Source organism: Butyrivibrio sp. AE3003 (assembly GCF_000686065.1).
Taxonomy (GTDB): domain Bacteria; phylum Bacillota; class Clostridia; order Lachnospirales; family Lachnospiraceae; genus Butyrivibrio; species Butyrivibrio hungatei_A.
This window is the reverse complement of sequence record NZ_JMLX01000001.1, coordinates 1211104-1268774: the sequence shown is the minus strand read 5'-3', so window position 1 is coordinate 1268774 and position 57671 is coordinate 1211104. Positions and strand designations below refer to the sequence as shown.

At 41.6% G+C, this 57671-nt stretch carries 49 protein-coding genes (2 of these 49 only partly in view); 42 read left to right on the top strand and 7 right to left on the bottom strand.

Going from position 1 to position 57671, the window contains the following annotated elements; translation table 11 throughout:
- From CD00_RS0106055 to CD00_RS0105985, 16 genes are all read left to right on the top strand, one after another.
- Positions 1 to 19 carry the 3' portion of a substrate-binding domain-containing protein gene (locus CD00_RS0106055; protein ID WP_026655143.1) on the top strand. Its footprint begins 1025 nt before the window's first position, so only the last 19 of its 1044 coding nucleotides appear in the window; its start codon lies beyond the left edge, outside the window; its stop codon occupies positions 17 to 19.
- Complete coding sequence (locus tag CD00_RS17450) at positions 12 to 1493, top strand: sensor histidine kinase (RefSeq protein ID WP_034462002.1); 1482 nt, start codon at positions 12 to 14, stop codon at positions 1491 to 1493. The genes CD00_RS0106055 and CD00_RS17450 overlap by 8 nt, the downstream gene beginning before the upstream one ends.
- 21 nt (positions 1494 to 1514) lie before the next feature.
- Complete coding sequence (locus CD00_RS20605) at positions 1515 to 2348, top strand: response regulator (protein ID WP_242838924.1); 834 nt, start codon at positions 1515 to 1517, stop codon at positions 2346 to 2348.
- Positions 2349 to 2415: 67 nt separating this feature from the next.
- The gene (locus tag CD00_RS20600) at positions 2416 to 3111 is read left to right on the top strand and encodes a helix-turn-helix domain-containing protein (RefSeq protein ID WP_242838923.1); all 696 of its coding nucleotides are present in this window, start codon (positions 2416 to 2418) and stop codon (positions 3109 to 3111) included.
- 5 nt (positions 3112 to 3116) lie between these two features.
- Positions 3117 to 4184: a sugar ABC transporter substrate-binding protein gene (locus tag CD00_RS0106040; protein WP_026655142.1), complete on the top strand. Its 1068-nt coding sequence runs from the start codon at positions 3117 to 3119 to the stop codon at positions 4182 to 4184.
- 216 nt (positions 4185 to 4400) lie between these two features.
- Complete coding sequence (chvE, locus tag CD00_RS0106035; protein WP_026655140.1) at positions 4401 to 5549, top strand: multiple monosaccharide ABC transporter substrate-binding protein; 1149 nt, start codon at positions 4401 to 4403, stop codon at positions 5547 to 5549.
- A 97-nt stretch (positions 5550 to 5646) separates the two neighbouring features.
- On the top strand, positions 5647 to 7194 hold the full coding sequence (mmsA, locus tag CD00_RS0106030; RefSeq protein ID WP_026655139.1) for a multiple monosaccharide ABC transporter ATP-binding protein: 1548 nt from the start codon (positions 5647 to 5649) through the stop codon (positions 7192 to 7194).
- Positions 7194 to 8384: a multiple monosaccharide ABC transporter permease gene (gene mmsB / locus CD00_RS0106025; RefSeq protein WP_026655138.1), complete on the top strand. Its 1191-nt coding sequence runs from the start codon at positions 7194 to 7196 to the stop codon at positions 8382 to 8384. The genes mmsA and mmsB overlap by 1 nt, the downstream gene beginning before the upstream one ends.
- A gap of 131 nt (positions 8385 to 8515) precedes the next feature.
- Positions 8516 to 10750 carry a DUF3160 domain-containing protein gene (locus tag CD00_RS17440; protein WP_051594100.1) on the top strand — a complete coding sequence of 745 codons (2235 nt, stop codon included), beginning with the start codon at positions 8516 to 8518 and terminating at the stop codon, positions 10748 to 10750.
- On the top strand, positions 10747 to 12198 hold the full coding sequence (locus CD00_RS19185; RefSeq protein WP_051594099.1) for a CapA family protein: 1452 nt from the start codon (positions 10747 to 10749) through the stop codon (positions 12196 to 12198). The genes CD00_RS17440 and CD00_RS19185 overlap by 4 nt, the downstream gene beginning before the upstream one ends.
- An 86-nt stretch (positions 12199 to 12284) precedes the next feature.
- Positions 12285 to 13961 carry a M3 family oligoendopeptidase gene (locus CD00_RS0106010; RefSeq protein WP_026655137.1) on the top strand — a complete coding sequence of 559 codons (1677 nt, stop codon included), beginning with the start codon at positions 12285 to 12287 and terminating at the stop codon, positions 13959 to 13961.
- Positions 13961 to 14533: a GNAT family N-acetyltransferase gene (locus CD00_RS0106005; protein WP_026655136.1), complete on the top strand. Its 573-nt coding sequence runs from the start codon at positions 13961 to 13963 to the stop codon at positions 14531 to 14533. Before CD00_RS0106010 ends, CD00_RS0106005 begins: the two co-directional genes overlap by 1 nt.
- On the top strand, positions 14526 to 15350 hold the full coding sequence (locus CD00_RS0106000; protein ID WP_026655135.1) for a TrmH family RNA methyltransferase: 825 nt from the start codon (positions 14526 to 14528) through the stop codon (positions 15348 to 15350). The genes CD00_RS0106005 and CD00_RS0106000 overlap by 8 nt, the downstream gene beginning before the upstream one ends.
- Before the next feature lie 13 nt (positions 15351 to 15363).
- Positions 15364 to 17058: a phospho-sugar mutase gene (locus tag CD00_RS0105995; RefSeq protein ID WP_026655134.1), complete on the top strand. Its 1695-nt coding sequence runs from the start codon at positions 15364 to 15366 to the stop codon at positions 17056 to 17058.
- A gap of 85 nt (positions 17059 to 17143) precedes the next feature.
- The gene (locus CD00_RS0105990) at positions 17144 to 18577 is read left to right on the top strand and encodes a GGDEF domain-containing protein (protein ID WP_026655132.1); all 1434 of its coding nucleotides are present in this window, start codon (positions 17144 to 17146) and stop codon (positions 18575 to 18577) included.
- A gap of 33 nt (positions 18578 to 18610) precedes the next feature.
- Positions 18611 to 19570: a D-2-hydroxyacid dehydrogenase gene (locus CD00_RS0105985; protein WP_026655131.1), complete on the top strand. Its 960-nt coding sequence runs from the start codon at positions 18611 to 18613 to the stop codon at positions 19568 to 19570.
- A gap of 203 nt (positions 19571 to 19773) precedes the next feature.
- Here CD00_RS0105985 and CD00_RS0105980 read toward each other — a convergent pair whose 3' ends face one another.
- Positions 19774 to 19965, bottom strand: coding sequence for a hypothetical protein (locus CD00_RS0105980; RefSeq protein WP_026655130.1), 192 nt, complete (start codon positions 19963 to 19965; stop codon positions 19774 to 19776).
- A 223-nt stretch (positions 19966 to 20188) separates the two neighbouring features.
- On the opposite strand from CD00_RS0105980, the gene CD00_RS0105975 reads away from it, so the two are divergent.
- Positions 20189 to 21046, top strand: coding sequence for a hypothetical protein (locus CD00_RS0105975; protein ID WP_026655129.1), 858 nt, complete (start codon positions 20189 to 20191; stop codon positions 21044 to 21046).
- A 96-nt stretch (positions 21047 to 21142) separates the two neighbouring features.
- Here the strand turns inward: CD00_RS0105975 and CD00_RS20105 are convergent, their stop codons facing one another.
- Together CD00_RS20105 and CD00_RS0105965 are read right to left on the bottom strand one after the other, a co-directional pair.
- The gene (locus tag CD00_RS20105; RefSeq protein WP_155833748.1) at positions 21143 to 21316 is read right to left on the bottom strand and encodes a hypothetical protein; all 174 of its coding nucleotides are present in this window, start codon (positions 21314 to 21316) and stop codon (positions 21143 to 21145) included.
- 178 nt (positions 21317 to 21494) lie between these two features.
- Positions 21495 to 22961, bottom strand: coding sequence for a methyl-accepting chemotaxis protein (locus tag CD00_RS0105965; RefSeq protein WP_026655128.1), 1467 nt, complete (start codon positions 22959 to 22961; stop codon positions 21495 to 21497).
- A gap of 173 nt (positions 22962 to 23134) precedes the next feature.
- Between CD00_RS0105965 and CD00_RS0105960 the strand changes: the two genes are divergently transcribed.
- From CD00_RS0105960 to CD00_RS0105895, 14 genes are all read left to right on the top strand, one after another.
- Positions 23135 to 24055, top strand: coding sequence for a glycosyltransferase family 2 protein (locus tag CD00_RS0105960; RefSeq protein ID WP_034462001.1), 921 nt, complete (start codon positions 23135 to 23137; stop codon positions 24053 to 24055).
- A gap of 96 nt (positions 24056 to 24151) precedes the next feature.
- Positions 24152 to 25381 (top strand): EAL and HDOD domain-containing protein, encoded by a 1230-nt coding sequence (locus CD00_RS0105955; protein ID WP_026655125.1) that lies wholly within the window; start codon positions 24152 to 24154, stop codon positions 25379 to 25381.
- An 84-nt stretch (positions 25382 to 25465) separates the two neighbouring features.
- Positions 25466 to 27196: an EAL domain-containing protein gene (locus tag CD00_RS20595; protein WP_242838922.1), complete on the top strand. Its 1731-nt coding sequence runs from the start codon at positions 25466 to 25468 to the stop codon at positions 27194 to 27196.
- A complete protein-coding gene (locus CD00_RS17430) occupies positions 27180 to 29198 on the top strand; it encodes an ATP-binding protein (protein WP_051594098.1) in 2019 nt (672 codons plus the stop codon). Before CD00_RS20595 ends, CD00_RS17430 begins: the two co-directional genes overlap by 17 nt.
- 14 nt (positions 29199 to 29212) lie before the next feature.
- Positions 29213 to 29971: a response regulator gene (locus CD00_RS19180; RefSeq protein ID WP_026655123.1), complete on the top strand. Its 759-nt coding sequence runs from the start codon at positions 29213 to 29215 to the stop codon at positions 29969 to 29971.
- A 4-nt stretch (positions 29972 to 29975) separates the two neighbouring features.
- Positions 29976 to 31904 carry an EAL domain-containing protein gene (locus CD00_RS0105935; RefSeq protein WP_026655122.1) on the top strand — a complete coding sequence of 643 codons (1929 nt, stop codon included), beginning with the start codon at positions 29976 to 29978 and terminating at the stop codon, positions 31902 to 31904.
- Positions 31905 to 32154: 250 nt separating this feature from the next.
- Positions 32155 to 33276, top strand: coding sequence for a PrsW family intramembrane metalloprotease (locus tag CD00_RS19175; RefSeq protein WP_051198928.1), 1122 nt, complete (start codon positions 32155 to 32157; stop codon positions 33274 to 33276).
- Between the two features lie 128 nt (positions 33277 to 33404).
- Positions 33405 to 34481 carry a TRAP transporter substrate-binding protein gene (locus CD00_RS0105925; RefSeq protein WP_026655121.1) on the top strand — a complete coding sequence of 359 codons (1077 nt, stop codon included), beginning with the start codon at positions 33405 to 33407 and terminating at the stop codon, positions 34479 to 34481.
- A gap of 61 nt (positions 34482 to 34542) precedes the next feature.
- Positions 34543 to 35106, top strand: a complete 564-nt coding sequence (locus CD00_RS17415; RefSeq protein ID WP_051594097.1) for a TRAP transporter small permease — start codon at positions 34543 to 34545, stop codon at positions 35104 to 35106.
- Complete coding sequence (locus CD00_RS0105915; RefSeq protein ID WP_026655120.1) at positions 35106 to 36404, top strand: TRAP transporter large permease; 1299 nt, start codon at positions 35106 to 35108, stop codon at positions 36402 to 36404. The genes CD00_RS17415 and CD00_RS0105915 overlap by 1 nt, the downstream gene beginning before the upstream one ends.
- 11 nt (positions 36405 to 36415) lie before the next feature.
- Positions 36416 to 36886, top strand: a complete 471-nt coding sequence (locus CD00_RS0105910) for a YcxB family protein (protein WP_026655118.1) — start codon at positions 36416 to 36418, stop codon at positions 36884 to 36886.
- Positions 36887 to 37037: 151 nt separating this feature from the next.
- Entirely contained in the window at positions 37038 to 38468 is a 1431-nt protein-coding gene (locus tag CD00_RS0105905; protein WP_242838921.1) for a sensor histidine kinase, read from the top strand.
- Between the two features lie 3 nt (positions 38469 to 38471).
- The gene (locus CD00_RS0105900) at positions 38472 to 39257 is read left to right on the top strand and encodes a response regulator transcription factor (protein WP_026655116.1); all 786 of its coding nucleotides are present in this window, start codon (positions 38472 to 38474) and stop codon (positions 39255 to 39257) included.
- Positions 39257 to 40267: a TRAP transporter substrate-binding protein gene (locus CD00_RS0105895; RefSeq protein ID WP_026655115.1), complete on the top strand. Its 1011-nt coding sequence runs from the start codon at positions 39257 to 39259 to the stop codon at positions 40265 to 40267. Before CD00_RS0105900 ends, CD00_RS0105895 begins: the two co-directional genes overlap by 1 nt.
- 16 nt (positions 40268 to 40283) lie before the next feature.
- On the opposite strand, the gene CD00_RS0105890 is transcribed toward CD00_RS0105895, so the two are convergent.
- Positions 40284 to 40847 carry an accessory gene regulator B family protein gene (locus CD00_RS0105890; RefSeq protein ID WP_026655114.1) on the bottom strand — a complete coding sequence of 188 codons (564 nt, stop codon included), beginning with the start codon at positions 40845 to 40847 and terminating at the stop codon, positions 40284 to 40286.
- 26 nt (positions 40848 to 40873) lie between these two features.
- The gene (locus CD00_RS0105885; protein ID WP_026655113.1) at positions 40874 to 41614 is read right to left on the bottom strand and encodes a LytR/AlgR family response regulator transcription factor; all 741 of its coding nucleotides are present in this window, start codon (positions 41612 to 41614) and stop codon (positions 40874 to 40876) included.
- Positions 41615 to 41841: 227 nt separating this feature from the next.
- Between CD00_RS0105885 and CD00_RS0105880 the strand changes: the two genes are divergently transcribed.
- Together CD00_RS0105880 and CD00_RS0105875 are read left to right on the top strand one after the other, a co-directional pair.
- Complete coding sequence (locus tag CD00_RS0105880; protein WP_026655112.1) at positions 41842 to 43152, top strand: sensor histidine kinase; 1311 nt, start codon at positions 41842 to 41844, stop codon at positions 43150 to 43152.
- Between the two features lie 109 nt (positions 43153 to 43261).
- Positions 43262 to 43399 (top strand): cyclic lactone autoinducer peptide, encoded by a 138-nt coding sequence (locus CD00_RS0105875; protein ID WP_026655111.1) that lies wholly within the window; start codon positions 43262 to 43264, stop codon positions 43397 to 43399.
- Positions 43400 to 43485: 86 nt separating this feature from the next.
- Here the strand turns inward: CD00_RS0105875 and CD00_RS0105870 are convergent, their stop codons facing one another.
- Positions 43486 to 45186: a hypothetical protein gene (locus tag CD00_RS0105870; RefSeq protein WP_026655109.1), complete on the bottom strand. Its 1701-nt coding sequence runs from the start codon at positions 45184 to 45186 to the stop codon at positions 43486 to 43488.
- A gap of 183 nt (positions 45187 to 45369) precedes the next feature.
- Here CD00_RS0105870 and CD00_RS0105865 point away from each other — a divergent pair, with 183 nt between their 5' ends.
- The 9 genes from CD00_RS0105865 to CD00_RS21140 all read left to right on the top strand — a co-directional run bounded on the left by CD00_RS0105865 (position 45370) and on the right by CD00_RS21140 (position 56718).
- The gene (locus CD00_RS0105865; RefSeq protein ID WP_026655108.1) at positions 45370 to 45624 is read left to right on the top strand and encodes a hypothetical protein; all 255 of its coding nucleotides are present in this window, start codon (positions 45370 to 45372) and stop codon (positions 45622 to 45624) included.
- Positions 45625 to 45812: 188 nt separating this feature from the next.
- The gene (locus CD00_RS0105860) at positions 45813 to 46085 is read left to right on the top strand and encodes a hypothetical protein (RefSeq protein WP_026655107.1); all 273 of its coding nucleotides are present in this window, start codon (positions 45813 to 45815) and stop codon (positions 46083 to 46085) included.
- A gap of 154 nt (positions 46086 to 46239) precedes the next feature.
- Entirely contained in the window at positions 46240 to 48027 is a 1788-nt protein-coding gene (locus CD00_RS0105855) for a methyl-accepting chemotaxis protein (RefSeq protein ID WP_026655106.1), read from the top strand.
- 50 nt (positions 48028 to 48077) lie between these two features.
- Complete coding sequence (locus tag CD00_RS20100) at positions 48078 to 48437, top strand: hypothetical protein (RefSeq protein ID WP_026655105.1); 360 nt, start codon at positions 48078 to 48080, stop codon at positions 48435 to 48437.
- Positions 48427 to 50154: a methyl-accepting chemotaxis protein gene (locus CD00_RS0105845; protein ID WP_026655104.1), complete on the top strand. Its 1728-nt coding sequence runs from the start codon at positions 48427 to 48429 to the stop codon at positions 50152 to 50154. The genes CD00_RS20100 and CD00_RS0105845 overlap by 11 nt, the downstream gene beginning before the upstream one ends.
- Before the next feature lie 38 nt (positions 50155 to 50192).
- Positions 50193 to 52238, top strand: a complete 2046-nt coding sequence (locus CD00_RS0105840) for an ABC transporter substrate-binding protein (protein ID WP_026655103.1) — start codon at positions 50193 to 50195, stop codon at positions 52236 to 52238.
- A 41-nt stretch (positions 52239 to 52279) separates the two neighbouring features.
- Positions 52280 to 53671, top strand: coding sequence for an ElyC/SanA/YdcF family protein (locus tag CD00_RS21145; protein ID WP_081811845.1), 1392 nt, complete (start codon positions 52280 to 52282; stop codon positions 53669 to 53671).
- Positions 53672 to 53783: 112 nt separating this feature from the next.
- Positions 53784 to 54494: an LppM family (lipo)protein gene (locus CD00_RS0105830; protein WP_207640454.1), complete on the top strand. Its 711-nt coding sequence runs from the start codon at positions 53784 to 53786 to the stop codon at positions 54492 to 54494.
- A 205-nt stretch (positions 54495 to 54699) separates the two neighbouring features.
- A complete protein-coding gene (locus CD00_RS21140; RefSeq protein ID WP_026655100.1) occupies positions 54700 to 56718 on the top strand; it encodes a glycoside hydrolase family 11 protein in 2019 nt (672 codons plus the stop codon).
- A 703-nt stretch (positions 56719 to 57421) separates the two neighbouring features.
- Here CD00_RS21140 and CD00_RS0105820 read toward each other — a convergent pair.
- Positions 57422 to 57671: the end of a YitT family protein gene (locus CD00_RS0105820; RefSeq protein WP_034461998.1), read on the bottom strand. Its footprint extends 626 nt past the window's final position; the window shows 250 of its 876 coding nt (coding positions 627-876); the start codon falls outside the window, past its right edge; it ends in the stop codon at positions 57422 to 57424.

Genomic DNA, 57671 nt, shown 5'->3' with positions numbered 1-57671 from the left:
GGAAGAGCAGAATGAATAGATTCCTTGACCGTCCCCTTCAATATAAAATTGTAAGTATCTGTGTTTTTTCAAATGTGATTATTTTTGTCGTAAATATCTTTTTGCTTCTTGGAATCAATAGTATGTCGACGGAAATGGAGATGGTGTATCAGGATAACAGGCACCTTAACAGGCTTTCGGATGCATTAAACGATGTTCAGGATTCCATGACGGAATATCTTAGGTCGAAGACGTCGGATTCGCTTAAGACATATTTTAGCTCGGCAGGTGTTTTTTCCGATCTTACGAAGGAACTTGACGACAGAGTTACAGATCTTTCTTTCGGACGAATGGAAAGAAATATTAAAAATATGTCGCAGAATTATTTAAATGAAGTTTCGCTGACGATAGAAGCAAAGCGTGGAAGAAACGTTGAGAAATACCGCGCGTATTATGAGAGTACGACAGATCTTTATAATTATATAAGTGAGTATATTACGAGTCTTAACCTGGAACTTTTTGTAAGTAATTCGGCGCATTATTCGGAACTTACCGAAATGTTCAGGACGTATGAGTTTGTCAGTTTCATTGTTATCACCATCGTTATGGGCGGAAACATCATCATCATAACGAACCTTGTCAGCACGATCATTCAGCCGCTTAAAAAACTTGCGGATTCTGCCAATGAAGTCGCTGAGGGAAATTTTGATGCGGAGCTTTTGCAGACCACATATAACGACGAGATTGGCATAGTGAGCAACGCATTTAACAAAATGGTCATAAGTATCAAGCAATATATCGAGCGACTTCGTATGAGTATAGAAAAAGAGCGCTATATGCAGGAGAGGGAACTTATGATGGAATCGCATCTTAAGGATGCAAGGCTTAAATATCTGCAGGCGCAGATCAATCCGCATTTTCTTTTTAATACGTTGAATGCGGGCGCGCAGCTGGCAATGATGGAGGGCGCGGATAAGACATATGAGTATGTTCAGACAGTAGCCGACTTTTTCAGGTATAATGTAAAGGGAAAGAAAACTGAGGTTACGATCGGAGAGGAAGTTACGCTGGTCGATAACTACATTAGGATCCTCAACGTTAGGTTCTCCGGTGATATCGGTTATGAGAAGCAGGTTGATAAAAGACTTCTCAGCGCTTCGATGCCCAACATGGTATTGCAGCCTATAGTTGAAAATGCTGTAAATCACGGCATTAGGGAAATGGGCGATAAGGGTAAGATTACTCTTAAGGTCTACAGAGAGGATGACAACATCTGCATCAGTATCGGCGATAACGGAAAGGGAATCAGCCGTGAGAACATTGATAAGATACTGAGCGGAAATTGGGAAAGAAAAAAAGATCAGAATGACAATAACGGAATTGGTATGGATAATGTAATTTCAAGACTGAGGCTCTTTACGGAGAATGACAAAGCCGTTGAAATAAAGAGCGAAGGTGAGAACAAGGGGTGCGAAGTAATAATACGTTTGCCGTTTGATGAAAAGGAAGAGTAGTATTATATCGAGGGGAAAAATATGTACAGGATAATGATCGCGGATGATGAGGGTATAGTCATCGATTCCATGAAGTTTATAATTGAAAAAGAATTCGGTAACGAATGCGAAGTGCAGTTTGCCAAGACAGGAAGAAGTGTTATAGAGCTTGCCGAGCGTTTCAGACCGGATATTGCGGTGATGGATATCCATATGCCGGGAATAAACGGAATAGAAGCAATCAAGGAAATTAAGCAGTTCTCGGCGAATACAATTTTTATCGTAATGTCTGCATATGACAAATTTGATTATGCAAAAGAGGCGATAAAACTTGGAGTGCTTGAATATATCAACAAGCCCATGGACAAGCTGAAAGTTGTAAATGTCCTCAAAAAGGCAATGGAGCTCATTGACGGAGAACGTGAAAAGCGAAGCAATGAGCTTATGATAAAAGAAAAGCTTGAAACCATTGAGCCTATAATTGAGAACGGACTTATATACGATATACTTCTTCAGGAGCATTTTGAGGAAGATATAGACAGTTACAAGACGATACTTGGAATAGAGCAGGATTACGGCTACATGATGGCTATTGTCTGCGGTGATTCGCAGGAAGGAAACCACATGACGAACGCAATCGGAAGTTCCGTCAAGGTTTCAGGGCGCTATCAGGAAATCCGTGAAGGGGTAAAAGACTTTTTTAACTGCAAGATCGGTAACGTAATGGCCAACAAGATCGCTGTGCTGATACCGCTTGATTCTTCAAAGATAGAGTACAACGACAGAACGGAGCTTATCGATAAGGCAAGACAACTCACAAGAATTCTTAAGAAAAAAAACCGATATAAGTTTCAGAATAGGAATCGGAGGCGTTAAGCCGCTCAGAGAGCTCGGAGAATCATACAGAGAGGCACTTAATGCGCTTATTGCGACAACCGGTTCTGTGGCGCATGTAGATGACCTTGCGCTTGGCGATGACCATGAAGAAGATTATCCGGTAGAGCTTGAGAAGCCAATGTTTGATGCGGTTTCCAACGGAGATCTCAATGCGACCATGGTAACGGCGGGAAAGTACGCCGACTGGATGTACAATAGATCAAAGAACGGCGACCTCATGTCCATGAGAATAAAGGTTCTTGAGATGACTCTTTATGCGGAGAGACTTGCATTTAACAGCAGCGGAAAGAAATATATGTACTCAGGCCGTGACGACTATCTGCCTGAACTTATGGGACTTGGCACCGCAGACGGGCTCAGAGAGTGGTTTATGGGGAAGATTACGTCTGCCTGCAGAAACGTTATAGCCAAGAAAGAAGAGAAGTCCAACGATGTCATAAAGACAGCAAGAAAGTATATAGATGATAATTTTGCAAAAGACATATCGCTTGATGACGTATCCAGAAGGGTTAACATCTCGCCGTATTATTTCAGTAAGATATTCAAGGATGAGCTTGGACTTAACTTTATTGAATACCTGACGAGTGTGCGAATAGAAAAGGCAAAAGAGCTTCTTACACAGTCTGATATGTCCATGAAGGAAATCTGCGGAGCGTGCGGATACACGGATCCGAATTATTTTAGCAGGAGTTTCAAGAAGAATGTAGGCGTTACGCCAACCGAATACAAAGAAGGACGGTGACGCATATGAGAAGGTATATGGGGAAAATGCTCGCCGGCGCGCTTGCAGCTCTTTTGCTGATGCTGAGTGTTACGGGGTGTGCTAAAGAGAGCGGCGAAGGCGAGAAAAAGAAAAGTTCCGATTCCGATAAGATTCAGATTGGAATGAGCTTTGATTCTTTCGTAATAGAAAGATGGCAAAGGGACAGGGATGTTTTTGTTTCCATGGCAAAAGATCTTGGCGCCGAAGTTAACGTACAGAACGCGAACGGCGATATTGAAGAACAGAAAAAGCAGATTGACTACTTTATTAAGAACGGAATGGATGCAATAGTTATCGTCTGCATAGATTCAAGTTCGCTTGGCGATTCTGTGAAAAAAGCCAAAGATGCAGGCATAGTTGTTATTGCCTATGACAGGCTTATCTCCGATGCGGGAGTCGATCTCTACATATCTTTTGACAATGAAAAAGTAGGGGCGATGATGGCGCAGACCATGGTAGATAACGGACTTGCGGACGGCAAGGTGATAATGATATGCGGATCTCCTTCGGACAGCAATGTTTCTTTTGTCGAAAAAGGATTCAGATCTGTAATGACCCGGTATAGAAATGAGATTGTTGATACAGTCTATGCGGATGGCTGGCGCGCCGAGAAGGCAAGTGAGTATATATATAAGAACACAGGGCTTGTCAGGGAAAGCGATGCAATAATGTGCGGAAATGATGATATCGCAAGTAATGTGGTAAGGGCTCTTTCAGAGAGAAGACTTGCCGGTGAGCTTATGGTAGCGGGGCAGGATGCCGATCTTGAAGCCTGCCAGAGAATAGTTGAGGGAACTCAGCTTATGACCGTTTACAAGCCAATCGAGAAACTTGCGCAGGCAGCAGCTGTTTGCGCAGTCAAACTTGTTAAGGGAGAAGAAATAACGGAATATGATATCTCAAAGATAAGCGATGGTTCCAAAATGGTACCTTATCTTAAGATAGAACCTACAAGTGTGACCAGGAATAACATTGATGAAGTGATAATAAAAAGCGGATTCCACCTAAAAGAGGATGTTTACTTGAATGTACCGGATGAGATGCCAAATTAGTCAGTAAACATGCGGGTTTGGAACAGTAGCACAAAATTGACACGACCGATTATGCAGTGCAAAATAATGCTAGCATAATCGGTTAATTTTTTGTAACGATAGTAAAAATTTACAGAACATCGTAATTTATTCCTATTAATTTTGTGGTAAATTTTAGAATATAAACAACGCAGAAATATTTCTGCAGGAATCCAAAATAAAAGGGAGGATACATTTATGAAGAAGAAAATCATTAGTGCAGTTCTTTCAGCAGCTATGGTTGCAGCCATGCTTGTAGGTTGCGGATCATCAACACCCGCAGCACCCGAAGGTGGCGCAGAGGCACCTGCTGATGCAACAGCAGCAGAGGGTGGCGAGGCACCTGCAGCAGAGACTCCTGCCGGCGAAGGCGGAAGAGTTGGTGTTTCAATGCCTACTAAGGATCTTCAGAGATGGAACCAGGACGGTGCAAACATGGAGAAACAGCTCCAGGAAGCTGGATACGAAGTTGACCTTCAGTACGCTTCAGATGACGTTCCTACACAGGTTTCTCAGATCGAGAATATGATCAGTTCAGGAGCTAAGGTTCTTGTTATCGCCGCTATCGAAGGTGATTCACTTGGAACAGTTCTTGACCAGGCTAAGCAGGCAGGCGTATCTGTTATCGCTTATGACCGTTTGATCATGAACTCAGACGCAGTTAACTACTATGCTACATTCGATAACTACATGGTAGGAACAAAGCAGGGTGAGTACATCAGAGATCAGCTTGATCTTGAGAACGCAAAGGGACCTTTCAACATCGAGATCTTCACAGGTGACCCCGGTGATAACAACGCTAAGTTCTTCTATCAGGGTGCTTACGATGTAATCGAGCCTTACATCAAGGAAGGCAAGCTTGTTGTTAAGTCAGGACAGGTTGAGTTCGATAAGGTTGCTACACAGGGTTGGAAGACAGAGAATGCTCAGTCAAGAATGGATGCTATCATCGCAGCTAACTATGCAGATGGAACAAAGCTTGATGCAGTTCTTTGCTCAAATGACTCAACAGCACTTGGTGTTACAAACTCACTTGAGGCTAACTACACAGGTGATTGGCCGATCATCACAGGTCAGGATTGCGATAAGCCCAACGTTAAGAACATGATCGCTGGTAAGCAGTCAATGTCTATCTTCAAGGATACACGTGAACTTGCTGCACAGACAGTTAAGATGGTTGACGCTATCATGAAGGGCGGCGAGGCTCCTATCAACAACGAGAAGGATTATAACAACGGAACAGGTGTTATCCCTTCATACCTCTGCGAGCCTGTATTCGCTGACGCTAAGAACTATAAGACACTTCTTATCGATTCAGGATACTACACAGAGGACGATCTTAAATAATTTAAATTAGTAACAAAGCTGAGGCGGGCTTTTGTCCCGCCTCTTTAATAGAAAAAATAACAGAATTAGAAAAAAAGAGATAGAAGGAGGGGTAAACTTGGCGAAGATATTATTGGAAATGAAAAATATCACCAAAACATTCCCCGGTGTGAAAGCCTTGGACAATGTAAATCTTCAGGTTGAAGAGGGCGAGATTCATGCGCTGGTAGGTGAAAACGGCGCCGGTAAATCCACACTGATGAATGTACTCAGTGGCGTGTATCCTTACGGAAGCTATGAAGGTGATATCATTTATGACTCCGAGGTTTGCAATTTTAACGCTATAAAGGATAGTGAACAAAAAGGTATTGTAATTATACATCAGGAACTTGCGCTTATTCCGTATATGACAATTGCTGAGAATATGTTCCTTGGTAATGAAAGAGGATCAAAGTACAAGATTAATTGGACAGAGACGGGTGTACTTGCTCGTAAGTATTTGGATACAGTGGGACTTAAAGATAGTACCCAGACATTGATTAAGGATATTGGTGTTGGTAAGCAGCAGCTTGTTGAGATTGCGAAGGCACTTTCAAAGAATGCAAGACTTCTTATTCTCGATGAGCCGACTTCATCACTTAACGAGAGTGATTCAAAGGCGCTTCTTGATTTGTTACTTAAACTGAAGAAAGAACAGAATCTTACTTCAATTATCATTTCACATAAACTTAATGAGGTATCTTATGTTGCTGATAAGATCACGGTTATCCGTGACGGATCAACAATTGAGACACTTACAAAGGGTGTGGATGATTTCTCGGAAGCACGTATCATCAACGGCATGGTAGGCCGTGAATTATCAGATCGTTTCCCCAAGAGAGTACCTAAGATTGGGGATGTAATGATGGAAGTCAAAGATTGGAATGTTTATCATCCTTTATATAGTGATAGAAAAGTTGTCAATAATGTTAGCATGAACGTCAGAAAGGGAGAAGTTGTAGGTATCTCCGGACTTATGGGTGCCGGCAGAACAGAGCTTGCAATGAGTATCTTTGGAAGAAGTTACGGCGAAAACATTACAGGAACACTTAAGATAAATGGTAAAGAAGTTAAACTTAAGACGGTTCAGGATGCGATCAAGCATAAGCTTGCGTATGTAACTGAGGACCGTAAGGGTAACGGACTTATCTTAACCAATCCTATTAAGATTAACACTACACTTGCAAACCTTGATGCAGTTAGTAAGAATACAGTAATCGACAAAGATAAAGAGTATGAAGTAGCAGTTGATTACAAACAGAAGCTTAAGACAAAATGTCCTTCTGTTGAGCAAAATGTTGGTAACCTTAGTGGTGGTAACCAGCAGAAGGTTCTTCTTGCAAAATGGATGTTCGCTGATCCGGACATACTTATTTTGGATGAACCTACTAGAGGTATTGACGTAGGAGCTAAATACGAGATTTATTGCATTATCAACCAGCTTGTAGATGCAGGAAAATCAGTTATCATGATCTCTTCCGAACTTCCGGAAGTATTGGGAATGTGTGACAGAGTCTACGTAATGAATGAAGGTAGGATGGTTGGTGAACTTGATGGCAAAGAAGCCACTCAGGAAAAAATTATGACTTATATTTTACAGTCATCCGGAAATAAGGAGGTCAAATAATGAATAACGATTCGGTACTCGGATTCATAAAGAAAAATACAATGATACTCGTTCTTATAGCAGTAGTTGCTTTCTTCTCTTTCCAGACAAAGGGAGCAATACTTCTTCCTATGAACGTAAGTAACTTAATTTCACAGAACGCTTATGTGTTCGTTCTTGCAACCGGTATGCTTCTCTGTATCTTAACAGGTGGTAACATCGATCTTTCGGTTGGATCGGTTGTATGTTTCGTTGGTGCAGTTGGTGCAACTCTTATGGTTAATAAGAACGTTCCCATCTGGCTTTCAGTTGTTATCATGTTCGTTGTAGGAATCATGATCGGTGCTTTCCAGGGATTTTGGATCGCGTTTGTTAGAATTCCTCCTTTCATCGTAACACTTGCAGGAATGCTTGCATTCAGAGGACTTTCAAACGTAGTACTTAACGGTCTTACAATTTCAATCAAGGATAAGTCTTCATTCGTTAACCTTTTCGGTGGCGGTGCTGATTGCTATATCCATGATTTCTTCGGAAACGGATCACTTAACCTTACATGTCTCTTTGGTGGACTTGTAGCTGCTACAATCTTCGTTGTTGTACAGGGCTTATCTCGCATCAAGAAAAAGTCAAAGGGTTATGAGATTGAGCCCATCTGGAAATTCCTTGTAAAGACAGTTGGTATTGTTGCAGTTGTTATGGCATTCTGCTACAAGCTTGCTCAGTACAAAGGTATTCCTACAGTTCTTGTTTGGGTTCTCGTAGTTGTACTTATCTATGGCTACATCACAAATAACACAACTGTTGGACGTTACTTCTACGCAGTAGGTGGTAACGAGAAGGCTACAAAGCTTTCAGGTATCAACACAAACAAAGTTTACTTCATCGCTTACGCAAACATGGGATTCCTTGCAGCACTTGCAGGAATGATCACAATCGCTCGTCTTACATCAGCTCAGCCTACATATGGTCAGAACTATGAGATGGATGCTATCGGATCATGTTTCATCGGTGGAGCTTCAGCTTACGGTGGAACAGGTACTGTTCCCGGAGTTATTGTAGGTGCTGTACTTATGGGTGTTATCAACCTTGGTATGTCACTTATGGGTGTAGATGCTAACATGCAGAAGGTAGTAAAAGGTGGCGTTCTTCTTGCAGCCGTTATCTTCGACGTAGTATCAAAGCGTGGTGGAAAGCTTATCGTAAAGAACTGATAGAACTAAGTTTCTTTGATATTGACACAAAAAGCCGTTGGTCGCTTCGACCGGCGGCTTTTTTGCGTGTGGGAGGTTCGAGGGGTATAATTAGTGCTAGAGGATAATATTAATTTTTTTTAGGAGAAATTATGAAGAAGAGAATTGTGGTATGTGTTTTGGTACTTTCGATGGTGATGTCGGGATGCTCTTTTGGCAAAAATGGAGGTAATGTGGCTTCGGATGCAGGTAGTGTCGCTTCTGGCAGTGTTGCGGCGGAGAGTACCGATGAAGGGAAAAATGCGGCGGATGGTGCTGTGAGCGGGAAGGTTTATCTTCTTGGTAATTCTGAAGAGAAGTATTATGATGAGAATCTTGTTCCGGCAATTCCGGATTACAGCATAAAAGAAGACTTTTCCAATGTTGTATATAATGCGCATCAGGAAGGTCGCTTTAGCCTTGAAAATCAAAGCGAGTACAACGATGTGCAGGGCAGAAGGAATGCTCTTATTAAGAATGGCTTTGTAGTTGAGGGGACGGGATCTGATGAGTTTTTTGATGAATATGAGAACAACAGATACGATCTAAGGCCCAATTTCGTGACCGTTGATTCTCTTATGCATACGTATCATCTCTATTTTTCCTATCTAATGAAGCAGACAGAGAAGAACCATATTACAGGAGAACTCAAAAAGCTTGGTAATCAGATGCTTGAAAGTTCCAAGAAGCAGTATGATGCACTTAAAGGTACTGAGTTCGAAGCTGCGGCGCTTAGGAATGTAGAGTTTTTCTATATTGGAAGTAAGCTCCTTGATGACAGCGTTGCCGCTCCTGTAAATGACAGCTCTTTTGACCAAGTCGTAAACGGCGAACTTTCCAAGATAGCAAAAGCTGAATCTATCGCTACATGCGGAATCACAAATAAAGAAGAGGATTATTCCCAGTATAAGCCCAGAGGCTACTATGAGGGCGATGCCGAACTTGAGAAATACTTCAGGGCAATGATGTGGTACGGAAGGATTGCTTTTGCATTTGATAACGAGGATCTTGTGCGCTCGGGACTACTTCAGAGTCTTGCGATAGCGGAAAATGCAGAGTCTTGGGAGCGTATTTACAGTATAACAAGCTTTTTTGCAGGAACATCGGATGATCCGGGATATTACGAATTCTCAAATATAGCAAAAAATTGCTACGGAGAGAATGTTGATGCAAGCGCGGTCGCAGGTAATGCGGATGCGTTCGGTAAATTTGTGAGTGCGATAAAGGAACTTAAACTTCCCGAGATAAACTCGATTCCCGTAAATGAAAAAGAGGAGAACGTGATTCCTTCTTACAGATTTATGGGGCAGAGATTTACGGTTGATGCTGCGATCATGCAAAGGCTCGTATATAGGGCTGTTGAAGAAAACGGCGCGGGACAAAAGCGTATGCTTCCCGATACGCTCGATGCGGCTGCGGCACTTGGTTCCGAGAAAGCCATGGAAATACTGACTTCGCAGGGAGCTACGGAGTTTAAGAATTATTCGGAGAATATGGCGCGCGCAAAAGAGCACTTTAATAACAATGAGCCTTCAATATGGAATGTCAGTCTGTATTCCGGCTGGCTCAATACTTTGAGGCCTCTTTTTGAGAAGAAGGGAACGGGATATCCCAAGTACATGCAGAATGATGAGTGGGTAAAAAAGAACCTTGAGACATTCGCGGGTTCTTTTGCTGAGCTCAAACATGATACGATTCTTTATGCAAAGCAGATAGGTGCCGAGATGGGCGGCGGAGATGAGGATACGCCTGATGACAGAGGGTTTGTGGACACGCAGCCTGTTGTGTTTAGCAGATTCAAGTTCCTTTCAGAGAAGACCAAGGAAGGGCTCGACAGATACGGAGTTCTTGATGCAAAAGAAAAAGAGAACCTCGATAAGCTTTCGGAGCTCGCAGGAACTCTTTTGACAATATCCGAAAAAGAACTTAAGAATGAAAAACTGTCGGATGATGATTATGAGTTTATTCGTTGCTACGGAGGAAACCTTGAGCATTTCTGGAGAGAAGTAAATGCCGAAGTTGAGAATCTTACCGATAGCTATCAGGCTCCTTGCCCTGTGATTGCGGACATTGCGACAGATCCAAACGGAAGCGTTCTTGAAGTCGGAACCGGCAAAGCAAATACGATCTACGTGGTGTTCCCGATAGACGGAGAGCTTCACATCGGAAGCGGAAGTGTGTACTCGTTCTATCAGTTCGAGCAGCCTTTAAGTAACAGGCTTACGGACAGCCAGTGGAGAGATATGATCAACGGCGGCCATATGGACGATGACTGGAACTGGGTTGAGAATACGGATAAGCCTGTTCAGCCTGAGTGGACAAAGAGCTACAGATTGGAAGATAAATGAAATTGATTGCAGATAAAATCAAGGCTAAAAAAGTTTTCATGAGGCTACTGCTATTCTTAGGAATAGCGGTAGCTGTTTGCGTTATTTTTGTTTTTGCGAGAAATAATTATATTCCGGCGTGGATTGGCTGGAATGATAAAGAGATAGCTGTATATGACGGTGGGGCTTCAATAAAGCTTGGAAAAAAGAAACTTGAAGTCATCAATTCAGGCGGAGAGACAACCTTTGTCAGCAAAAAAGATTTCAAGGTTCAGGACGTTCTCGTAACCGATATAGACAGAGACGGCGACAATGAGATGATAGTTCTTTTGTGGAAGCATGGAAAATATGGCATGCACAAGCCGTTCTGGGTTGAGAAGGATGAAAAGAACTATTCCCAGCACGTGTTTATCTATGATGTCGATAGGGATGGCAAAGTCACCGAGAAATGGTGCGCGTCGGACATGGGTTCGGTTGCCGGCCGAATCAAGCTGATGGAGAAAAATAACTCGATCTTCATGATGGAAGACAAAGATAATAACTGCACCCTATGGATGTGGGAAGGTTGGGGAGTTAAGACCATCGACAACAAAGTCAGAGTTGTTGCATTTGGCGATAACCTGATCCATGAGCCAATCTATGAATATGCAAGAAACAAGGAAAAGGGAGAATTTGACTTTTTGTATGAACCTTTTCTTGATGAGATACAATCTGCGGACATAGCCGTGCTTAATGCAGAGACAGTACTCGTCGACAAGGACAGTATGGTCGGAGGATATCCGAGTTTCGGTTCGCCTATCAAAGTCGGAGAGGCAATCAGAAGAGCCGGCTTTGACGTTGTGTCCTGCGCCAACAATCACGCCCTCGACAGAGGAATTCAGGGAATAGATACTACTGTGGACTTTTATAAAGACGCCGAGATTACCTGCGTTGGAATACAAAGTAGCGGTGATGCCGAATATAAGCCGTATGAGCTTATCAGCCGTAACGGTATGCGTATAGCACTTTTTTCCTATACCTACGGAACCAATGTCGGGGATATATCCGAGGATTATCCTAACGTGGTGCATTACCTGCCAAGGAACGAGCAGGAAGAAACGGTACTCGTAGATAAGCTTCGTAGCGCACGCGAGGAGGCAGACTTTATCATAGCCTTCGTGCATTGGGGCGAAGAGTACAACAAAGAAGTGACTTCGGAGCAGAAGCATATTGCAGATCTCTTTGCGCAAGGCTGCGCCGATGTAGTGATCGGCACACATCCCCACGTTGTTCAGAAAACCGAGGCATTGGACAGACCCGATGGTGGCAAAATGCTTGTTTATTACTCCCTCGGAAACTTCCGCGCAGACCAAGCACAGAGTGAAGAAACCAAACGCGGCGCTGAAGCTGTATTCACAATCGCTCACACGTATGACGGCGTTTCGCTCATTGACTATGATACTAAGGAGATTGATGCATACTGGAAGTGAGAATATACCAAAATTCTGTTCATGCTATCTTCGATATTTATGGTAGAATTAATACGATATAGAAATTGAAAGAAGGATTAATATCTATGAAATTTTCTGAAATTCCATACAAACGTTTTGATATGGACGAAGTAAAAAAAGAATATGAGAGCCTTATCGAGAGCAGTAAGAACGCTGCAAGCGGTGAGGAACAGTTTGAGATTCATAAGAAGTACTATGAACTCAGCAGCGATATAGTTTCGACTATAAGAATCGGAAACTTCAGACATGACATCAATACAGCGGATGAATTCTATGCTGCAGAGAAAAAATATATAGATGAGCAACTTCCTGTTATTGAACAGCTTGAGAATGAGTATAAGAAAGTTCTTTTTAATTCTCCGTACAGAGCTTATCTTGAAGAGAAGATCGGCAAAGTTGCATTTAAGAATATCGAACTTTCTATAAAGTCGATAAGCGATGAGATACTGCCTCTTATGCAGGAGGAGAATGCTCTTGTCAGCAGATACGACAATATCATCGCGGCTGCAAAGATTCCTTTTAACGGAGAGATTTATAACATTTCTCTTTTGAGAAAGTTTCTTACAGACAACGACAGAGAAGTCAGGAAGAAAGCTTGGAAGGCTTATTCCGATTACTTCCTTACCGTTACGGATGAGCTTGACGAAATCTATGATAAGCTTGTAAAAAACAGAACGGCGCAGGCAAAGGCACTTGGCTACGAGTCTTTTGTTGAGCTTGGTTATAACAGAATGATCAGAAATTCTTACAGAAGAGAAGAAGTTGAGAATTTCAGAAAGCAGATAAAAGAGTCTTTTGTTCCTCTTGTATCGAAGATACATGAAGAGAGAAGAAAGCAGCTTGGCGTAGATAAGCTTAAATACTACGATCATGAAGTTTATATCAAGGGCGGCAATCCTTGCCCTATCGGAACTCCGGAAGAGATAATGAAAGCCGGACAGGAGATGTACAGAGAGCTTTCGCCTGAGACGGCAGAGTTCATCGACTTTATGATCGAGAACGAGTTTTTTGACGTGCTTGGAAGAAAGAACAAGAAGCAGGGCGGATACATGGAGTATTTGCCAAAGTACAAGGCTCCGATCATATTTGCCAATTTTAACGGCACCAGCGGAGATGTAGATGTTATCACACACGAGTGCGGACATGCTTTTCAGGGCTATGTGACAAGGAATGAAGAAATCCTTGAGAACCTTGATATAACTATGGAGACAGCTGAGATTCATTCAATGGCCATGGAGTATTTTACATACGGATGGATGAAGAAGTTCTTCGGAGATAAGGAAAAAGATTATCTCAAGATGCATATTGCGGATTCAATCTGTTTCGTTCCTTACGGCTGCATGGTTGATGAGTTCCAGCATATCGTATACGACAACCCCGATATGACTCCGAAGCAGAGAAAAGAAGTATGGATGGAGCTTGAAAAGACCTACAGACCCGAGATGGATTATGAAGATGATCCGTTCCTTGGACAGGGCGGATTCTGGCAGAAACAGCTTCACATATTCGGACTTCCTTTCTATTACATCGATTATGTGCTTGCAAGCGTAGTTGCAATGCAGTTTAAGGTATGGATGGACAAGGACTTTGATGATGCGTGGAAGCATTATCTTGAGTTGTGTAAATTATCGGCAAAGGATTTTTATGAAAATGAACTCGCACAGGTTGGACTGATGAGCCCCTTCAAGGACGGAACAATAAGTAAACTTGCAAGCGAAATGGAAAGAGAGGCTCTTAAGTAATGACAGTTGAGAAAGTAAGCGTAGAAGATGCGGCTGAGCTGCTTAAGATTTATGCACCTTACGTTGAAAAGACAGCGATTTCTTTTGAATATGAAGTACCTTCACTTGAGGAGTTTGAGGGAAGGATAAAAAACATTTCTTCAAAATTTCCGTATATCAAAGTAGTTGAGAACGGAGAAATTCTCGGATACGCTTATGCGACAAGCTTTAAGGGCAGACGCGCGTATGACTGGTCGGTAGAGACAACCGTTTATGTCAGAGAGGATGTGAAAAGAAAAGGAGTGGGAAAGCTTCTTTACAGCACACTTGAAAACTCTTTGAAGGATATGGGCGTTTTGAATCTGAACGCCTGCATAGCGTATCTTTCCGGTGATAAAAAAGATGACAATCTTACAAACGACAGCTACCATTTTCACCAAAAGCTGGGATACAATCTTGTCGGAACATTCCATGACTCCGGTTACAAATTCGGAAAGTGGTACGACATGATCTGGATGGAGAAGATGTTGGGAGATCACACAGGAAATCCCGGTGAAGTGAAATTCGGAAATTGGGACATAAAGAATGCATGAAAATATGATGTTTGTTGATACGCTTGAGGTGCCGGAACTTGAAATTTACAACGTTCTGTCGGAGAACAGGCTGTATCACATAAATGAGCCGGATGAAGGTCTTTTTATCGCGGAGAGTGCGATCGTCATAGGACGCGCGCTTGATGCTGGATATGAGCCGTTTTCCCTCCTGGTTGCAGAGGAAGAACTTGATAGGGAAGCAAAAGACATAATAACAAGATTAAATGATTTTCCCCTTTCAAAGATATATGTTGCCAAGGAAGAAGTCCTCAAGCAGATCACGGGATATAACATTACAAGAGGCATTCTTTGCGCGATGAAGAGAAAAAAGTTAAAGAGTGCGCAAGAGATCTGCAAGGATGCGAAGCGCATCGCGGTTCTTGAAAATGTTTCAAATCCAACCAATGTCGGCGCGATAATGAGGAATGCGGCGGCACTTAACATGGATGCGGTTCTTTTTACAAAAGGAAGCAGCGATCCGCTATATAGGAGGGCTATAAGAGTCAGCATGGGAACTGTTTTTCAGATTCCGTGGACATTTCTTTCGCAGGGAAAAGAGCTTGAGGAAATTGCCGGAATGGGATTTAAGACCGTTGCGCTGGCACTTAACGATAATACGCTTGATATCGATGACAAGAGACTTGCTGAGGAAGAAAAACTTGCGATATTTCTTGGCTCTGAAGGCTACGGCCTGAAACCTGAGACTATCAGATCTTCGGACTATTGCGTTAAGATCCCGATGGCACACGGAGTGGATTCTCTTAATGTCGCGGCGTGCAGTGCCGTTACTTTTTGGGAGCTACAAAAGAATAAATAACGGAGGATGCAATATGGATTACAACAAGAGATATGATGAATGGATGTCACATCTTTCAGAGGAAGATCCACTTAAGGAAGAACTTTATAAGATAAAAGACAATGAAAAAGAAAAGGAAGAAAGATTTTATCAGGATCTTTCTTTCGGAACAGCGGGACTACGTGGAAAAGTCGGTGCCGGAACGAATATGATGAACTTCCTTACCGTTGGAAAAGCCTCGCAGGGAATTGCCGATTATATAATAAAGTGTGGAAAAGAAGCTATGGATAAGGGCGTAGTTATCGCGCACGATCCGAGACATTTTTCAAAAGAGTTTTCACATCTTGCTGCGGGAATCTTTGCGGCAAACGGAATAAAAGTATATACATTCCCCGATCTCAGACCTACACCTGAGCTTGCTTTTATGATCAGAAGACTTAAAACAGTTTCGGGAATCAATATTACAGCGTCTCACAATCCGAGAGAATACAACGGATATAAGGCATACTGGGACGATGGATGCCAGGTTTCAGCAGAGGTCGCTGACGGAATGACTGAGATGATCTCCAAGGTTGACATCTGGACCGGAATCAAGAAGTCTGATTTTAACGAGGGCGTTGCAAGCGGAAAGATTGTTGTTCTCGGAGATGAGTACGACAGAGAGTACCTTGATAAGATTGAAGGAATGGCAATTCATGAACATGATGAGCTGGATCTTTCGATTCCTCTTGTTTACACACCTTTAAACGGCTGCGGTTCCATACCGTTCAGACAGATGCTTAATGACAGAGGATTTACCAATTGGAAGATCGTTCCCGAGCAGGAACATCCGGATCCTGATTTTACAACCGTGGGATATCCGAATCCGGAAGATCCAAAGGCGTTCAAGTTAAGTGAACAATATGGACGCGAGTTTGGTGCCGAGCTTCTTATGGCGACAGATCCTGATGCGGACAGATTCGCTATTGAGATAAGAGATGACAACGGCAATTATGTGCCTCTTAACGGCAATCAGACGGGATATCTTCTCGTTAATTACATCCTTGAGGGACACAAGACCGCGGGCACACTTCCCAAGAAGGGCGCTATGGTAAAGAGCATCGTTACTTCAACTCTTTCAACCGTAATGGCCAAGGCATACGGCGTTGAAATGTTTGAGACTCTCACAGGATTTAAGAATATTTGCGGAAAGATTCCGTATCTGCACGAAAACGGATATACATATCTTTTTGGATATGAGGAGTCCGTAGGATATGCGGCATGTGAGGATATCAGGGATAAAGACGGTATCTCTGCCGGAATGCTCGTTGCGGAGGCTGCGGCATATTATAGAAAACAGGGCAAGACACTATTTGATGTATTGCAGGAAATATATGCAAAATACGGATTCTTTGCAGAGGATGAACCCAATATTATACTCGAGGGAATTCCCGGAGCGCAGAGAATACAGCGCATGATGAAGTGGTTTAGAGAGAACATCCCCACAGAAGTTGCGGAATCGAAGGTTAGCAAAGTTATAGATTATCTCGGGGGATATGAGGATATTCCACCGCAGAATGCGATCAGGCTGTTTCTTGAGAACGGTTCGTGGTTTGCGATAAGACCAAGCGGAACGGAGCCTAAGATAAAGTTCTATTTCTATTCAAACACAGACTCGAGAGAGAATGCACTCAATGTCAACAAAGCCATAAAAGAAGAGGTTTTTGCGCTTATTAACTCAGTAAAATAAGTTATGAAAAATTGATATATTTTTAATGTATAATTGTTTACTCGTGTGCTATCATAAGTAAATAGAAAGCTGTGAGGTGCATTGGATGGAGAAAAAATATAACAATTCACTTAGATACAGAGTTATTTGGGTATGTCTTGTTTTTATTGTTATTCTTTGCGTGGCACTTGGCACGATAAGCTTCATGATATTTAGAAATACCATGCTTGATGAGTATAGGACAAGGCTTACTTATGTTGTTGATTATACATTGAAAAATATAGATATTGAGGACCTTGAAGAACGTATTAAGACAAAAGAGTATTCTGATACGTTTAATAATCTTGTGAATCTTATGGGCAGGGTAAGAGAGAGCTACGATCTTGATTTTATCCTGCTTACGGTTCCTTGCAAGATTGATGACAGATATGACTGTATGCAGCTTGCATCCGGGCTTACCGAGCGTGAAAAGAGCGGCGAAGATCTTAAAGAAGATATTCCGGTTCCGTATCTCGGAGATATGATCGGATCTTTTCTCGGAGAAGAGCTTTGTGAGATTTCATATAATGTTATGAAGAATAACACGGGAATCAATTATACTACCGCTAAGAGTGAGTACGGCGAAGATTTTAGCGCAAGTGCTTCGATAAGAAATGCATCCGGTGAAGGAATTGCTCTTTTTAGCTGCGGATTCAGCACAATGGATATCTCGAATAACCTTAGAAAATACATCATAACCATGGCGGTGTGCGGTGTTGTTCTTGCCGTTATCTTTATCTTCGGAATGATATTCTGGCTTAATGAAAGAGTAATCGTACCTCTTCAGAAGATTGAACGCACAACGCGCGATTTTGCAGAAAACAGCCATTCACAGAAAAGTCCCGAACTACTTCTTATGGAGAATCCCGACATACACACGGGAGATGAGCTTGAATCGCTTGCCGACACAATTTTTTACATGTCCCAGGATATGAGGGAATATGCGGAGGATCTTATGAGGTCTTCCAATAAGATCCAGAACATGTCGCTTGAGATGACCAAGGTTAATGAGTTCGCACTTAGAGACGCTCTTACCGGTGTAAAAAATAAAGCGGCATATGATAAAGTAGAAGTAAGACTTAACTCCGATATCATCACTCAGACTGCACAGTTTGGTATGCTGATGATAGATATAAACTATCTGAAAAAGATAAATGACACCTTCGGACACGAAGCAGGCGATCTTTATATCAAGAATATGTGCACACTTATATGCGATACCTTCGAAAATTCACCTGTATTCAGGGTGGGCGGAGATGAGTTCGTTGTGCTTCTTGAGAATAAAGATTTCAACCACAAAGACGAGCTTATTGATTCGCTTAAGAGTCACATGGAAGAGCTTCAGAACAATAAGAGCCTGCAACCGTGGGAGAGACTGTCGGCTGCCATCGGACTTGCTATATTTGATGAATCTATGGATGACGATGCGGACAGTGTACTTAAGAGAGCTGACAGACTGATGTATCAGAATAAAAAAGATATGAAGGCTGTTAGAACATAAAAACACAAAAGAAAGGCATAAGTTACACAGGATATGAAAATTGTTGTTGCAGATGTAGACAGTGTCGGATCTGACATGGACTACAGTATTTATGATGAACTCGGAGAAGTGTCCTACTACGGGGACAAGATTACCGATGAGAATGCAAAGGAGAGACTTGAGGGAGCGGAGATACTGCTTATCAATAAGAGTGCTATAACCGAAAAGGTTTTAAATGATGCTCCCAATCTTAAACTTATATGTGAGTTTGCGACAGGCTTTGACAATGCAAATATTGAAGCATGTAAAAGACATGGCGTAAAAGTGGCAAACGTAGTCAATTATTCAACAGCTTCAGTTGCCCAGCATACCTTCGCATTACTGTTTTATCTTATGGAAAACTCACGCCATTATGATGAATTTGTAAAAAGCGGCGGATATGCAAACCAGCCGCATTTTTGCTGTCTTGATATTCCATTTGAGGAACTTGACGGCAAAGTATACGGAATTGTAGGAATGGGAAATATCGGAAGAAAAGTTGCCCGGATCGCAACTGCTTTCGGAGCAAAAGTAATTTTCTATTCCGCTTCCGGAAACAGCACATGCACGGAATACGAGAGAGTATCGTTTGATGAGTTATTATCACGTTCGGATGTGATTTCTCTCCACTGTCCTTTGAGTGACAAGACAAGAGAACTCTTCAATAAAGACGCTTTCGCAAAGATGAAGAAAAACGCAATCCTCATCAACGTTGCAAGAGGCGCTGTTGTAAACGAAGCTGACCTCTGCGAAGCACTTGAGAACGGCGAAATAAAGGCAGCAGGCCTTGACGTTCTCAATCCCGAACCCATGGCCAAAGACTCACCGCTCCTCAAGATTCATGATAGCGGAAAGCTTTTTATCACTCCACATATGGCCTGGGGCAGCACAGAATCCAGACGCAGATGTTTGGAAGAGGTAAAGAAGAACATCCAAGCCTTCATGGCCGGAACTCCTCGCAATATTGTGAATTAATATTGTGCGCTGAGATTATGCAAAGGGAAGCATGTACAATATTTTGCGCTTTTTTGTGCCACGGAGATGAAACCAATAAAAAAAGGGTGCCTCTGCACCCATTTTTTATGTTATGGTTTCATCGCAGTGTCCGGCACAATTTGCGCAAAAATTGTACATATTGCCGCCGTTACCGCAGTATCGACCTTTTTATCGTCCCCTATTCACATAAGTTCAACCGGCTCCCCGGAGAAATCGGCTTTTCCGTCGTTGTACAGAGTGCGCACGAAATCGATGGCTCTTTGACCGGACTTCTCGATAGGAATGTTCTGGTCGTAGACATATTCAAGTCTGTCACCGCTTGTAAGAGTGAAATTTATCTGCGTTCCTACAATTTTGCCTTCTCCTATATCCATGGGTTTTTACTTCTACTGCACATACATCTTTGATTACACCTTCTCCAAAAAGTACTAACATCTAAAAATCCCTCCTTATTGCGGCTGCGTTGCCATTTGCTATAATCTATATTTTACCACTATACTAACGAAAATACGATATTCTTTGATTATTTATCCAAATATGTTATACTTAAAGTTGTGTTTACATAGAAATTGTTATAGGGTACGGAGATAGACATTTATGCGTTTAGGGAAAAAATTAGTATCTGCGATTGTTGTTCTGACAATGAGTACAACTGTTCTTACAGGATGTACATCTTCTAAGAAGGCAATTACAGAAACCGCAGAACAGTTTTTGGAGATAGTACAGAGTGGTTCAACTGAAAATATTGAAGCGTATGCAAGTGCGGGAGTTTTGGAAGGTGAGTTTGTTCGTACCTTTGACTCTACTTTTCTTACAGATAATCTTAAGTCGGGTATTGAATCGGATAAGCTTGATGAAGCAACCGCTCAAAGGCTTGATAATCTCTGTGCCAGCCTTTCGAATATGATAACAGGTTATGAGATTAAGTCTGCTACCGTTAAAAAGGGTGTAGGTACTGTAATTGCTTCGGTAGATACAGGATTTCCGCTTAATGTAATCGGCAGTGAGGATGCTTCGGCAAGAATCGGTGTTAAAGTTGATGCTTATAAGGAAGCAAATCCCGATAAGATCGATAATTCTGATCCTGAAATTGCCAAGCAGGCATATAATGATTTGATCAATCTTGTTTTGGAAACATATGAAGATGTAATATCTGAGAGCTCAGAAGAAACCTATATCTTTGTATTCACAATTACAAAAGACCCTGATTCACATGATTGGTCCATTACTGAAATTCAGGATTACGACAGTGCAGCAAACGGCAAGGTAATAGCTGAGACAAACACAGAGGTTGATACATCGGAAGATGAAGAGCAGCCGGCAGATGAAGAAGCACCTGCTGAGGACGAGAACGCAGAGAACGCGGAAGAAGCTCAGCCGGAAGAAACAAACACAGAAGCTGAGGGGGATGCTCAGAATACTGATGTAGAAGAAGTAGATCTTTCAATTGACTGATTAAGTGATATAAATAAAAGTCCTATGCTTAGTGAGCATAGGACTTTTATTCTTTTATAGAATCATCCATTATAATTCTCCATTTTTAATGGCGAATCATCTCTTTCCGAGACAACCCTGATTTTTCAGTTCTATGAGCAGATCAAAAACATCCCCTAACGGTAAGCCGGTAATATGAGCTACTTTCTCGGGATCCGGATAAAACTCGTCTTCACAATCCTTTCTGATGCAGTCCAGAACTTCATTTCTTAAGTCTAATGTAGCTGTCATACACGTGATTCCTCCTTTCATAAATAGTCAGATAATTTTATCGGTGTGTCTATCTGTTACTAAATATTATATCGGAAAAACGTATAAAAGTTAATTAATTTGTGTTAAAAAGTATGAAAATTTAATAAAATGAGGGCAATTCCTTTTTTTTGCCGGAATTGCCCTCGTTTCAAGTTTTTTATCTTGTTGCGTTGATTTCGCGAAGCTTGTTTGCCTGATCTGAGATATCAACAAGAATTGCTTTAAATGCATTGAATTTCTCTGTTGCTTCATCGGATGCCTTTGCACCTTCATGTGAAAGAGAAGCAACCTCCTGGCTTGTTGCCGAGAGAGTAGAGATGCTATCGTTGATCTCGTTTGTTGAATCGGCAATTGATTTCATTCCCTCTGCGATGTGAGAGAAGCGTGTGATCATTCCCGATACGTTGTTGTTAATGCTGTTGAAGCTTTCACCTACAGACTCGATCATCGCGTTCTGCTTATCAACTGTTGTAACAGTGTCATCTATACTGAACATTGCCTTCTGAACATCTTCGTTAAGCTCGTTGATGATGTTTGTGATCTCGTTGGAAGCCTTGTTTGTCTCTGCAGCAAGTTCGCGGACATTGTTTGCGACAACTGCAAAACCTTTTCCGGCTTCACCTGCACGAGCAGCTTCGATGCTTGCGTTGAGGGCAAGGAGATTGGTCTGTGTTGAGATCGCCATGATCGAACTTACGATGTTTTTGACTTCTTCGACCTTATCAATAACTGCCTGTGTTGCATCAACCGTTATCTGACTTGCTTTTGATACGTCCTGTGATTTGAGCTTAAGTTCAGATATGATGTTTATACCTTCATCAATTACTGTCTGAGTGCTTTCTGAAGCCTCGGTCATTTCGATTCTGTCTTGCTCTGTTGTAGATGTCTTTTCCTGGATTGACTGAACCTTCTCGGCCTGTTTGATAATGGACTGAGATGTGTTCTCCATGTTTGTTGCGATGTTCTGCATTCCCGACTGCTGTGATTCAAGGATTTTCTGAAGTGAATCAAGATCGTCCTGAGAAGCGTTGAACAGCTCGGTAATCTTGTTTGCAATGTCTGCCATGTTGTTTCCGGCATCAAGTGTCTTTTTCGCGGTCTGACTCATTAAAAGTCTTTTTTCATCGATAAAATTCTTCTGAAGAGAAACCGTCATGATGCATGATATAAATGAGAGTATCAGTGTAGCTATCGCAGGAACCAGAATGCTATTCTGAAGTCCCGATGTGAGCAGGTTGGTGATTATCGATATTATAAAAGAAACTGAGATAATACCGACTCCGGTACCGCAGAGTGCTACGTTTGAGTAGAGTGTACTGCAGATGAGTATCGGAAGTCCGAATGCAAAATATGCAAGATCGTTTCCTGCAAGAACAAGAGTGAGATAGAATACGCTAACTCCGCACATTATCAAGACTGCACCTGTTTTTTCTTCGCAGAACTTGAAATTACCGATAAAGATGATGATCAAACTGACTACGGCACTTGCAAATATGACCGCCTTTCCGATGTCAAAACCTTTGGTGATTAGCGATAACAGAGTTAATACGATTCCTGTTACTACCGTGATGATACTTACGTAAAAACTGTTTGCGTTTGCGCGCTTATACTGCTGAGCGTCCATGATATGCCTCCGTAGAAATGGATATAAATTTTTAGAACAATGGAAAGATTCTATCACAAAAACGTTTGCATATCTAGAGTAAAACCTACAGTATATCTGGATAATCGGTTTTTTTGAGTCGTGAAATATGCTATAATATGCAATTAGTAATAGTCAGTTGGAGGAATTTGCTTATGCTATCTGTAATAATTCCCGCATACAATGAAGAGGAAATGATAAAAAAGACATCCGAAACAATATCAGGAATATTGGATGAGGAGAATATAGATTTTGAGCTTCTTTTTATTAACGACGGCTCAAGTGACAACACATGGAAAGCGATTGATGAAGAATCTGCCCGCAATAAAAGAGTTAAGGGTGTTTGCTTTTCAAGAAACTTTGGAAAAGAATCCGCTGTCTTTGCGGGAATTGCCGAGGCTTGCGGAGATTGCTGTGTGGTTCTTGACTGCGATCTTCAACATCCGCCGGAAAAAATCGTTGATATGTACAGACTCTGGGAACAGGGTTATGAGATAGTCGAAGGCGTTAAGGCAAGCAGGGGGAGAGAGTCTGCCATGCATAAGTTTGCGGCAAAGAGCTTCTACAATATCATGAGTGAATCTGTCGGTTTTGATATGTCCAGAGCTTCTGACTACAAGCTCCTCGACAGAAAGGCCATGAACGTACTTCTTAATATGAATGAAAAGAATGCTTTTTTCAGAGCGCTTTCATCATGGATTGGATTTAAGAGCACCGAAGTAGAATATAATGTCAGAGAAAGAGAAGCGGGTGAATCAAAGTGGAGCACCAAATCTCTTATAAAATACGCAATCACGAATATAACATCTTTTACATCGGCACCGCTTCATCTCATTACAATATCAGGATGGATTGTTGCCCTGTTGGGATTTGGCTTCAGTGTTGAAGCTTTGTACAGACACTTTTTTATAGGCAATGACCAGCCCGGATTTACAACACTTATAGTCCTGGTTTGCTTTACATCGGCCATGATCATGATAGGCCTCGGAATCATAGGTATATACATTTCCAAGATTTACGATGAGGTTAAGGGAAGGCCTCGTTACATAATTGATAAAACCACATACGAAAAATAAACGAAATTTTGAAAAAATCTTGGTAAAAATCCGCTATTTAGGGTAAAATGTAATTGAGCGGATTATGTCTTTTTTGGAGGAGAAAGGAGACAGGCAATGTTAGCTACTTTAATTCCACTGTTCGACGATAAAATGTCTGTTTGTGCATATTCTGTGTTTGCGCGTAAAGATAACCACTTTTTGAATCCTGAAATGGAGGGTGGAGCGCGATACGACGGTGCAGGAACGGTCCATGAACTGGAAGTTGTAAGTAGTATGGGGATGTCTATGTTATCCGGGGGAAAAGAAGTATTTGTTCCGGTCAATCAGTTTTCTGTGTTCGCAGAAATATCGCTTCAGTGCACAGTTCCCGCAAATAAAGTTGTTCTCCTTATGGATAACAGTATCACACCCGAGCCCCATTACGTTAAGAGGGTGAAGGAACTCAAAATGCAAGGATACAAACTTGCTATCAGAAAACTTCCTATTTCCGGTTTTGAACCCTATAAAGAAATCCTTAATCAGTGCGATTATATTTTGCTTAATCATGCAAAAATCGATATAGAGAAAGCCAAGATCTATTTTGGAAAAGTTTATCCGAAAATCAAGCTGTGCGCGGTGAACGTCGATACTCAGGAACAGTATGACATGCTTATCTCGCACGGAGGATATGACCTTTACGAGGGTGGATTCTTCAGAATGCCCGTGCGTGAGTCTGAGACTGAGGTTAATCCTCTCAAAGTAAATTACATAGAACTTCTTAATGTCGTTAATGCTCCGGACTTTGATCTTACTGACGCTGCGGATGTTATCGGCAAAGACCCCGCGCTTACAATCTCACTTCTTGAGATAGTAAACCGAATGGCACTTAATTCCGAGATCACATCCATCAGGCACGCAACAGCCATGCTTGGTCAGAAAGAGTTAAAGAGATGGATAAATACCGCTGTGACAAAAGAGCTTTGCGCAGACAGGCCGACTGAGATAACAAGGCTTGTAATGATAAGGGCTAAGTTTGCGGAGAATCTTGCAGAGAGTTTTGAGCTGGCTCTGATGGGACAGGAGCTCTTTATCATGGGATTGTTCTCTGCTATAGATATAATGCTTGGCAAGACAATGAAGGAAGCTCTTGATATGGTACTTGTTCCAAAGGATGTCAAGCTCGCGCTTCTTGATAATGAAGGAGATTTCGCACCTGTTCTCAATTTCATAAGGAGATATGAAGATGCGGACTGGACCGAGATTTCAAGACTGATGGTCCTTGGAAATATGGATATGACAAAGGTTTACGATGCCTATCTGTCAGCACTCAGATGGTATAGAGATCTTTTTCCTGTAAGACAGTAACCGGATGATAGCTTTGTGCAACGGGGTGACTTTATGGTCGGTACTGAAGTGATAGGCAGTAGTGCCTTCAATTTATCCGCCCTAGTGATCAGCGTTACGTGCATTGTTTATAAACTGATCATCAGAGGTAAGGTAAAGCTTAAGAATTGGCTTTTCATTGCCTTCATAATGATAATCGCCATTGATTCCTTTTCGGGGATCGTGGAGCAGTTTTTAAGATACAGTAGGCTTACGTTTGAAACTAAGCTTATAATTGGTCATGCAAATCTTTTCGTGTATTTTCTTACTCATTTTGCAATGGCGCCTATTTTTGTGTATTACATAGTGATGGAGTGCGGAGTTCAGCACAGGTTTACGGGGAAGGTACGTCTTTATTTAGGCATACCTTTTATTTTTATGGAGCTGCTGGTTCTTATAAATCCGCTCTTTGATATCGTTTACGAGATAGATGACAGCATGAGCTACATAAGAAGAGGCGGCGTCTACGTTGCTTATGTAATAATAGGTTTCTACACTGTTTTTTCTATAATCGTTCTGTATCTCTACTGGAGCGTCCTTAATAAACTCAAGAAAATAGCTATCATATATTTTTATATACTTGCGATTGTGGGAATAGCGGTTCAGATGATCTGGCCCAATGTCACGTGCGAGCTTATGTGCGAAGCAATCGGCGCGATGGGCATTATGATCATGCTTGAAGGTGATGATGACAGAAAAGATTTTTCGACGAAGGCGCTTAACAGGAATGCTTTCATTACCGATATCGGCAATTATTTCAGATATGGCAGACAGTTTAACACCATATGCGTGAAAATCTTAAACGGCGATATTCTGAGGAAGATATCGAGTCATGAGAACTATGAAAAGATACTTTCACATGTCGCCGGTTATCTTGGTGATGTGAATAAGAAATTCGAAGTATACCGCGTCGGAATCGAGTGTTTTTTCCTTGTGTGCCCTGATATCACGGATGCTTATGCAAGGGGGATCGCGGACGAAGTATTCTTTAAACTCGGAAATAGCATTATGCTTGACGGAAGCAGCGTGCAGTTAAAGACACTGGTCATTCAGGCATCTTCACCTGATAAGTTTGAAAATCTCGATAACCTGCTTCTTTTGTCGGACACGGATATTGAGGCCGATAAGGGAAGGCCCATTTACTGTGATGAACTTGGCTTTGTTATAAGAAGGGCGGACGTTGAAAAGGCAGTTAGAAGAGGAATTGAGAGTTCGAGCTTCAGGGTCTTTTATGAGCCTATCTATACGAAGGAAGATCTGTCTATCTGTGCGGCTGAGGCTGTTCTTAAGTTCAATGACAAGGAACTTGGTGAAATATCCAAGGATGAATTCATTCCCATCGCGAATCAGACGGGAACCATAGAAAAACTCGGCCTTTTCATGATCGAAGAAGTCCTGTATTTCATCGGCGGCGGAATCATTGAGGAGATGGGGATTGAGTTCATATGCATCAAACTTACGTCGGCGCAGATAATCAAGACAGATTTCGTTGCTCAGGTAAAAGAGCTCTTTTCCAGATACGGGGTTAAACCCGAGAACATAGTGTTTGGCATAACGGAGAATGCGGCAGTCACGGACAAAAATCTGATATATCAGGTAATCTCAGACCTTGGCGATATGGGAATCAGGTTCTATATGGATGAGTACGGAACCAGTTTTTTTTGGCATGCAATCGTCGACTTCGTATCTCTTCGAGGGAATAAAGGTCAATGCGGGACTTCTAATCGAGTCGGATTCATCGGCTCAGAGAAAACTCATACTCGAAAACCGTCTTTCCACAATGAATCAGACGGGTAAAAAAATTGTTATGGCTTCCGTTAATTCAAAGGAGCTCGCAGAGCGCATCCAGAACGTAAAGGCAGATTACGTGCAGGGTAAATATTACTCGAGAGCGGTAAGTAAAAATGACTTCATTGCTATCCTAAAGGCTACGGAAACAGCCAGAATGGAGGAGAGACGAGCAAAGGCGGCCAATGAGGCAAAGAGTAACTTCCTTGCCAATATGTCGCACGAGATAAGAACTCCCATCAATGCAGTTCTTGGAATGAATGAGGTTATCTTAAGAGAGTGTACGGATGAGAAAATCCTTGAATATTCTAGAAATATCGAGAGTGCGGGAAAGACTCTTTTGTCACTTATAAATGATATCCTTGATTTCTCCAAGATCGAAGCGGGCAATATGGAGATCAACGAGAGAAACTACGAGCTGAGCTCCGTGCTCAACGATGCTTATAACATGATATATTTTAAGGCTATGCAGAAAGCGCTTAATCTGATATTTGAGGTAAATGAGGAACTTCCCGACAGCCTTTGCGGCGATGAGATGAGACTTAGACAGATTATTGTAAATGTCCTTAACAACGCCGTCAAATATACTGCTGAAGGAAGTGTTACTTTGAAAATCAGGGGAGAAGAGGTCTCGGAGGACAAAGTAAATCTTTTCATAGATATCATCGATACGGGAATAGGAATCAAACAGGAGGATATTGAGAATCTTTTTGCCAAGTTTAAGAGGTTTGATGTTGATAAGAACAGAACTATCGAAGGAAGCGGATTGGGGCTGGCGATCACAAGCAATCTCCTTAAGCTGATGAACGGTTCTATAGAAGTTGAGAGTGAATATGGCAAAGGATCTGTATTTAAGATTGTTCTTCCGCAGAAGAAAGTGGGAGATGTGAAAATCGGAAACTTCAAGAACAAGATCGCGGAGCTTAACAAGATACACAAGAAATACAGAGTTAAGTTTACGGCGAAAGATGCCAATATTCTTGTTGTTGACGATACGCCCGTAAATCACGTGGTTATAAAGGAGCTTCTTAAGAATACGCTCGTCAATATAGATACAGCAAGGAGCGGCGCTGAGTGTCTTAAGATGCAGAAACTGAAAGAATACGACATTATTTTCCTCGATTACAGAATGCCCGGCATGGACGGCGTTGAAACGCTTCATTTTATAAGGGAAGACGAAGAGAGCAAGAACAGCTTCACTCCTATAGTCGTACTTACAGCCAATGCGATATCCGGGGCAAAAGAAACTTTTATAAGCGAAGGATTTACGGATTATCTGAGTAAGCCTGTTGAGAGTGATAAGTTGGAAGAAGCGCTCATAAATTATCTGCCCGAGGAAAAGATTGAATATAACCCTGAAGAACCCGAGAAGACTGAGGGTGAGGAAAAAACTTCGGAAAACAATGAGTTTAAGGATTATGTTTCGGGGCTTACGCAGATAAAGTCGGATGTGGGGCTTAAGAACAGCGGAAGCGAAGAGAGCTATTTTAATATTCTGAAAGTGTACTACGAATCAATTGAATTTACGAAAGCAAATATTGAGAAGGCGTACGAAGATAAGAACTGGAAGGATTACACGAGCTTTGTACATTCGCTTAAGAGTACGAGCAGAGCGATCGGAGCGACTATATTATCTGATATTGCGGAAAAACTTGAAAATGCCGGAAATATCGGCGATACGATGTATATCAAGGAACATCATTCGGAGCTTCTTAACAGGTATCTTCTTGCAGAGTATGAAATAGCCGGAGTGCCGGGGATTGCAGGTGATGAAGTAAAGGAAGAGACAGGCGAAAAAATCGATATTAAAGAATCTGAAATGAAAGATGCTTACGGAAGCATGGTTGAAGCTTGCAAGGGACTTAACTATGACACGATGGAGCTGATACTTGATTCACTTAAGGACTACAATCTTTCCGAAAAAGACATGGGAAATATCGGGAAGATAAAGGACTATCTTACAAAGCTTGATTGGGAAAGTATAGAGAAAATTGCACAGAATGAGTTGTAGACGGGAGCAAAGGAATGTTTGATAAAAAAATTCTTTTAGTCAGAAATGATAAGACGTTCATGGTGAATGCAATTAAGAAGAGCTTGTCCGATAATCATTTTGTTGTGGCCGAGTCATCATATTCAATCTCTGATATCAGTTCCAACAAGGAAGAGGCGAGTCTTGCGATTCTTTATACGGATTCTGATTTTGTGGAACATCAGGATGCAATCATATACTTCAAGGATCTTTGCATTGAAGAAAATATGATCGTCATAATAATAGGCGATAACGATGCGTTCAAGTTCATCCACAGGTTTATACCAAAAGAGGACATTGCGTGTGAGCTTACGAGGCCTCTCGATATGGATGAGCTGCTTGGTAAGATATTTATCGTTACCGATGATGAGTACATTCAGATGAAGAGAAAATGTATCCTTATTGTAGATGATGATTTCACTTATCTTCAGATGCTGAGGGAGTGGCTTAAGGATGACTTCAGAGTCGGAGTCGCAAACTCAGGCGCGCAGGCGGTTGCGTGGCTTGCTAACAACAAGGCCGATCTGATACTTCTTGATTATGATATGCCTGTAATAGACGGACCGAAAGTAATGGAGATGCTTAAGAAAGAGTCTTTTTCAAGTGGAATACCCATTATGTTCCTTACGGGAAAAAATGATAAAAAGAGCGTTACCGAAGTAATTGCTCTTAAACCTGCCGATTATCTTTTGAAGACTATAGACAAAGAAAAACTGTTGGAAACACTTAGGAACTTTTTTGATTCAAAGGAATAACATTATGATTGAAGGTAATCCAAACGGCGGACTTACGTTTTGTATAGCGGCGCTGATAGTCAGTTTAACAAGTATTTTTTGTGCGATAGTGATCAGGAAAAAGAAAAGTCTTAAGAACACTTTATTACTTGTGCTTCTTTTGATAGTTCTTTTTGATTCCTGTACAGGTATCGCTTCTTATATTGCCTATAACTATGATTTTCCTTATGCGATCAAGTTTTTTGTGTGTTATCTGAGTAAATATATTTACTATGCGACGCATTTCTTGATGATGCCCGTACTTTTGTATTACATAATCGTAGTCTGCGGTATTTTGCATCTTTTTTCTAAGAGATTCCGAGTTGCATTTGCAATTCCGATGGCTGTTCTTGAGACGGTTCTTTTCTCTAATCCCATGACACAACTTGCGTTTACGGCGCAATCCGACCTTGTTTTCCACAGAGGACCCGTCGTTTATGCGGCTTATATTCTGAGTGCGTTCTATTTTATCCTATGTGTTCTTTTGCTTGTGAGATACTGGAAGAGTATAAATCACCTTAAAAAAGGTGCAATGGTGTATTTTCTGTCGCTTGCGATCATGGGAGTCATCATACAGATGCTTTTTCCTACGATCACATGTGAGCTTTTGTGCGAGTCAATCGGACTTATGGGAATCATGATAATTCTGGAAAAAGACGACGACAGGGTTGATTCGGGAACGGGACTTTATAACAGAATGGCGCTGTTGCAGGATATCAAGAATTATATTGGTCTTAACAGGAGCTTTAGGACTATCTGCGTTCGTATAGAAAATGCGGATGCGTATATAAATATTACGGGATATGCGGATTTTGATTCGATAATAAAGCAAATATCTAAATATCTTTTTGATGTGGCGGATAAGTACGACGTGTATATAAGCGGTGTTGCCTGCTTTTATATTCTGTGTCTGGACGGGAATGAGAGCGAGAGCAATAAGCTTGCGTATGCGATAAGAGACAGGTTTGACAGAGGTTGGCTTCTTGAAGATAATCAGATGAATATCAATGCGCTCATAATGTGTGCGGGAACACCCGATATGTTCAATAGCGAAGAGGATATTCTGATGCTGTCGGAAGCACATATCGAGGATACGGGAAAAAATCTTTTGATCGACCATGATCTTGATTTTCTTCTTAGGAAGATTGAGGTTGAAAAAGCTATTGTCCGCGGAATGAATGAGAATTATTTTAAGGTTAAATACAGGCCGATCTTTGATAAGAGCGGAAACAAGGTATGCGGAGCGGAAGCTCTTCTTAATCTGGACGATGCGGTGCTTGGCGTTATATCTTTCTCAGAGTTTATGGGAGTTGCCGAGAAGTCGGGATTTGCGGAAGAAATAGAGAACAGGATGATAGGTTCAATCCTTAAATTTACGGGGGAGCTACTTGAGGAAAATCCGGATTGTATAAATTTCATCATGGTGCATACGGTGTCGGATAAGGTTATCAGTAAAGAACTTGTCGGAGTGGTGAGAGAGTATGCGAAGCAGTACAATGTCGACCTTTCCAAGATTGCGCTTGATATAAATGACAATGTCCTGTATGTTGAGACGGATTCCGTGGACTATGTAATAGAGAGGCTAAGCGAGGATGGAGTCAGGATCTTTATGGGAAATTACAAGAACGACTCAATGGGCGTAAGGTACGATATGCTTAGCGGATTTAACGGAGTTATAGTAAATATCAAGCACTTCATGGAGACAACCGGAGGATCAAAGCGCGGCATTATACTAAAGAACAGAATGGATATGCTGAGGCAGATAAATAAGACCGTTGCGGTATCGGGAGTGGATTCTTTTGAATACTATGATAAGATGAAAGATATTTACGCCGACTATATTTGGGGCGACTATCTGTCACCGGCTGTATCAAAGATTGAGTTTGTGGAGATTGCAAAAGCGGGAAGAGTATGATATAAACTATAATACGTAAATTGTGTTTTTGTGAAATACGGATAAATGCAGGATTTATGCCTCTTTGTCGGGAAAAAGTCTGACAAAGAGGCTTTTTGTCTGATATTTGTTACATATGATAATTTTTTTGATAATTATAGTATAATTCTGCGATTAATTATTGACATTCTGGTGCAAATATAATACTTTTTTTAAAAGAGCTTTAAAATTATTTTTAACATTTGCTTATAAGAGAAGGGGATTGATTCTAATGGATATAGTTTTGGCGATTCTGGCTGTTTTACCGGCAGCTGTTTTGTTATGTATTATCTACAAGGCGGACAAAGTCGAGAAAGAGCCTCTGGGACTTATGGCGGCAGTGTTCTTTTTTGGGGCGCTGACAACGGTAAGTGCGGTGGCTTTGGAATATTTTGGAATCCTTGTCCTTGATATGGTCTTTCCTAAGCAGAACGTTGTTTATCATCTTATAGAAAATTTCCTTGTGATCGGTGTGGCTGAAGAAGCAGGTAAATACTTCGTTTTAAAGAAGTGTACCTGGAATAATGAAGAGTTTAACTTTGCTTTCGACGGAATAGTTTACTCAGTGTGCGCATCTCTGGGCTTTGCGACGATTGAGAATGTTATGTACGTATTCCAGTTTGGATTTATGACGGGACTTATGCGCGCGGTACTTTCGGTTCCCGGACACTGCATATTCGGCGTGTTTATGGGCGCATATTACGGACTTGCCAAAGGATATGAGTGCAGGGGCAGGTTTGACAAGAGAAATGCCAATACACAGAAGGCGTTCTGGATACCTGTCGGACTTCACGGACTGTATGATTTTTGTCTTTCGACGGAACATACTCTTACAATGCTTGTATTTATCGGACTTGAGCTGTTCATGGTCATAAAGGCTATTTTATATGTTAAGCGTATTTCAACAAAGGATCTTCCGCTCAGACCGGGCATGATGCCGGGGCAGATGATGAATGGCGGATACTTCGGTATGAATCCCATGCAAGGACAATTTTATCCTATGCGGCAGCCGGTAGCGAACGGACAGTTTATGCAGCCTCAGTTCTATCAGGGGCAGCAGATGGCCGGAAACAGGCAGTTTATGCAGGGACAAGGACAATTCTATCAGGGGCAGGTTGTAAACGGACAGCCCATGCAGCCGCAGTTTTATCGTGAGCAGCAGTCTGTAAGGAATATTCAGCCGATAAATGCACGTCCCGTGCAGGAGGAAGAGGTACAACCTTCTGAGGATTTCAAGGTTATTCAGAGTTATGTGGGTTATGAAAACGGCCCCGCTACAGAGAAGTTAAGTGATGGAATATGTGACGGATTGACCAATCCGACACCCGTATTTTCCGTATCTGATTTCGATTGATAACAAAAATGTAAAAAAAGTGCTAGATAATATTAAAATTATCCGCTTTTTTATATACGAGTAATCAACTATAATGACATTGTCGAATAGACTATGTCATTATTTTTTTTATTTTAGGGAGGTAAAAAATGAAGAAGAAACTTATTTCGACACTATTAACAGTAGCAACAGTTGTATCAATGACAGCTTGTGGTGTATCAGCACCTGAGACACCCGCAGCACAGCCTGCAGCTGACGCACAGGCATCTGATGCACAGGCAGCTGACGCTCCGGCAGAGCCTGCTAAGGATGCAATCACACTTGTTATGGCTGAGGTTAACCCTCTTGATTCTATTTCAGGTATGACAGATGCAAAGTTCAAAGAAGAAGTTGAGAAGAGATCAAACGGATCAATCATCATCGATCTTCAGGCTAACCAGGTTCTTGGTGCTGAGCAGGACGTTCTTGATACAATGCTTGGTGGCGGCGGAACAATCGATCTTGCAAGAATTTCCGCTTTCTCACTTACAAGCTACGGCGGAGAGTCATCAATGCTCCTTTCACTTCCTTACACATTTGTAAGCCGTGAGCATTTCTGGAACTTCGCTACATCTGATCTTGCTAAGCAGTTCTTGCTTGAGCCCTCAGAGAACGGAAGCGGTGTAAGAGGACTTTTCTATGGTGAGGAAGGTTTCCGTCATTTCTTCACAACAAAGGAAATCTCAGGTATCGATTCTCTTAAGGGATTAAAGCTTCGTGTTTCTAATGACCCTGTTATGAACGGTCTTGTAGAAGGTCTTGGTGCTTCTCCTACAGTAGTTGCTTTCACAGAGCTCTATGGTGCACTTCAGACAGGTGTAGTTGATGGTGCTGAGCAGCCTATCGCAAACTATGCATCAAACTCATTCAACGAAGTTGCAGGCAACATGATCCTTGATGGACACACACTTGGTGCTATCCAGGTTATCATCACAGATGACGCTTGGAACAAGCTTTCAGCTGATCAGCAGGATATCCTTATGGCAGCCGGTGAAGAGGCTTCTAAGTACAACCGTTCAATCTCAGAAGAGAAGGAGAAGGAAGTACTTGAGCAGCTTAAGGCTAACGGAACAAAGATCACAGAAGTTGAGGATATCAAGCCTTGGCAGGACGCTGTTAAGAAAGTTGTTGAAGAAAACATAAAGGGCAAGGAAGACGTTTACCAGCAGATCCTTGATATGCAGTAATTTTTTACCACCTTTAGTTGTAACTTATCAATTTATTTTTTAACGCCGGCATGGGGAGGGTATCCCTTCCCATGCCCTTTTTAGAAGAAAAGAGGAATTATGGAAGGCTTTTTTTAAACAGGTAGATAAATTCAAGGTTTTATATGACGTAACATATAAGATTATGCTTTTTATCTGCAAACTCTTGCTTATTGCAGATATCCTGATCACCTCAATGAGTGTTGCAGGAAGATATATTTCTTTCATTCCGGATCCTGCATGGAGCGAGGAGATTGTACTTACACTTATGGCTTATATGGCTGTATTATCTGCAGCTTTGGCCATCAGACGCGGTGCTCATATAAGAATGACAGCATTGGACGTTTACTTACCTAAGAAACTTATACAGGCACTCGATATCCTTAATGATATTTGTGTACTTGGCCTTGCAATCGTTATGATCGTGATTGGATGGGGGTATGCTTCAACAATCGGAGCGAAGGGATCATATGTTAGTATGCCTTCACTTTCAAAGTTTTGGTTGTATTTCCCAATTCCTGTAGCAGGTATTGCTATGTTTGTATTTGAACTTGAGGCAATTTACAATGATATCAAACGCATAGTATTAAAGGAGGGAAATAAGTAATGGCAGTAAATTCAACAGCTATTGCAGTATTGCTTGTGAGCTTTCTTGTAATGATTATGCTCAGATTTCAGATTGCTTATGCAGTGGCATTATCTTCACTTTTTTGTTTAATGTATCAGGGACTCCCTCTTACAAGCATCTGTCAGCAGATGGTTAAGGGAATCAATTCGTTTAGTATGATGGCAATTCCGTTCTTTATTACAATGGGATGCCTTATGGGTACCGGTGGTATTTCAGAGAAGCTTATTGCTTTGGCCAACGCTTGTGTAGGTTGGATGACCGGTGGAATGGCAATGGTTAATATCGTTGCATCATATTTCTTTGGTGGTATTTCAGGATCAGCTGCTGCTGATACTGCATCACTCGGAAGTATTCTCATTCCTATGATGGTCGAAGAAGGATATGATGATGATTTCTCAACAGCAGTAACAATTACATCATCATGTGAGGGACTTCTTGTTCCTCCCAGTCATAACATGGTAATTTATGCCATGAGTGCCGGCGGTATCTCTATAGGAAGCTTGTTCCTTGCAGGATATATACCAGGTGCGATTCTAGCAGTATCACTCATGGTTGGATCATATATTATTTCTAAGAAGAGACATTATCCCAAGGGAGACAAGTTCAGCATTGTTGGTCTCTTAAAGCAGCTTGGAACTTCATTCTGGGCACTTGCTGCAGTTATTATCGTAGTATTTGGTGTTGTAGGCGGTGTATTTACAGCAACTGAGTCAGCCGCTATCGCTGTTCTTTACAGCTTGATTGTAAGCGTTTACATCTATAAAGGACTCAACTGGAAGGGCGTTTGGAAGACATTGGAATCTTGTATCGATACACTTTCAATCGTACTTATCCTTATTTCTACATCAAGTATTTTTGGCTATTGCCTTACAACGCTTCATGTTCCTGCCATTGCAGCGAATATGATTGTGGGATTCTCAAGTAATCCTGTTGTTATTGCACTTTTGATCGATCTGATTCTTCTTGTACTTGGATGTATCATGGATATGGCTCCGATCATCTTGATCGCAACACCTATCCTTCTTCCTATTGCACAGTCAATCGGAATTGATCCCATACAGTTTGGTATCATGATCGTTCTTAACTGTGGTATCGGACTTTTGACACCTCCCGTTGGAGCCGTTCTTTTCATCGGTTCTGCTGTAGGTAAGGTTAAGATGGAGAAAGTAGTAAAGGCTACACTTCCTTTCTACATTTGCATGATCGTTACACTTCTCCTTCTTACATTTATTCCTGAGATTAGTATGTTCTTACCTAATCTTCTTGGAGCAAAATAAGGTGATTAATTATGGAATATCGTTACATATCTGATGTTAAGCCTAAGGATTTATGGTTTATAGCCATGATTCGTACATACAGATCACTCGCGGGGGTCGTAAATGTTGTATTTACAGTTGCGATGATCATGTTGTCGATTAGGTTTTGGGGAACGTCAGGACCATTTATCAGAGCACTGCTTATGTTTGGATGTATGCTGTTCCCGATTATCCAGCCTTTTCTAGTTTATTTACGGAGCATTAAACAGCTGGAGACACTTCCGGGAAGAGTAGAGCTTTTGTTTGATGATAACGGAGTTCATGTCAGCAGTGACGGGAAGCAGGAAGACATTATGTGGAATAAGATCGTAAATGCGATCAAACAGTCCAATATGATAATCGTCATGTCGGACAAGAGCCACGGATACATGTTGACCAATCGTATTCTCGGTGATGAAAAAGATGAGTTTTATGATTTTCTTTGTAAAAAGATCAGAAACTAACGAATATTAGAAAAATGATGACGGCAGCGCTATAATACTTTTATGAGTAAGTATAACGCTGCTGTCTTTGTAAAGATGAAAAACTTAAAAAAACTTTTGGTATACGATCACAATCAAAAACAAAATATCACTTTTCACGGGAAGTGTATTTTTGACAATCCTGGTCGCAGTATTCTTTGATGCGATCCTGATCAGGCTGTTTATGATCGACGTTAATGACATAATGGAGGACAATTCCAGATGCGGTGAGATAATTACCGTTATCGACAGGGAGAAAGAATTGTTCGATCAATACGTAAACAGTACTACCAGTGAAAACGAGGATGCTTTTAAGCTTGCGATGAAGCAGACCAAGGCTGCTGTCTATGCGATTCCGCTTAATTATTCCAGATTGGGAGAAAACAGATATGCACAGCTTTTTTCGCTTCAGACCTGTTATGACGTTTATTGCGGATACAGAGATGAAGTCCTTAGCGGTAAATTACCGAGAAGAGACTATGTGAGCAGATTGTATGCCGTTTATAATATGCAGAATTATCTGCATACTTACGCGCAGCGATTTATAGACCTTACGCTTAAAGAGGGTAATGCCAAGTATAATGAGCTGTTACCGAAAGTTTTTATGGTTCCGGTGATTGCAGTAATAATGGGGATTTTGCTGTTTTCAACGGTACTTGAGATTTCAAGGATGATGAATAAATCTATTACTGAACCTGTGCTTAAGCTTGCGCATGCGTCCAGAAGGATTGCGGCAAATGATTTCGACGTGGATGATGTTGCCGCAAACAACAGGGATGAACTTGGTGAGCTGATCATTGCTTTTAACAAGATGAAATACGCGACAGGTGAGTACATAGGTGCTTTGGAGGAGAGAAGACAGGCTCTTGATAAGCTTCACGCAAAAGAAGTTGAGACTCTTGAAGCAGAGAAGCAGCTTGATGCAATGAATCTGGAACTTCTTAAGAACCAGATCAATCCGCATTTTCTTTTTAACACTCTTAATGTAATTGGTGGAATGGCCAACCTTGAGGGCGCATCGACGACTGAGGAGATGATAAGCGCACTCAGTTCGCTCTTTAGATATAATTTGAAGCATCAGGAGAAGGAAGTACTTCTTTCTCAGGAGCTTAAGGTTGCAGCCGATTACATGTATTTGCAGAAAATGCGTTTCGGGGAAAGAGTTAAGTATACGGTTGATTGTAGGGTGAACGCAGACAATGTAATGGTTCCTACATTTACATTGCAGCCCATAATCGAGAATTGTATTATTCATGGAATTTCACCGAAAGTTGAGGGCGGTAGTGTATCTGTTTTGGTTGGCAAAAAGGCTGACAAGCTTATAATTTCCGTCACCGATACGGGAAAGGGAATGGAACTTAGCCAGCTTAGGGAGATACGTGGAAGCTTGGGCGGAAAACAAACCAGTACCATGGGTATAGGCATGGGAAACATTTTCAGGAGAATAAAGGCTATGTATGAGGACGCGGATATGAGAGTTAACAGCGTCTTGGGAAAAGGTACACAGGTAATTATTATTCTTCCCTACCGTGCAGGAGATTCAATTTATACTCGAGGAGACTAAAGAATGTATAGAGTACTGATTGCAGATGATGAGCCTATTGAGAGACAGGTTATATCAAAAAAATTAAACGGATTTTTTAAAGATCAGATAGAGATATTTTTGGCGGCTAACGGAGTTGAGGCTGTCGAGCTGGTAAAAGAGAAGCATTGTCAGATCGCGCTTCTTGATATTTCCATGCCCGGAAAGAATGGACTTGACGCCGCAGAAGAAATCAGAACCTTTGATGAGAAATGCAGTATTATCTTTCTCACGGCTTTTGATGAATTCAGCTATGCCAAAAAAGCTATCGAAGTAAGAGCGCTCGATTATTTACTTAAACCGGGTGCGGACAATGAACTTATAAATGTATTGGAAGAAGCATTTTCAATCGCGGACAAATATGGAACAGAGGTAAAGAACGTAGATACTATAAAAAAGAGCACTCCTTCTTCAGGCTTTAATCTTGATGAAAAGGATTTCTCAAAGTCGGGAGAGATAGTGCGTGAAGCAAAAAAATATATAGACGAGCACTATAAAGAAGATATTTCACTACAAGACGTTGCCGGAGTTTTAGGGTACTCAGATGTATATTTCTGCAAACTTTTCAAGCAGAATTTCGGTAAAAGCTTTATAGTATATTTAAATGAACTTAGAATCAGCAAGGCAAAAGAATTTTTGGCAAATCCTGCTATCAATATCAAAGATATCAGTTCTGAAGCAGGTTACAGAGATGCCAATTATTTTGCGAGAGTTTTTAAGCGTATGACGGGGCAGACACCCAGTGAATACAGAAACGGAGTCATTGACTGATGAAAAAAAGATGGCCCATTGTGGCGATGATAGCATGCATAATTTTGATTATGGTCGCTGTCTTATTCTTTTTTAATAACAGAAAAGATAAAGCTAATTCTCCGGAATATGTTCTATTGTATGCAGAGAATCAGGCCGCAGATTATCCGACTACACTCGGAGGACAGAAATTTGCGGATCTTGTATATGAGAGGACAAACGGAAGGATAAAGATAATTGTAAAATATGACGCGGAGCTGGGAAGCGAATCAGAAGCGATAAACCAGATGAAATACGGCGGAATTGCTTTTGCCAGAGTATCACTTTCACAGCTGGCAGAGAGAATACCTTCGATGAACGTTCTTCTTATGCCTTTTCTATATAATGATTCGGATCATATGTGGAGAGTGCTTGAAGGAGATATCGGAGACAGGTTTCTTTTAAAGGCAGATGAATACGATCTTGTCGGACTTTCATGGTATGATGCGGGCGCCAGAAATTTCTACAGTAAAACAAAGCCAATCACCTGCATTGAAGATATAAACGGAATGAAGATAAGAGTTCAGGAATCTTCGATGATGGCGGATATGGTTGAGGCTCTCGGTGCTAAGCCTGTAGAGGTTGTATATTCTGAAGTATATTCGGCGTTTGAACAGGGATTGGTTGACGGAGCAGAGAATAACTGGCCGTCGTATGAGAGTATGAAGCACTACAAGGTTGCGGGGTATTATACGATCGACGAACACATAAGAGTTCCGGAGCTGCAGGTGTGTTCCAAAGTTATCTGGAACAAGCTCAGTGAAGAGGACAGGAATATAATACACGATTGTGCGCTTGAATCATCGGCGTATGAGAGGCAGCTTTGGAAGGATAGAGAAGAAAGCTCAAGAAAGATCGCTGTTTCCAACGGAACACAGGTTATCGAGCTTACTCCCGAAGAGAGAAAGAAATTCAGAGATGCTATGGCAAACGTCTATGAGAAGTATTGTGGTGATTATATGGACGTTGTGCGCAGAATAATGACATATTGATAATGAGAATGAGTGCTTATCTGTGTGCAAGTTTCCCGGCTATTGCAGTAATGCCGAGAAAAACGAAGACAATGGCTTCGAGCATCAGATAGGAGTTGTTTTTATAAAAAAGAAGAAGGATGGATATAACGGTTGAAACAAAGATCGTTATATTCGTCTTTTTTTTGAATATATCGTTTTCAAAGTCGTCGACAGTCCTGTTTGGGTGATCTACAGGACCTGTAAGGAGAATCAGGGCTGAAAAGAAATGGTAGATCGAAAAAGATATAAAGAGCGGGAGAGTAACATATTTTACCGCAAGGAGTGTTACGGTAAGGATAAGGCAGGAAGCTATGTAGCACGCGAAGTAGCTACTTAGATGAAGCCCCCCTCCAAACGAACGCATCGGGATGAAGATCAGAAAAAAGAAGAGACACGGGCGCAGCATACCAAGAAAAAGAGCTATGATTATACTTGTCAGGGTGCTCAGTGCAACTTCAAGGAAGCACACAAAGCCGTAATTGTATATATCATAATCTTTTTCTTCGATAACGCCTTTATTTAATATATAATCTGTGAGTCTCTTTGATATGTAGTCCATAAAGAAATCCCATTAACCAATCAGGTTTATTCGGTGTAGTTGCCGTCGCCTATCATCTCGACTATCTTTCGTCTTACTTCTTTTTGCCTGTTTTCGCTGATCTTCAGACAGAATTCGTTATTGCCGTAATTTATCGTCATGCTGCTGTAATTCATGCGGCATACATATTTGTAATTAACAAGATAAGACTGGTGGATCCTAAAGAAATACTGACTTGAACTTTCGAGTTCTTTTTGGATATCGTTTAATTTGCCGTAGAAGATATCGCTTGTACCGTCGTTTAGATGAATCGTTATCACGCGATTCTTGCTTTCGAAGTAAACGATATTGCCTATTGAAGTTTTTTTCACCTTCCTGTTATAGGTGTACTGAAAATAGCCCTCGGCTTTGTCGATTCTGGTGAGAGCCTGAGAAAAGTACTTTTTGAATATTTTCTCGTCTATCGGTTTTGATAGAAATCTGAAAGGCTCGACTTCAAAAAGTTCCTTGAGATAGCTTTCGTAGTTTGAAACGTAGATTATGAGCGAGTCCTTGTCTATCGTACGGATCATGCGGGCTGTGGTTATTCCGTCCAGTTCTTTCATCTCGATGTCGAGAAAGATTATGCTGTAGCGGTCGCCTTTAATGATGCTACGTGCAAGTGGGGAACCGTCGTAGAAAACATCAATCTCGGGGCGTATTCCTCTTGCAAGGCACTCACCGTTTAAAAGCGTTTCAATTTTGCCGGAAAGCTTTACATCGTCATCACAAATTGCAATCTTAATCATATCCTACCTCCAAAAATCGGGTAAAAATTCAAAGTAAGTAACAAAAGTGCAGGATTGGTAATCATTATTCAATATTGTCTAAGAAAGTATACATTTTTTTTCTGAAATATGCAAAAAACCGCGATTCTTACATGAAAGGCCGTAAATATTACAAATTGGAAAAAGCCCGTTGTTTTTATGTTATGATTTATAACAGGTGGTTTTATAAGGAAAGAAGGGGCTTATAAATGGGTGAGTACATGTCGATTATTACTGGAGTTTTCTTGGCTTTTCTTTTTATCATGATCGTTCGGAAATGTATGGACGTTTTCTTGCCTGAACGCAGCAACAACATAGTCAGATATGTTGTGTGGGCAATGTATTTTACTTTTTCCTCGGCGTCAAATCTGACGGATATAGTAAGACCGCTCGTTCTGATATCTACGAATATTCTCTTTATCTTTACACTTGCGATGCTGGACAGAAAGGCGTCGGTAAAGATTGCCTGCTTTTTCTCATTTATCGTATGTGCAGTCTGGATGCTTGTGGAAGTCGGAGCCGTGATCGTAGTTGAGATGTACGGCATTGATTTCGTAGAAAACAGGGACGCTGTGTGCTTTGTTTCACTTCTGATAATGCTTCTTCTTGTAGTAGCTTTGGATAAGACATGGAAGGGGCCGAAATACGGTGAAATTCCGCTCAAATATTTTTTAATGATTCTTTCTATACCGCTTATCAGCATCTTTCTTACAAACCGCATTTTTCTGATAGCGACGCATCACAATGAATACAACGACTTTGCGGTTATTTCAAGTGCTTTTCTCCTAATGATGAATTACATAATTTTCGAGGTATATACGTGGATGAGCAGGGATGCCGAGCTTAAGTCACTTAATAAGCTTTACGGCCAGCAGCTTGAACTGTGCAGCAGACAGGCGGCAGAGCAGGAACAACTCTACATGGAGATAAAGAGGACGAGGCACGACATGAAGAGCCATCTGGCCAGTCTTTTGGGAATGGTCGAGTCGGGGGAAAAAGATGAAGCGGTAAATTATATACAGCAGCTTCTTGCCGACGGGCTCGGAAGGTCAAGTGAAGAGATATCAAAGAGCGGCAATATAGTTATTGATTCGCTTGTAAATTACAAGTATTCCATTGCAAAAAAAGAAGGAATCGCATTTGAGGCATCAACCTTTGTGCCGTCGGTTCTTCCGTTTAAGAGTGAACATCTCGTAATTATATTAGGCAACCTTTTGGAAAACGCATTTGATGCATGTATGAAGGTTCAACCGAAGGGCAGATTTATCCGTCTTGATATGAACTTTGAAAAGAACATGCTCAAGATCAGCATAAAGAATAGCTGTATCTATGAAAACAGACGAGACAGATACGGAAGATTCTTTTCGACAAAACATGACGCGGAGCATCACGGAATAGGTCTTGCATCGATAAAACAGGCGGTTTCAGGATATGATGGAGAAGTTATCATCGATGACAAAGGAAATCAGTTCGGAGTTGATGTAATAATGTACGGAAAAGAAGAAAGTGATAATCCGTAATAATTACATGAATATCCGCTTTTTCTACATGAAGTGAATAATTTGCGTAATATAAAGTATAATTATTGCGGGAATATAACACTTTTAAGGATTAAGGAGGGTATTCAAGATGAAAAGAGAGAAAACGTTTATTGCAAAAATATTAAGAGAAATTGCCCGCAAGTCAGTAAAAGTAAGTAGCGACAGCAGGTGCATGTATATTATGCATCAACCTAAGATGCCTTCCGATGTCGGGAGAATTCAATAAAGAATAGACATTAAAAATCCCCGTAAGCATGATGACGCTTACGGGGATTTATCTTTTATATCATAGCTTCCTATGATACTTAATTCTTACTTTTCTGAGAGCCAGTCGTAGCGCTCGATGTCGATACTGCTGATGATATTTTTGTCATCGCTTAAATAGATCTCGATGGTTTCCTTGGGAAATTCCGACTTATCAGCCTGATCGAAAGGAATCTTGTAAGTGTTGAATTTCTCGTTGTATGTGAAGTTCTTGATTCCCTTTGCATTAAGTGCACTTTCAAGTTCGGCCTTGGACATTCCGAGCTTAATGTCTCCCGCCATTGTGAGGTCGAGAGGATTAAGTGTGCTGTTAAATGCTGAGATAAACACAACTATTGTATTATCAAGTGTCACAGCGTTCGGAAGGGGATTAACCACCTTTGCAGTAATGTTGAAATCGCCTTTTTTAAGTGTCAGAATCACGCCGTTCATTGAAGGAACAGATTCTGATTCGCCTGTGCTTGTCCAACCCTGCTCGGCAAGTGTCTTATACGGAACGGGTAAATTGTAGGTTGTTCCGTCAAGAGTGAAGTTACCGGATAAAAGGTCATCTCCAAGTGTCAAAGGAGCTTTGTAAAGACCAAGATAATCAGGTGTTTTGGAACTTACGGCAGGCTGCACGAAATCTGCAGGCATTGTCTTGTTACGGATACTGATAAATGTCAGTACATTGTTCTCAAAGCTGTATGTGGCGGAAAGGTTAAATTCGTCTTCCTTGCCTTTTCCTCTGTATGTAAGCGTAACCGAATTGCCGCTTGTATTGGTACTGCTGGGCTCTCCGAGTTCGTTCTTTACTTCGTCAACTGTAGTCTTCTGTAAAGTAAATTTATCATTGTAGAATTTTACTTCTGCGCCTGTCTGCTTTACAAATGAATCCGAAAAATCACAGTCATAGACAAGGCACTTTGAAAGCGGCTGAGCATCTATTGAATGATTGATCACGCCAAAATATTGAGAATCCTTACCTTTTCCCGAATAGTTAAGTTTTACGGTCTCACAGTCTCCGGCGTACAATGTCTTGTTCGCATCTTCCTTGTCATCATATGTCCAACCGTTGGCAAGAAGTTCGTCGATGTTCATCGGAAGAGCATACTGCTTGCCGTCTACGCTGAAACTCGAGAACATTGCAGACTCGTTAACTGATGCGGGAGTTGACTTTGTGATTGTCTGTCCCGGTGTGCTCTGGCTACTTGTGGTAGTCGGACTCTGCTTTGTAATAATGTTCTGATCGTACGGGTTGGCACGAGATGTAGTAGTGCTGAAAAACAGCGCTGTCAAAACGATCACTGCGGCTATAGATGAACCCAGTGCAACTGACTGGGGAGTTAACTTATTCTTTTTGGGCTGAACGTATCCCTGATATGGATTCTGTCCCATATTCATCTGATAAGGCTGTCCGTACATGCTGTTCATGGCCTGCATGGGCTGACCGTATCCGCCTGACATAGGCTGGCCGAACTGATTGTTCATAGGCTGCTGATATGATTGTCCGTATGGATTCATGGCAGGCTGCTGATATCCCTGACCAAAAGGTTGCCCGTTTTGATTGCCAAAAGGCTGCTGAAATGAGAAATTTTCCTGTCCCCAAGGATTCTGCTGATAACCCTGCTGATAAAACTGATTGAAATCCTGTCCTGCGCGGTTTTCTGACTGAAATTTGTCTAATTCTATAGTCTGAGCAGCATCATATGATTGCTGATTATTTGTAATTGGTTGTCCTGTAATAGGATCATAAATTCTTTGGTTCATTTCAGTGTGTCCTCCACATCCATTAATCACTATAAATATTTTATTGTATAATTAACAATTTGTAAATATAAATTAACAAAAAATAAATATTTAGATTAGAAAAAAACGTAAAAAAATATGATAAGATATTAGTAGATTTTTTATTGAAGATTTTTGTGTGTTATAAAGTAGGAGGTTTGAATTATGATGATCTCGGCTGAAGGTTATAAGTCCATGCATGAATCCGATTCAATCGATGAACTTATAGCGGAACGTAAGCAACTTGTAGGCGAATTGGAACAGCTGGAAAAGATAGTACGCAAGAATGATAAAGATGATGATTCCTGGAATGAAAGTCCGGGGCCCGATGTTCGATACCAGATGACACTTACCTATCTTATACAGATCTGTGAGCTTTTGTGGGCGCGGTTCAGCTCCGAAATGTCATGGGACAAATAGGGTATAGACTATAACGAAATGTGATGATATAATTAACATGTTCGCATATATGTTATCACATGTGCGTGGACAAACGTGCAATTTGAAATAGCAATACAAGGTGGTATTTATCAAAAAAACTGTTGATAGATACCGCTTTTTTGTACTAATGAAACATAACACTTTTATAACTGGAAGGAGACTAAAAAATGGATGCACAAAACTTTTTGACGATGAGTATGGACGAACTTGCAAATGAGATTTCTGAAACAAAGAAGAAATTATCTGCACTTGAGCAACTTATGAAGATTCGTCAGCAGCTGGGTGAGAGAACAACCAGACAGATAGAAGCCAAAAAGAAGGCTGAAAAGAGAGCGGCATTAAAGAACAACAGAACTGCAAGCTCTTCAATGCCTGCATCAGATACGGTTGCCGAGTCACAGTACGGACAGGATTTCTTTAGCGAACGCGAAGACTATTAAAAACGCATGAATAGAGGAATTGTTTGGCAATTATAATAAGAGTATAAACAATTTCTTAATTATCGAGATATAGTGCGCTAATATGCTTTAATTGCGTTATAATTGCTTATATGGTGATGTGTATTTTCTTTTTGGAGGAAAGGAGTGCATGTAAGTGAATAATAACGCAGAGAACAGAACAGAAGGGATTAATCTTTTTAAGAAAATCGGTTTTCAGAACTTGGCAGTAAATGTTGTTATGCTTGTAATGTTCATAATCGCTATAGGGATCATGGACAGCAATATGAAGAATATTATCAATATTTCTGTTGGGGCAAGTAACGATGAGATACAACTTCTGAGTAAGGAAGCAAGACTCAGAGAAAACCTTATAACCATTGACGGTAATCTTTCTGCTTTGCTCGGTGCCGTATCAATGGGAACCAACGATCCCGCAAACTATGAAGTATATTTCACCAATATTGATGCGGTAGAAAAAGAGATGCCTGATCTTCTTGCGTTCTTGCAGGGAAGTATTCTTGTCACACAGGCAGCGGACGGACCTGCCCAGATGGATGAGATAAATAAGACTACCAATGCGTTTCTGGCTATTACAGATGACATGGTTGTTCAACTTCGTGCTGCGGATGCCGCAAAAGCGATGGATATATATATCAATCAGTATATAGATGCGCAGGCCGCTGTATATGCTGCTTATGATGCTGCGGAAGCTTCAATCGCCGTCCTCGGAGATGAGCTTAAAGCATATCTTGATATGATGTATGGCAAGTCACTTACAAAGACTATAGTCCTCGTAGTTGTCTTCGTTATCATTATTGCTGTGAGCCTTGTTCTCAATGAGGTTAGAATTAGTAAGAAGATCGCAAGTATCGTTTCCGAACTTCAGGGAATCATCAAAGGAATTAACAATAATGAAGGTGACCTTACGTCTCGTATTGGAACTAAGACAACTACGGAGCTTAGTTTTATCGTGGGCGGTATCAACAACTTTATTGAGACTTTGCAGGGAATAATAAAAGAAGTTAAGGATGGTTCCACTGTTCTTAATACATCTGCCGATTCAATGACGGATAAGATTGAAAAAGCAAGCGATAATATCACAAATACATCGGCTGCTCTTGAAGAGCTGTCCGCAAGTATGGATACCGTATCGACGACTGCGGACCAGATTTCAGGAAGGCTCGATGAAGTTAAGGAGGCAACTTCCGAAATCAGACAGGAAGCTGCTAACGGAGCGGAGACCGCCGAGAATATCAAGAAAGAAGCTGACGAGATCAAGAACGAAGCTCTTAAGAAGAAAGAGAATACCGGCGTGAAGGTTGAAGAACTCAGCGCGGTTCTTGAAAAATCAGTTAAAGACAGTGAGAAGGTTGCACAGATCAATGAGCTTACCAAGGTTATCCTTGATATTGCATCGCAGACAAACCTTCTTGCTCTCAATGCTTCGATTGAGGCCGCAAGAGCAGGTGAAGCCGGTAAAGGCTTCGCGGTTGTTGCAGAAGAAATCAGTGCACTTGCCGACAACAGTAGGCAGACGGCCGGAAATATCCAGACTATCAGTAACGAAGTTACGGAAGCGGTTAATACTCTTTCAACCAACGCCATGGATGTTATAGAGTTTATAAATAACGACGTATTGAATGACTATGATACATTCGTTGAGACCAGCGATAAGTATGAGAATACAGCGGTAGTCATGGATGATATCCTTGATAAATTCAACAGAAAAGCCGATAACCTTAACATTATCATGGATAAGATGGCTGACTCGGTTGAATCCATTACTGAGTCTGTAAAAGAGAGTACTCAGGCAATTAACCTTTCGGCAGCCAACTCTTCCGAGATTGTCGGACAGATTCAGGGTATCAGCGAAGCAATGGGAGAGAACAACAAAGTTACAGATCAGCTAAGCAACAGCACTAAGAGATTTGCAAATCTCTGATTTGGGGACGGGGGATCACCACCTTTTGTACATGAAAGGAGAGCCGCTCAATGAAAAAGCTGAACAGCCTTAGGGTTAAGCTGACTGCATTCTTTCTGATACCTGTCATCTTTATAATTATTGTCGGGTATACCGCTTACTCTATAGCATCAAGTGGAACACAGGAGACTTATGAAAGTAATGCCGTGACTGCGCTGCAGCAGATGGCAAATTACTATGAGCTTACCTTTTCGGTTGTTGAGGGTAAGACAGAGCAGCTTTCCGGTCTTTCTGAGATCAAAAAACTATTACGGCGGGGCATATACGGATACCGAGGAGTCGAGGAATGCTCTTTCCGAGATATACCGAAGTGCAAGGAACCTTGCACAGTCGGACAATATAGTCGGAGATATGTCTATCTTGGCCTATAAACAGACATCGTTTTCCGTGGCAAACGGAAACTATCTGATGTTTAATTATGGCGGATCATCGGCAGCAGCTGAATTTGATAAGACAGGTGATTCTTCTTTATTATCTGCAAGTCCCAATGCAGGTGCATGGATGGGAACGAGAGTATTCATCGATTCCTATCAGGGCGCCAATTCCATTGAGGGCACTCCTTATTGTGCGGTCTATGTAGAGCCATTTTATGATTCACTCGGTGAAAAACTCGGTTATATTTCCACAGATATAAGACTTGATACATCTCTTGTTGCGCTTGAAAGGATCAACCTCGGCGAAGGAAGCACATTTGCTTTTATAACTTCCGACGGCGTTGAGACCAACATGAACGGCAAGAGTAACGCAAACGAAACAATCTTTGCCAATACAACATTCTTTGAAGATATTAAAGCATCTTCCGAGTCATCGGGAGTTGAGTGGATGAAAGATGCCACGGACAAAAAAGTATATCTATATGTCTATGCAAAAGTAGGAGAGTCCGGAGCGGTTATTTGCGGCCGTATTCCAGAGACTGTGATAAGCGGAAGCGTAAATAACATAAGAGTTGCATCTGTTATCGCAGTGATTCTTGCAACTGTTGTTTCTTCGATAGTCGGAATTATCGTTTCTAATAGCATCGGAAGCACGGTTAAGGGAATATCGGATGGATTCGAACAGGCAGCACAGGGAGATCTTACAGTTTCAATTACTTCAAAGCGCCGTGATGAGTTCGGCGCACTTTCAGGTTCAGCAAGCAAAATGATAGAAAATACCAAGCGACTTCTTCTTAAGATATCAGCGACCGCCGATTCTCTTAAGAAGTCCTCGGATGATATCGGAGGAGCATCAGAGTCGCTTGTTACTGCGTCCGAAAATATTACGTCATCTGTCGATGAGATTAGGCTTGGTCTTGATCAGCAGGCACATGATGCGCAAGGATGTCTTGATGAAGCCGACGTACTGACAGATAAGATCGAAGTCGTAAGAAAGAATGTACAAGCGATCGGAGACATGGCATCAGATGCGGACGAATCTGTTAAGAACGGTATCGAAGCGGTAGAAAACCTTAAGACAAAGGCGAATGAGACCAGCGAAGTTACCAATGGCGTTATAGAGGATATTGAAGCTCTCGCAAAAGAAACATCATCTATCGGAAATATCATTGCTACGATCGATGAGATTGCAAGAAGAACAAATCTCCTTTCTCTTAACGCATCAATTGAGGCTGCAAGAGCGGGAGCTGCGGGAAAAGGTTTCTCCGTAGTTGCGGAGGAAATCAGAATGCTTGCCGAGCAGAGTGCTGTTTCTGCGGGTGAGATTGGAAATATCATCACAACGGTTACGGCAAAGACCGAGCAGACGGCGACCGCAGCCAAGCATGCGGAAGAAATCGTAAAACAGCAGGAAGAAGCGGTAGAAGCAACGCTTTCGGAATTCAATGTAATAAATGAAAACTTCAAGACGATTGCGGATCATCTTAAAGAGATCGGACTTCAGGTGGCCGATATGGAAAAGGCGAAAGTCAATACACTTTCTGCTATTGACGGTATCTCGGCAGTTTCGGAAGAAGCGGCTGCTTCGTCTTCGGAAGTTGGAAATACGGCTCTTGATGCACAGAATGCGGCAAAGAATCTGAATGATGTCATCAAGGATCTTAGAGGCGCAGCTGATTCACTGACAACAGAGCTCACGGGATTCAAGTTATGATGACCGGCGGACAATGATCAATAAGGAGGATTACACGCATGAATAGAAAACATATTGCGCTGTCTCTTACGGTGGTTATAGTCTTGACGGTATCAGGATGCGGCAGCAGAAGTGTAAAATTAAATCAAAGAACAGAGTCTTTTACCGATACATCGTATGAGCAACCGGCTTCTGAGGAAGCTGCAACGTCGCAGGCAGTCTCTGAAGTAAACAGAGGAAGCCTCAATTATTCGGAAGCACCTGAACTGTCAGCAAAGGTAGGTGACGGAAGTCTTCCTGCTGTTGATAGCAGGCTCCCTATTAAAGAAGATGTCTTCATCGCACAGACGGATGCAACAGGAAATGCCCTTGAGATTGGCGAGTACTGCGGAAATTGTAATATGCAGGGACTTTCCGGTTCATGGGGTATAGCAAGACCTGTGCTTGAGAGTATTATCAGGTACAACTGCGACGGTAGCTACGTTCCGAACGTAATTAAGAGCTATGAAGCAAATGAAGATTATACAGAATGGACGTTCAAATTAAGACAAGGAATGAAGTGGTCCGACGGCGATGATTTCAACGCGGACGACATTACATTCTGGTACTACATGGTTCATATCAACAATTATGATACAAAGGCAAGCTGGGAAGCACTCAAGGACAATGAGACGGGCGAATTCGCCGTGCTTAAAAAAGTTGACGATTATACCGTGACCTGGAAATTTGATACGCCCAAGTATCCCGGTGCTTTTATCGAGAACGGTGATCTTAAGTGGTGCTGGGCGCCTTCACATTACCTGATAGATCTTATCCCTGCGTCGCTATACGTAGAGAATGAATATTGGGAAAATACGGGGCTTTCCGACGGGCAGGTATTGGCTAACGCCGCAGCTAAGGGAATGTCCTTTGAGTCTGTAGCCGATCTTGGAAAAAATGCCTGCTATTATTTCTGGAACGTTTCGGGAATTCCTACAGTAAACTCCTTTGTTTTGAGTACAGAGGAAGGGCACAACTCAAAAAGCTCGGAAATATGCATACTTGAAAGAAATCCGTATTACTGGAAAGTTGATGCGGAGGGCAAACAGCTTCCGTATTTTGACAATATCTATATGTTCAATGAACTCGAAGATAAAACGGCGGCTTTTGCGAACGGCGAGCTTGATTATATGGATGTAGGAATGGAGCAGATAGGTTCAATGCTTTCGGAGCTTGGAGATGCAGCTGTACTTAAGACGGTGCTTGGCTCGAGCTGGGGAGCGGATCAGCTGACATTTAACTATACATGTAAAGACAAGAACTATGCAGATCTTTTTGCAAATCCCGATTTCCGTCAGGCGGTTTCTATGTGCGTTGACCGTCAGGAAATATCACTTCGTATCTCGGAAGGATTCATGAGACCGGGACAGTGCGCGCCGTCAACGGGAAGCATGGGATATGACGAAGAGTGGTCCAAGAAGTGGACGGATTATGATTTTGCTTCAGCGCAGAAACTCCTTGAGGGCTGCGGACTTAAGCTTGGAGGCGACGGATATTATCACTTCGCGGACGGTTCGGACCTTTCAATCGATTTTGTATCTCTTGAAGGAAATGCAGATACCATATACAGCGCATTAAAGAGATATTTTGATTCCGCACACCTTAAGACAACTCTTACGGATTATGATGCGGAAACCTATGATCAGCTTATTGACGATAATGACTGGATTGCATCGATGTGTCCTCATATGGACGCCGGCGGACTTTCGTTAAGTGAGAGAGCGGCTGCTTTTGTACCGATAGCACAGGCTGCCGAGTGGTATGGAGAGTACGGAACGTATTATACAGATCACAGCCTGGGAGTTGCGCCTACGGGAGATATGGAAAAGCTCGTCGAATACTATGAACAGTGGATCAACACGGCGGACAGCGCCAAGAGAGATGAGATAGCATCTAGCATCTATGAACTTCACAAGAATAACCTCTGGTCCATAGCTTATGTAGAAGGCGCCAATTCCTACTGCCTCATAAATCCGAAGTTCCACAACTTCGCAAATAAGCTTGTAAGCAATGATCTGTATCAGTACATGAATATTTACCACTTTGAGACTTTATTCAAAAAGTGATAGAATTTACCATTATATGTGCCATTAAGTGTAATAGCTTAATGGCACTTAAGATTAATGGGATGGTAAAGATGACATACAGGATTATTGCTTTATTTTTTATGTTTGTGTTCTACGGCATATATTTTACTAAGATGATGCTTCAGAAAAAGAAGGGCATTGTCACCGATCAGATTGCAAAGGGGAAAAGCCGCGACAAAGGCTACTATATTGAGCTTACAATGAAGATCGCAACTTACCTCGCTCCGCTTGCCGAGGTTATATCGATCGTCCTCGGAACGGTGAGTTTTCCGCTGATGTTTAGAATCATTGGAATGTACTTTGCGTTTGTAGGAGACATTGTCTTTTTTACTTCTGTATATACGATGCGCGACAGCTGGAGAGCGGGCGTTGCGGAAGATGATAAAGAGAAAAGAAATCTTGTGACGACAGGGATATATAACTACTCAAGAAACCCTGCATTTCTCGGATTCAACCTCGTGTACACCGGAATCCTTCTGATGTTCTTTAATCCTGTACTTCTTGTTATCTCTGTATTTGCGATGGTGATGCTCCATCTGCAGATCTTACGTGAAGAGAAATTCCTTGAAAAAACCTACGGAAGCGAATATACGCAGTACAAAGGCAGAACAAGCAGATATGCCGGAATGGGACGACCTACGCCGTCAAAGATCCTCATGTATATCTACTTTGTACTTACTATCTGGTCAGTTCTGTATTATTTCACATGCCTTGCGTACGGCGGAGGGCTGACGCTCTCGTGGGTATGGCTGTGGCTTATAATAGCGGCATTTTCCGCACTTAGAGTTTTTATGCTAAAGCGCCGCATAGACGGAAGGGAAAAGAAAAAGCTTCCTGCGGCGGTTAAATGGATATACCGTGTTGTTTTCACAGTATTCCTGACATACTTCGCCGTAACCGAAGTTAAGATAATCCGCGCAATGAGCGCAAGACCAAAGGAAAACCTTGATTACATCATAGTTCTCGGCGCCGGACTTAAGGGGACCGAGCCGAGCAACCAGTACAAGGCAAGAATAAGAAAGGCAGCAGAGTACCTTGATGAAAATGAGAATACAAAGATCATAGCATCGGGCGGTCAGGGAAACGATGAGGAGATAAGCGAGGCTGAGTGCGCAAAGAGAAAGCTCGTAAGCCAATACGGAATCGATGAGAGCAGGATCATTCCGGAAGAAAAGTCTACCGACACGGAGGAGAACCTTAGATACAGCCTTGAGATAATAGGTGACCCTACTATATCTACAGGTATAGTGACCAACGGCTTTCACGAGCTCAGAGCTATGTCGATTGCCAAAAGAGAAGGGTATAAGAACGTTTATTCAGTCCCTGCGAAAACTCTTTTTCCATGCGGAATTCACTATGTTGTCAGGGAGTTCTTTGGCATGACGGAGTTCTATATAAAAAATATTTATTGATTTATAAAATGGCTAAAATGATAAAAATGCTATATAATAATTTTTATGTAACATTTAGTTTTAAAATATATATAGGATGTGTATGAAAAAATTAAAAGTTATATTATTATCTTTGCTTAGCGTTTTAGCGCTTTCCGGTTGTGTCAGATTTGAGACGACAATGGATGTTAAGCTAAACGGCAAGATGGACGTGGCCATATGCTATGCAATGGTAGATATGGGCGACAGGGACCTTGAAGAAATCCTCTCGGAAGAGCAGATGGAGGATTACAAAGAGGACGGCTGGGACGTTGAAGGCTACAAGGACGGAGGATATTCCGGATATATTATCAGGAAAGAAAACGTCTCTGCGAACGAACTCAGCGATATTTCCGATGAATTCAAGTCGCTTAAGCTTACGAGAAAAGGCATTAAATACTCGCTTGAGTGGGATATATTCCGCGATGCGAGAGACAGGGATTTCTCCGGCGATTACAGAAGCTATGTTAAGATGAGCGGTGCGCATATGAAGCTTACCGTCAATCTTCCGGCAAAGGCCCGGGCACACAATGCCACGCATGTTTCGAGGGATGGAAAGACCTATGAGTGGGATCTTCTTAACTTTGACGATCCCGACGGAATATACCTCGATTTCATGCTTATCGATTTTAAGCTGGTGGCAGCAGCTGCGGGCTTATTGCTTGCTCTTATCATAGTTGAGGTCGCAATATTCAAATGGCTTAAGAACAGGAAAAAGTCAGAAAAGAGCGGTACAAGCGCAGGTAGTAAACTCCTAAGCTCGCTTAAGTCACTGGCTCCAAAAGGCAAAGGTAAGAAAAAATGAGAAAGTGCGGTTGCTTGAGATATACAGACTCTTGCAACCGCGCTTTTTTTCTAACTTTATAACGCACATATCGCATCTGATGCGACAGCAGTGCGGATATATAGCTTTCGCGTATGTGAACGATATGTTACAATACGATTAATGTTTTAGAAGAGGTTTAGATGGAGGAGGATATCGTAGATGAAAAAACGGTTTAAAAGTAGCGCTGCTTTCCATTGCGTTATGTGCCCAGTTATTCGTCCCTGCGCTTAAAGTTCAGGCGGCTACGACAATAACTGAGAATAAAACTGGTAATCAAGACGGATATGATTACGAACTTTGGAAAGATGGCGGAAACACTAGCATGACGCTGAATTCAGGTGGAACATTCAGCTGTCAGTGGAGTAACATAGGAAATGCACTTTTCAGAAAGGGTAAGAAGTTCGACAGCACAAAGACATATCAGCAGTTAGGCAATATTTCTTTTGATTATGGATGTGACTACAAACCGAACGGAAACTCTTATCTTTGTGTATATGGTTGGACAAAAGACCCTATGATCGAGTATTACATCGTAGACAGTTGGGGCTCATGGCGTCCACCCGGAGGATCACCAAAGGGTCAGATCCAGGTTGACGGTGGAACATATGATGTTTACGAGACAACTCGTGTAAATCAGCCTTCAATCGAAGGTAACAAGACTTTCAAGCAGTACTTCAGTGTTCGTACTCAAAAGAGAACAAGTGGAACTATCAGCGTTTCTGAGCACTTCAAGGCTTGGGAAAAGATGGGAATGGGGCTTGGAAAGATTTATGAAGCAGCTCTTAATATTGAGGGATATCAGAGTAGCGGATCTGCCAATGTTTATAAGAATGACATGAAGGTTGGCGGTTCATCTTCAAGTAATAATAACAATAACAACAGTAACAAGAACAATAATAATAACAATAATAACAACAATAATAATAACAATAATAATAACAATAACAAGAATAATAACAACAATAACAATGGTGGCAACAATAACGGCGGAAACAACGGCTGGAATTGGGGCAACTGGTGGAACTGGGGAAACAACAGCGGAAACAATAACAACAACAGCAACAACGGCGGCAATAACGGCGGCAGTGCTCAGAGTTCCGCAACAGTTCAGTGTGAGTCCATGACTAAGAGCGGACAGTACGCTGATACCATCGGATCACCTTTTAACGGAATGGCTCTTTATGCAAATAATGATAAGCTCAGCTTCAATCAGAATTTTGCAAGCGATACAAGTGATTTCACACTCCGCGGATGTTCAAATAACAACAACATGGCAAGAGTAGATCTTAGGATCGGCGGCCAGAACAAGGGCACATTCTATTATGGCGGACCTTATCCCGCTGAATATACGATCAAGAACGTTAAGCATGGCACAGGAAACCAGACTGTAGAGCTTGTTGTAACAGCTGATAACAATCAGTGGGATGCTTACGTTGATTACCTTAAGTTCAGCGGTGCGGGCTCAAATTCAGGCTCAAACAACAACGGACAGAATAAGAACAATAATAATAACAATAATAACAATGCTGCAAAGAATAACAACAATAACAACGCAGCAAATAACAACAACGCAAACCAGAATAATAACAAGAACCATAAGCTTATCGCTCTTACATTTGACGATGGCCCTACAAGCACAACAAACGAAGTGCTTGATATTCTTCAGAAGTACAATGTTAAGGCTACATTCTTCCTTATCGGACAGAATATTAACCAGAATACTGTAAACACAATGAAGAGACAGGTTAACATGGGATGTGAACTTGCAAGCCATTCTTTCACTCATCAGGATATGTCAAGAATGAGTGCTCAGCAGATAAAGGATGAGCAGCAGCGCACAGCAACTGCAATTAAGAATGCTGTAGGCGCAGATGTAAAGTTCTTCAGACCACCTTACATTGCAATCAGCAACACAATGTACCAGAACATCGACGTTCCTTTCATTCAGGGAACAATGCACAATGACTGGCTTGATAACACATCAGCTCAGCAGAGAGCGCAGTCGGTACTTAACGGCGCAAGAGACGGACAGATTGTTCTTCTTCACGATTTCCAAGGAAATTCGAAGACAGTCCAGGCTCTTCCTCAGATCATTGAGGGACTCCAGAAGCAGGGCTACACTTTCGTAACAGTAAGCGAACTTTTCGAGAAGAAGGGTGTAAATCCTAATGTTGAGTACAAGATTTGGTCAGCAACATATTGATATATTAAATGGGGAAAAATAAACAGGTAGGTTACAAAATATATATTAAAAGAGAAGGCAGCTAAATATGGCTGTCTTCTCTTTGATTTACTAAAAAACTTCCCGCACCATGGTAGGTCGTAAGTGCAGTCTTTTTGCTGCGACATCTCAAAACATTATATTGACTGTGGGATTGGATGAACACATGCTGCGCTTCATAAACTCACATCTGCACCTTAGAAATTTCATCTGTTTGTGCAGATGATTTTTATATCCTTGTCTGTTTTTCTTAAGGTCAAAGATTACTTTCCTGCATGCGTAGAAAAATGTTTGAAGCAGGACGAGTCACAGTATTCAAGCGTCATGGTCATTGTCCGCAAAGCGGACTTATGCAACAAAAAATCACGAATTCCTGAGCTCATTCTGAGTTCGGTGATTCGTGATTTTATTTGTTGCAGGTGCTACGCGCCGTATGACCATGACTTATAAAACATATACGATCGTCCTGCAAGTTCTTTTCGAAGCATGCAAAAGGAAAGTAATCTGACCTTTAGAAAAACAAAAGGATATAACGAATCGGCATAAACAGATGAAATTTCTAAGGTGCATATGCTCAGACAACTTCGCGCAGCATGTATCCAAACCCACAGTCAATATACTTTCGATGAAATACAGCAAAAAGACTGCACTTACGATCTCCTAATGGGTGGGGAGTTTTAAAGCTTTAGTCTTCCGGAATACGATAGAAGCGTCCCGAGACTCTCTCGGATTTGAATACGTTTACAAATGAGGCGGGATCAAATTCCTTAATTGCATTGATTATCTGGGTTACCTGAGTGGCGGTGATAACTGAGTATACAACGGATTTATCTTCGTCGCCCTCGTGGGAGCCTCTGCCGTAGATTATTGTAGAGCCGTGATTTGACATTTTGTAAATCAGGGCACTTATCTCGTCAGGGAACCGCGTTACAATG

Excerpts from the sequence above, each read along its gene's own strand:
- CD00_RS0105885 (WP_026655113.1), bottom strand. The coding sequence starts at position 41,614 with ATGATTAAGATTGCAATTTGTGATGACGATGTAAAGCTTTCCGGCAAA.
- CD00_RS17430 (WP_051594098.1), top strand. The coding sequence starts at position 27,180 with ATGAATCAGACGGGTAAAAAAATTGTTATGGCTTCCGTTAATTCAAAG.
- chvE (WP_026655140.1), top strand. The coding sequence starts at position 4,401 with ATGAAGAAGAAAATCATTAGTGCAGTTCTTTCAGCAGCTATGGTTGCA.
- mmsB (WP_026655138.1), top strand. The coding sequence starts at position 7,194 with ATGAATAACGATTCGGTACTCGGATTCATAAAGAAAAATACAATGATA.
- CD00_RS0105890 (WP_026655114.1), bottom strand. The coding sequence starts at position 40,847 with ATGGACTACATATCAAAGAGACTCACAGATTATATATTAAATAAAGGC.
- CD00_RS0105915 (WP_026655120.1), top strand. The coding sequence starts at position 35,106 with ATGGCAGTAAATTCAACAGCTATTGCAGTATTGCTTGTGAGCTTTCTT.
- CD00_RS0105860 (WP_026655107.1), top strand. The coding sequence starts at position 45,813 with ATGGATGCACAAAACTTTTTGACGATGAGTATGGACGAACTTGCAAAT.
- CD00_RS19175 (WP_051198928.1), top strand. The coding sequence starts at position 32,155 with ATGGATATAGTTTTGGCGATTCTGGCTGTTTTACCGGCAGCTGTTTTG.
- CD00_RS0105865 (WP_026655108.1), top strand. The coding sequence starts at position 45,370 with ATGATGATCTCGGCTGAAGGTTATAAGTCCATGCATGAATCCGATTCA.
- CD00_RS0105870 (WP_026655109.1), bottom strand. The coding sequence starts at position 45,186 with ATGAACCAAAGAATTTATGATCCTATTACAGGACAACCAATTACAAAT.
- CD00_RS0106040 (WP_026655142.1), top strand. The coding sequence starts at position 3,117 with ATGAGAAGGTATATGGGGAAAATGCTCGCCGGCGCGCTTGCAGCTCTT.
- CD00_RS19185 (WP_051594099.1), top strand. The coding sequence starts at position 10,747 with ATGAAATTGATTGCAGATAAAATCAAGGCTAAAAAAGTTTTCATGAGG.
- CD00_RS21145 (WP_081811845.1), top strand. The coding sequence starts at position 52,280 with ATGGCACTTAAGATTAATGGGATGGTAAAGATGACATACAGGATTATT.
- CD00_RS0105965 (WP_026655128.1), bottom strand. The coding sequence starts at position 22,961 with ATGGACGCTCAGCAGTATAAGCGCGCAAACGCAAACAGTTTTTACGTA.
- CD00_RS0105960 (WP_034462001.1), top strand. The coding sequence starts at position 23,135 with ATGCTATCTGTAATAATTCCCGCATACAATGAAGAGGAAATGATAAAA.
- CD00_RS0106000 (WP_026655135.1), top strand. The coding sequence starts at position 14,526 with ATGCATGAAAATATGATGTTTGTTGATACGCTTGAGGTGCCGGAACTT.
- CD00_RS0106010 (WP_026655137.1), top strand. The coding sequence starts at position 12,285 with ATGAAATTTTCTGAAATTCCATACAAACGTTTTGATATGGACGAAGTA.
- CD00_RS0105975 (WP_026655129.1), top strand. The coding sequence starts at position 20,189 with ATGCGTTTAGGGAAAAAATTAGTATCTGCGATTGTTGTTCTGACAATG.
- CD00_RS0105840 (WP_026655103.1), top strand. The coding sequence starts at position 50,193 with ATGAATAGAAAACATATTGCGCTGTCTCTTACGGTGGTTATAGTCTTG.
- CD00_RS0105880 (WP_026655112.1), top strand. The coding sequence starts at position 41,842 with ATGGGTGAGTACATGTCGATTATTACTGGAGTTTTCTTGGCTTTTCTT.
- CD00_RS0105910 (WP_026655118.1), top strand. The coding sequence starts at position 36,416 with ATGGAATATCGTTACATATCTGATGTTAAGCCTAAGGATTTATGGTTT.
- CD00_RS20105 (WP_155833748.1), bottom strand. The coding sequence starts at position 21,316 with ATGACAGCTACATTAGACTTAAGAAATGAAGTTCTGGACTGCATCAGA.
- CD00_RS20605 (WP_242838924.1), top strand. The coding sequence starts at position 1,515 with ATGTACAGGATAATGATCGCGGATGATGAGGGTATAGTCATCGATTCC.
- CD00_RS20100 (WP_026655105.1), top strand. The coding sequence starts at position 48,078 with ATGAAAAAGCTGAACAGCCTTAGGGTTAAGCTGACTGCATTCTTTCTG.
- CD00_RS0105925 (WP_026655121.1), top strand. The coding sequence starts at position 33,405 with ATGAAGAAGAAACTTATTTCGACACTATTAACAGTAGCAACAGTTGTA.
- CD00_RS0106005 (WP_026655136.1), top strand. The coding sequence starts at position 13,961 with ATGACAGTTGAGAAAGTAAGCGTAGAAGATGCGGCTGAGCTGCTTAAG.
- CD00_RS0105980 (WP_026655130.1), bottom strand. The coding sequence starts at position 19,965 with ATGGATATAGGAGAAGGCAAAATTGTAGGAACGCAGATAAATTTCACT.
- CD00_RS19180 (WP_026655123.1), top strand. The coding sequence starts at position 29,213 with ATGTTTGATAAAAAAATTCTTTTAGTCAGAAATGATAAGACGTTCATG.
- CD00_RS0105900 (WP_026655116.1), top strand. The coding sequence starts at position 38,472 with ATGTATAGAGTACTGATTGCAGATGATGAGCCTATTGAGAGACAGGTT.
- CD00_RS0105955 (WP_026655125.1), top strand. The coding sequence starts at position 24,152 with ATGTTAGCTACTTTAATTCCACTGTTCGACGATAAAATGTCTGTTTGT.
- CD00_RS0105895 (WP_026655115.1), top strand. The coding sequence starts at position 39,257 with ATGAAAAAAAGATGGCCCATTGTGGCGATGATAGCATGCATAATTTTG.
- CD00_RS0105875 (WP_026655111.1), top strand. The coding sequence starts at position 43,262 with ATGAAAAGAGAGAAAACGTTTATTGCAAAAATATTAAGAGAAATTGCC.
- CD00_RS0105990 (WP_026655132.1), top strand. The coding sequence starts at position 17,144 with ATGGAGAAAAAATATAACAATTCACTTAGATACAGAGTTATTTGGGTA.
- CD00_RS17440 (WP_051594100.1), top strand. The coding sequence starts at position 8,516 with ATGAAGAAGAGAATTGTGGTATGTGTTTTGGTACTTTCGATGGTGATG.
- CD00_RS0105995 (WP_026655134.1), top strand. The coding sequence starts at position 15,364 with ATGGATTACAACAAGAGATATGATGAATGGATGTCACATCTTTCAGAG.
- CD00_RS0105985 (WP_026655131.1), top strand. The coding sequence starts at position 18,611 with ATGAAAATTGTTGTTGCAGATGTAGACAGTGTCGGATCTGACATGGAC.
- CD00_RS0105935 (WP_026655122.1), top strand. The coding sequence starts at position 29,976 with ATGATTGAAGGTAATCCAAACGGCGGACTTACGTTTTGTATAGCGGCG.
- CD00_RS17450 (WP_034462002.1), top strand. The coding sequence starts at position 12 with ATGAATAGATTCCTTGACCGTCCCCTTCAATATAAAATTGTAAGTATC.